The sequence below is a fragment of the Streptomyces sp. NPDC043952 genome, from assembly GCF_056435325.1.
The window spans coordinates 1-55,597 of the sequence record NZ_JBWKES010000012.1; the positions used below are offsets into that span (position 1 = coordinate 1).

General features: G+C 70.1%; 57 protein-coding genes, 1 pseudogene and 8 riboswitches (1 of these 66 cut by a window edge). Of the genes and pseudogenes, 33 read left to right on the top strand and 25 right to left on the bottom strand.

Annotation, left to right across the window (positions count from 1 at the left end; translation table 11 throughout):
* Positions 1-274: transposase domain-containing protein (locus AC069R_RS16105; RefSeq protein ID WP_478767419.1), on the bottom strand; the 274-nt coding region annotated here is incomplete at its 3' end.
* Positions 275-331: 57 nt separating this feature from the next.
* On the opposite strand from AC069R_RS16105, the gene AC069R_RS16110 reads away from it, so the two are divergent.
* Genes AC069R_RS16110 through AC069R_RS16120 form a run of 3 tightly spaced genes read left to right on the top strand, consistent with a single transcriptional unit; the run spans position 332 to position 2,431 of the window.
* On the top strand, positions 332-520 hold the full coding sequence (locus AC069R_RS16110) for a hypothetical protein (protein WP_478767420.1): 189 nt from the start codon (positions 332-334) through the stop codon (positions 518-520).
* Complete coding sequence (locus AC069R_RS16115) at positions 517-1,323, top strand: class I SAM-dependent methyltransferase (protein WP_478767421.1); 807 nt, start codon at positions 517-519, stop codon at positions 1,321-1,323. Before AC069R_RS16110 ends, AC069R_RS16115 begins: the two co-directional genes overlap by 4 nt.
* Position 1,324: 1 nt before the next feature.
* Positions 1,325-2,431 carry a hypothetical protein gene (locus tag AC069R_RS16120; RefSeq protein ID WP_478767422.1) on the top strand — a complete coding sequence of 369 codons (1,107 nt, stop codon included), beginning with the start codon at positions 1,325-1,327 and terminating at the stop codon, positions 2,429-2,431.
* Between the two features lie 120 nt (positions 2,432-2,551).
* On the opposite strand, the gene AC069R_RS16125 is transcribed toward AC069R_RS16120, so the two are convergent.
* Genes AC069R_RS16125 through AC069R_RS16155 form a run of 7 tightly spaced genes read right to left on the bottom strand, consistent with a single transcriptional unit; the run spans position 2,552 to position 10,534 of the window.
* Complete coding sequence (locus AC069R_RS16125) at positions 2,552-3,001, bottom strand: universal stress protein (RefSeq protein WP_478767423.1); 450 nt, start codon at positions 2,999-3,001, stop codon at positions 2,552-2,554.
* A gap of 39 nt (positions 3,002-3,040) precedes the next feature.
* Positions 3,041-5,101, bottom strand: coding sequence for a proton-conducting transporter transmembrane domain-containing protein (locus AC069R_RS16130; RefSeq protein ID WP_478767424.1), 2,061 nt, complete (start codon positions 5,099-5,101; stop codon positions 3,041-3,043).
* Complete coding sequence (locus AC069R_RS16135) at positions 5,098-5,889, bottom strand: NADH-quinone oxidoreductase subunit B family protein (RefSeq protein WP_478767425.1); 792 nt, start codon at positions 5,887-5,889, stop codon at positions 5,098-5,100. The genes AC069R_RS16130 and AC069R_RS16135 overlap by 4 nt, the downstream gene beginning before the upstream one ends.
* A complete protein-coding gene (locus AC069R_RS16140) occupies positions 5,889-7,409 on the bottom strand; it encodes a hydrogenase large subunit (RefSeq protein ID WP_478767426.1) in 1,521 nt (506 codons plus the stop codon). The genes AC069R_RS16135 and AC069R_RS16140 overlap by 1 nt, the downstream gene beginning before the upstream one ends.
* Positions 7,406-8,878, bottom strand: a complete 1,473-nt coding sequence (locus AC069R_RS16145; protein ID WP_478767427.1) for a proton-conducting transporter transmembrane domain-containing protein — start codon at positions 8,876-8,878, stop codon at positions 7,406-7,408. Before AC069R_RS16145 ends, AC069R_RS16140 begins: the two co-directional genes overlap by 4 nt.
* 7 nt (positions 8,879-8,885) lie before the next feature.
* Positions 8,886-9,569, bottom strand: a complete 684-nt coding sequence (locus tag AC069R_RS16150) for a hydrogenase (RefSeq protein ID WP_478767428.1) — start codon at positions 9,567-9,569, stop codon at positions 8,886-8,888.
* Positions 9,569-10,534: a respiratory chain complex I subunit 1 family protein gene (locus AC069R_RS16155; protein ID WP_478767429.1), complete on the bottom strand. Its 966-nt coding sequence runs from the start codon at positions 10,532-10,534 to the stop codon at positions 9,569-9,571. The genes AC069R_RS16150 and AC069R_RS16155 overlap by 1 nt, the downstream gene beginning before the upstream one ends.
* 129 nt (positions 10,535-10,663) lie before the next feature.
* A riboswitch (Fluoride riboswitch) is annotated at positions 10,664-10,729 on the bottom strand.
* A 153-nt stretch (positions 10,730-10,882) separates the two neighbouring features.
* On the opposite strand from AC069R_RS16155, the gene AC069R_RS16160 reads away from it, so the two are divergent.
* Entirely contained in the window at positions 10,883-11,347 is a 465-nt protein-coding gene (locus AC069R_RS16160) for a hypothetical protein (RefSeq protein WP_478767430.1), read from the top strand.
* A 457-nt stretch (positions 11,348-11,804) separates the two neighbouring features.
* Here the strand turns inward: AC069R_RS16160 and AC069R_RS16165 are convergent, their stop codons facing one another.
* Entirely contained in the window at positions 11,805-12,191 is a 387-nt protein-coding gene (locus AC069R_RS16165; protein ID WP_478767431.1) for a BlaI/MecI/CopY family transcriptional regulator, read from the bottom strand.
* A gap of 133 nt (positions 12,192-12,324) precedes the next feature.
* Between AC069R_RS16165 and AC069R_RS16170 the strand changes: the two are divergent.
* Positions 12,325-12,972, top strand: a pseudogene (locus AC069R_RS16170) (phosphatase PAP2 family protein); the annotation flags it as partial.
* 631 nt (positions 12,973-13,603) lie between these two features.
* On the opposite strand, the gene AC069R_RS16175 reads toward AC069R_RS16170, so the two are convergent.
* Positions 13,604-14,146 (bottom strand): Chromate resistance protein ChrB, encoded by a 543-nt coding sequence (locus tag AC069R_RS16175; RefSeq protein ID WP_478767432.1) that lies wholly within the window; start codon positions 14,144-14,146, stop codon positions 13,604-13,606.
* Between the two features lie 156 nt (positions 14,147-14,302).
* On the opposite strand from AC069R_RS16175, the gene AC069R_RS16180 reads away from it, so the two are divergent.
* Both AC069R_RS16180 and AC069R_RS16185 read left to right on the top strand, forming a co-directional pair.
* Positions 14,303-15,130: an endonuclease/exonuclease/phosphatase family protein gene (locus AC069R_RS16180; protein ID WP_478767433.1), complete on the top strand. Its 828-nt coding sequence runs from the start codon at positions 14,303-14,305 to the stop codon at positions 15,128-15,130.
* A 62-nt stretch (positions 15,131-15,192) separates the two neighbouring features.
* Positions 15,193-16,371, top strand: coding sequence for an MFS transporter (locus AC069R_RS16185; protein WP_478767434.1), 1,179 nt, complete (start codon positions 15,193-15,195; stop codon positions 16,369-16,371).
* 94 nt (positions 16,372-16,465) lie between these two features.
* On the opposite strand, the gene AC069R_RS16190 is transcribed toward AC069R_RS16185, so the two are convergent.
* On the bottom strand, positions 16,466-17,122 hold the full coding sequence (locus AC069R_RS16190; RefSeq protein ID WP_478767435.1) for a phosphatase PAP2 family protein: 657 nt from the start codon (positions 17,120-17,122) through the stop codon (positions 16,466-16,468).
* Between the two features lie 183 nt (positions 17,123-17,305).
* Entirely contained in the window at positions 17,306-17,623 is a 318-nt protein-coding gene (locus AC069R_RS16195) for a DUF2180 family protein (RefSeq protein WP_478767436.1), read from the bottom strand.
* 9 nt (positions 17,624-17,632) lie between these two features.
* Positions 17,633-17,708: riboswitch (Fluoride riboswitch) on the bottom strand.
* 93 nt (positions 17,709-17,801) lie between these two features.
* A riboswitch (Fluoride riboswitch) is annotated at positions 17,802-17,868 on the top strand.
* 30 nt (positions 17,869-17,898) lie between these two features.
* Between AC069R_RS16195 and AC069R_RS16200 the strand changes: the two genes are divergently transcribed.
* Positions 17,899-18,429, top strand: a complete 531-nt coding sequence (locus AC069R_RS16200; protein ID WP_478767437.1) for an NUDIX hydrolase — start codon at positions 17,899-17,901, stop codon at positions 18,427-18,429.
* Between the two features lie 45 nt (positions 18,430-18,474).
* Here the strand turns inward: AC069R_RS16200 and AC069R_RS16205 are convergent, their stop codons facing one another.
* Complete coding sequence (locus AC069R_RS16205) at positions 18,475-19,767, bottom strand: PP2C family protein-serine/threonine phosphatase (RefSeq protein ID WP_478767438.1); 1,293 nt, start codon at positions 19,765-19,767, stop codon at positions 18,475-18,477.
* Between the two features lie 171 nt (positions 19,768-19,938).
* Positions 19,939-20,002, top strand: a riboswitch (Fluoride riboswitch).
* 55 nt (positions 20,003-20,057) lie between these two features.
* On the opposite strand from AC069R_RS16205, the gene AC069R_RS16210 reads away from it, so the two are divergent.
* On the top strand, positions 20,058-21,620 hold the full coding sequence (locus AC069R_RS16210; RefSeq protein WP_478767439.1) for a MutS-related protein: 1,563 nt from the start codon (positions 20,058-20,060) through the stop codon (positions 21,618-21,620).
* Positions 21,617-23,146, top strand: a complete 1,530-nt coding sequence (locus AC069R_RS16215; RefSeq protein ID WP_478767440.1) for a MutS-related protein — start codon at positions 21,617-21,619, stop codon at positions 23,144-23,146. Before AC069R_RS16210 ends, AC069R_RS16215 begins: the two co-directional genes overlap by 4 nt.
* Here the strand turns inward: AC069R_RS16215 and AC069R_RS16220 are convergent.
* Complete coding sequence (locus AC069R_RS16220) at positions 23,115-23,624, bottom strand: inorganic diphosphatase (RefSeq protein ID WP_478767441.1); 510 nt, start codon at positions 23,622-23,624, stop codon at positions 23,115-23,117. The genes AC069R_RS16215 and AC069R_RS16220 overlap by 32 nt on opposite strands.
* A gap of 23 nt (positions 23,625-23,647) precedes the next feature.
* Positions 23,648-23,723, bottom strand: a riboswitch (Fluoride riboswitch).
* A gap of 66 nt (positions 23,724-23,789) precedes the next feature.
* Positions 23,790-23,854, top strand: a riboswitch (Fluoride riboswitch).
* A gap of 38 nt (positions 23,855-23,892) precedes the next feature.
* Here AC069R_RS16220 and ettA point away from each other — a divergent pair.
* The 14 genes from ettA (at position 23,893) to AC069R_RS16290 (ending at position 38,355) form a co-directional block, all read left to right on the top strand.
* Positions 23,893-25,560, top strand: a complete 1,668-nt coding sequence (gene ettA / locus AC069R_RS16225; RefSeq protein ID WP_478767442.1) for an energy-dependent translational throttle protein EttA — start codon at positions 23,893-23,895, stop codon at positions 25,558-25,560.
* 19 nt (positions 25,561-25,579) lie between these two features.
* On the top strand, positions 25,580-25,933 hold the full coding sequence (locus AC069R_RS16230) for a hypothetical protein (RefSeq protein ID WP_478767443.1): 354 nt from the start codon (positions 25,580-25,582) through the stop codon (positions 25,931-25,933).
* Between the two features lie 67 nt (positions 25,934-26,000).
* Positions 26,001-26,064, top strand: a riboswitch (Fluoride riboswitch).
* A gap of 109 nt (positions 26,065-26,173) precedes the next feature.
* Entirely contained in the window at positions 26,174-27,031 is an 858-nt protein-coding gene (locus tag AC069R_RS16235) for a DUF4129 domain-containing protein (protein WP_478767444.1), read from the top strand.
* A gap of 209 nt (positions 27,032-27,240) precedes the next feature.
* On the top strand, positions 27,241-27,540 hold the full coding sequence (locus tag AC069R_RS16240) for a hypothetical protein (RefSeq protein ID WP_478767445.1): 300 nt from the start codon (positions 27,241-27,243) through the stop codon (positions 27,538-27,540).
* Positions 27,537-28,538, top strand: coding sequence for an AAA family ATPase (locus tag AC069R_RS16245; RefSeq protein WP_478767446.1), 1,002 nt, complete (start codon positions 27,537-27,539; stop codon positions 28,536-28,538). Before AC069R_RS16240 ends, AC069R_RS16245 begins: the two co-directional genes overlap by 4 nt.
* Positions 28,539-28,672: 134 nt before the next feature.
* Positions 28,673-29,863 carry a DUF58 domain-containing protein gene (locus AC069R_RS16250; RefSeq protein ID WP_478767447.1) on the top strand — a complete coding sequence of 397 codons (1,191 nt, stop codon included), beginning with the start codon at positions 28,673-28,675 and terminating at the stop codon, positions 29,861-29,863.
* A gap of 20 nt (positions 29,864-29,883) precedes the next feature.
* Positions 29,884-30,420, top strand: a complete 537-nt coding sequence (locus AC069R_RS16255; RefSeq protein WP_478767448.1) for a hypothetical protein — start codon at positions 29,884-29,886, stop codon at positions 30,418-30,420.
* Positions 30,421-30,902: 482 nt separating this feature from the next.
* The gene (locus tag AC069R_RS16260) at positions 30,903-32,102 is read left to right on the top strand and encodes an MFS transporter (RefSeq protein WP_478767449.1); all 1,200 of its coding nucleotides are present in this window, start codon (positions 30,903-30,905) and stop codon (positions 32,100-32,102) included.
* Positions 32,103-32,857: 755 nt separating this feature from the next.
* Complete coding sequence (locus AC069R_RS16265; protein ID WP_478767450.1) at positions 32,858-33,292, top strand: hypothetical protein; 435 nt, start codon at positions 32,858-32,860, stop codon at positions 33,290-33,292.
* Positions 33,293-33,739: 447 nt separating this feature from the next.
* Positions 33,740-34,726 carry a hypothetical protein gene (locus tag AC069R_RS16270; RefSeq protein ID WP_478767451.1) on the top strand — a complete coding sequence of 329 codons (987 nt, stop codon included), beginning with the start codon at positions 33,740-33,742 and terminating at the stop codon, positions 34,724-34,726.
* A complete protein-coding gene (locus tag AC069R_RS16275; protein WP_478767452.1) occupies positions 34,711-35,208 on the top strand; it encodes an inorganic diphosphatase in 498 nt (165 codons plus the stop codon). Before AC069R_RS16270 ends, AC069R_RS16275 begins: the two co-directional genes overlap by 16 nt.
* Positions 35,201-35,968, top strand: coding sequence for a 2,3-bisphosphoglycerate-dependent phosphoglycerate mutase (locus tag AC069R_RS16280; RefSeq protein ID WP_478767453.1), 768 nt, complete (start codon positions 35,201-35,203; stop codon positions 35,966-35,968). Before AC069R_RS16275 ends, AC069R_RS16280 begins: the two co-directional genes overlap by 8 nt.
* 28 nt (positions 35,969-35,996) lie before the next feature.
* Positions 35,997-37,265 (top strand): phosphopyruvate hydratase, encoded by a 1,269-nt coding sequence (gene eno / locus AC069R_RS16285; RefSeq protein ID WP_478767454.1) that lies wholly within the window; start codon positions 35,997-35,999, stop codon positions 37,263-37,265.
* A 274-nt stretch (positions 37,266-37,539) separates the two neighbouring features.
* Complete coding sequence (locus AC069R_RS16290) at positions 37,540-38,355, top strand: MIP/aquaporin family protein (RefSeq protein WP_478767455.1); 816 nt, start codon at positions 37,540-37,542, stop codon at positions 38,353-38,355.
* 19 nt (positions 38,356-38,374) lie between these two features.
* Here the strand turns inward: AC069R_RS16290 and AC069R_RS16295 are convergent, their stop codons facing one another.
* The 3 genes from AC069R_RS16295 to AC069R_RS16305 all read right to left on the bottom strand — a co-directional run bounded on the left by AC069R_RS16295 (position 38,375) and on the right by AC069R_RS16305 (position 40,189).
* Entirely contained in the window at positions 38,375-38,884 is a 510-nt protein-coding gene (locus AC069R_RS16295; protein WP_478767456.1) for a SixA phosphatase family protein, read from the bottom strand.
* Complete coding sequence (locus tag AC069R_RS16300; protein WP_478767457.1) at positions 38,884-39,666, bottom strand: hypothetical protein; 783 nt, start codon at positions 39,664-39,666, stop codon at positions 38,884-38,886. Before AC069R_RS16300 ends, AC069R_RS16295 begins: the two co-directional genes overlap by 1 nt.
* A gap of 13 nt (positions 39,667-39,679) precedes the next feature.
* On the bottom strand, positions 39,680-40,189 hold the full coding sequence (locus AC069R_RS16305; protein WP_478767573.1) for an inorganic diphosphatase: 510 nt from the start codon (positions 40,187-40,189) through the stop codon (positions 39,680-39,682).
* Positions 40,173-40,238: riboswitch (Fluoride riboswitch) on the bottom strand. Its footprint overlaps the gene before it by 17 nt.
* A 238-nt stretch (positions 40,239-40,476) precedes the next feature.
* Between AC069R_RS16305 and crcB (AC069R_RS16310) the strand changes: the two genes are divergently transcribed.
* The 4 genes from crcB (AC069R_RS16310) (at position 40,477) to AC069R_RS16325 (ending at position 42,062) form a co-directional block, all read left to right on the top strand.
* Complete coding sequence (gene crcB, locus AC069R_RS16310; RefSeq protein WP_478767574.1) at positions 40,477-40,941, top strand: fluoride efflux transporter CrcB; 465 nt, start codon at positions 40,477-40,479, stop codon at positions 40,939-40,941.
* Complete coding sequence (locus AC069R_RS16315; RefSeq protein ID WP_478767458.1) at positions 40,938-41,288, top strand: DUF190 domain-containing protein; 351 nt, start codon at positions 40,938-40,940, stop codon at positions 41,286-41,288. Before crcB (AC069R_RS16310) ends, AC069R_RS16315 begins: the two co-directional genes overlap by 4 nt.
* The gene (gene crcB, locus AC069R_RS16320) at positions 41,285-41,659 is read left to right on the top strand and encodes a fluoride efflux transporter CrcB (protein WP_478767459.1); all 375 of its coding nucleotides are present in this window, start codon (positions 41,285-41,287) and stop codon (positions 41,657-41,659) included. The genes AC069R_RS16315 and crcB (AC069R_RS16320) overlap by 4 nt, the downstream gene beginning before the upstream one ends.
* Before the next feature lie 94 nt (positions 41,660-41,753).
* Complete coding sequence (locus tag AC069R_RS16325; protein WP_478767460.1) at positions 41,754-42,062, top strand: DUF190 domain-containing protein; 309 nt, start codon at positions 41,754-41,756, stop codon at positions 42,060-42,062.
* Positions 42,063-42,113: 51 nt separating this feature from the next.
* On the opposite strand, the gene AC069R_RS16330 is transcribed toward AC069R_RS16325, so the two are convergent.
* Complete coding sequence (locus AC069R_RS16330; protein ID WP_478767461.1) at positions 42,114-42,521, bottom strand: acyl-CoA thioesterase; 408 nt, start codon at positions 42,519-42,521, stop codon at positions 42,114-42,116.
* A 135-nt stretch (positions 42,522-42,656) separates the two neighbouring features.
* Here AC069R_RS16330 and AC069R_RS16335 point away from each other — a divergent pair, with 135 nt between their 5' ends.
* Genes AC069R_RS16335 through AC069R_RS16345 form a run of 3 tightly spaced genes read left to right on the top strand, consistent with a single transcriptional unit; the run spans position 42,657 to position 44,872 of the window.
* On the top strand, positions 42,657-43,133 hold the full coding sequence (locus AC069R_RS16335; RefSeq protein ID WP_478767462.1) for a DnaB-like helicase N-terminal domain-containing protein: 477 nt from the start codon (positions 42,657-42,659) through the stop codon (positions 43,131-43,133).
* Positions 43,134-43,190: 57 nt separating this feature from the next.
* Entirely contained in the window at positions 43,191-44,564 is a 1,374-nt protein-coding gene (locus tag AC069R_RS16340; protein WP_478767463.1) for an SPDY domain-containing protein, read from the top strand.
* A 50-nt stretch (positions 44,565-44,614) separates the two neighbouring features.
* Entirely contained in the window at positions 44,615-44,872 is a 258-nt protein-coding gene (locus AC069R_RS16345) for a DUF6087 family protein (RefSeq protein ID WP_478767464.1), read from the top strand.
* A gap of 257 nt (positions 44,873-45,129) precedes the next feature.
* Here the strand turns inward: AC069R_RS16345 and AC069R_RS16350 are convergent, their stop codons facing one another.
* The 3 genes from AC069R_RS16350 to AC069R_RS16360 all read right to left on the bottom strand — a co-directional run bounded on the left by AC069R_RS16350 (position 45,130) and on the right by AC069R_RS16360 (position 50,138).
* Positions 45,130-46,017, bottom strand: a complete 888-nt coding sequence (locus AC069R_RS16350) for a transporter (RefSeq protein ID WP_478767465.1) — start codon at positions 46,015-46,017, stop codon at positions 45,130-45,132.
* A 447-nt stretch (positions 46,018-46,464) separates the two neighbouring features.
* Positions 46,465-47,793: a class I SAM-dependent RNA methyltransferase gene (locus AC069R_RS16355; protein WP_478767466.1), complete on the bottom strand. Its 1,329-nt coding sequence runs from the start codon at positions 47,791-47,793 to the stop codon at positions 46,465-46,467.
* 197 nt (positions 47,794-47,990) lie between these two features.
* Positions 47,991-50,138, bottom strand: coding sequence for an APC family permease (locus tag AC069R_RS16360; protein ID WP_478767467.1), 2,148 nt, complete (start codon positions 50,136-50,138; stop codon positions 47,991-47,993).
* A 421-nt stretch (positions 50,139-50,559) separates the two neighbouring features.
* On the opposite strand from AC069R_RS16360, the gene AC069R_RS16365 reads away from it, so the two are divergent.
* Complete coding sequence (locus tag AC069R_RS16365) at positions 50,560-51,231, top strand: potassium channel family protein (protein WP_478767468.1); 672 nt, start codon at positions 50,560-50,562, stop codon at positions 51,229-51,231.
* Positions 51,231-51,923, top strand: coding sequence for a potassium channel family protein (locus AC069R_RS16370; RefSeq protein ID WP_478767469.1), 693 nt, complete (start codon positions 51,231-51,233; stop codon positions 51,921-51,923). The genes AC069R_RS16365 and AC069R_RS16370 overlap by 1 nt, the downstream gene beginning before the upstream one ends.
* Positions 51,924-52,095: 172 nt before the next feature.
* Here AC069R_RS16370 and AC069R_RS16375 read toward each other — a convergent pair whose 3' ends face one another.
* The 4 genes from AC069R_RS16375 to AC069R_RS16390 form a co-directional block, all read right to left on the bottom strand.
* Positions 52,096-52,893: a DUF3159 domain-containing protein gene (locus AC069R_RS16375; protein WP_478767470.1), complete on the bottom strand. Its 798-nt coding sequence runs from the start codon at positions 52,891-52,893 to the stop codon at positions 52,096-52,098.
* A 3-nt stretch (positions 52,894-52,896) separates the two neighbouring features.
* The gene (locus AC069R_RS16380) at positions 52,897-53,295 is read right to left on the bottom strand and encodes an OB-fold nucleic acid binding domain-containing protein (protein ID WP_478767471.1); all 399 of its coding nucleotides are present in this window, start codon (positions 53,293-53,295) and stop codon (positions 52,897-52,899) included.
* A 68-nt stretch (positions 53,296-53,363) separates the two neighbouring features.
* On the bottom strand, positions 53,364-54,077 hold the full coding sequence (locus AC069R_RS16385; protein ID WP_478767472.1) for a response regulator: 714 nt from the start codon (positions 54,075-54,077) through the stop codon (positions 53,364-53,366).
* A protein-coding gene (locus AC069R_RS16390; protein ID WP_478767473.1) for an ATP-binding protein crosses the window boundary here: on the bottom strand, positions 54,071-55,597 show its 3' portion. Its footprint extends 1,068 nt past the window's final position; 1,527 of the gene's 2,595 nt are visible here — the last part of the coding sequence; its start codon lies beyond the right edge, outside the window; the stop codon is at positions 54,071-54,073. Before AC069R_RS16390 ends, AC069R_RS16385 begins: the two co-directional genes overlap by 7 nt.

Sequence of the window (55,597 nt, forward strand, 5' to 3'; positions counted from 1 at the left end):
CCGCGGTGGTCGGCACCTGCCAGGTCCCCTTCCATCGGCCCATCCGCTGAAGGCCGTGCGTCAGGAGCCGGGCGACCTCCTCATAGCCCTGTCCGCAGAACAGGCACATGGCCAGCACGAAATAGACCACCACCCAGGCGGGCAGCAGCCGTTGGCGCTGCTCGACCCGGCCACATCCCGCGACAACCTCATCCACCAACTCCGGCGGAAACGCGCGGGTCAGCACCCCAATCGCGATCCGATCCGGCAACCGCTCATCCGACGACGACTTCACCTGTCCGGGCCTTGGCACACCACACCCAACGACCCGAAAACCCCAAAGTCACCGGTATTGCGTCTAGAGGTCGAGCCCGGCCAGAAGGTCCTGGAACTGGGTGCCGGCACAGGCTTCAACGCCGGACTCCTCGGCTACCTCGTCGGAGAGAAGGGGCACGTCACCACGATCGACGTGGACGACGACATCGTGGACGGCGCGCCCGCGCCGGGCCGGCCGCAGCCGACATCCACAACGTGGAGGTGATCCTCGGAGACGGAGCAGTCGGCCACGCCCCGAACGCGCCGTACGACCGCATCGAAGCCACCGTCGGCGCCCACGGCGTACCGCACGCCTGGCTCGAACAGCTCGCCCCCGGCGGGCGGCTCCTCACCCCGCTCCGGCTGCGCGGCAGCGTCTCCCGCTCGATCGCCTTCGAGAACCAGGGCGGCGCCTGGCGCAGCGTCGGCAGCCAGATGAACACGTTCATGCCGCTGCGCCGGGGCATCGCCGACGACCCACGCGTCTTCGTACCCCTGGACCCCGACAACACCGTCACCCTGGTCACCAACGGAGACCAGAAGGTCGACGCGGACGCCCTGAGCGACATCTTCCACCAGCCGCGCACCGCGGTGTGGACGGGCGTCAACTTCCGGGGCCCGGAGTCGGCGGAGTACCTGGAACTGTGGCTGGCCTGCGCCATGCCCAATGGCTTGAGCAGGATGCCCGCGCGGGAAGCGGCCCTCACGAAGGGACTGGTCACCGCGCCCTACCCGTCGTCCACCGCGACCTTCGAGGGCGGCACGCTCACCTACCTCACCCGGCGTACAGCGGCCGAGAAAGCACCCGACGGCGCGACCCTGTACGAGTTCGGTGTCATCGGCCACGGCCCCGACCGTGAGGCACTCGCCGGAGACGTCGCCGACCAGATCCGCACGTGGGACCGCGACTTCCGCAGCCTCGACGTCGAATTCGAGATCCAGCCGCTCGACGCGGCGCCGCTCGCGCCGAAGCCCGGCCGCTTCGCGTTCGACAACGCGCTGAACCGCATCGTCATCGAATGGCAGTGACATGGACGTCGGCCAGATAGCACGGCGGTTCCCCCTGGTTGCCCGTCCACGTCCGGCCTACCCACCCCTTGCGGATCGGGTCCGTGAGATCACGGACCTGGCCCGCGCCGCTGAGTGCGACGGCACGGTGAACTCCGCGACCGTCGCGCAGAACAAGGCGGCGCTGATCGCGAGTGACTGCGGCATGCCGGACCTGGCGCGTGCTCTGTGCTGGCGTCACACCGAGGTCTTCCTGCGCGCTCAACCCCTGGGCGCGCAGGAAGCCCGGTACGCCCTGGAGCCCCTGGTCAACCTGGCCCATCTGCACATCCGTGACGGCGACGGGGACGGCGCGTACCTCCTGCTCGACACACTGAACGAGGCGGTGAGAGCGAAGTCGGAAGCGGTCATCGACGGCCGCACTGTGTCCTTCGAGCACCTCACGGACTCGGCGGACGACCACCAACAGGTGTGCCAGTGGCTGTGGACTGTCCTCCTCGGTGACGGAACCCGCGCCCTCGTCGCAGCCGGGCAATGGGGCCGCGCACGGGCACACAGCGAGCAGCACCACGGCGTAGGGCAGCGTCTGTTCGACGGGCGCCAAGCAGAGATCCTGGTCCGCTGCCTCGGCGGGCAGCCCACCGAAGCACTGGAATACCTGAACCAGACCACGCTGGCGGAGGACTGGGAGCGCCCGGTCGCCGCGTGCCTGGCCGTGCTCTGCCATGCCGCAGCCGGAGAGCGCCCTGCCGACGCGGTCGAGGACATGGTGAAGCAGTACCTGGCCCTCGACGTTGCGCCTGGGCTTGCCGTCTTCCGCTCCCGCATTGGACTGGCCGTACTCGACCTCGCACCCCGTACCCGGCAGGCCGAAGCGTTCCGCCGACTCATCCACGAGGCCACGACGTCCGGCGACGGCTACGTGGCGCGCGATGTCCTCGCCCATCCCGTGTGCCGCGACGACATGACCCAGAACGAGTTCCGCACGCTGTCGGCCGCCGTCGACTCGGCCGGCCTCGGTCAAGGAGACATGCCCGAACACCTGCAGCAGAGCCTTCTGGACGCCGTTGCCGTCAGCGCGGGAACCATCGAGCGCCATGTCTCCACGCGCGCGCCCGCTGAGTCATGACAGCCCGAGGAGCGTACGCGCACCTGGGCTGCTCGAACCCGCCTTGACGGCGGGCGATGGAAAGCCCAGACAGTTCCCGAGACCACGTGCAGACCACAAGTCACGGCGGAGCGTGCGGGTTCAAGGGGATCGCGAGGCACCCACTAGAAGGACAGGCAGGTCGGACCGCTCGCAGACCTGATGGGCGATCGGGCCAAGTCCCGAGGTCCGGATGTGACTGTCCTCGCCATGGCGGCCGATGACGATGAGGTCGCAACCGTGGTGCGAGGCGCACTCCAGTAGCTGGTGGCTGATGTCGACGCCCTCGGCCCACTCCAGTCGGACGCGGGCTCCGTGGGAGGTTGCGGTGTTCAGGGCCTCACTGAACTGAGTTTGGAGCCACTGCTGTTGGGACGTCACGTCGCGGTTCGTCTCGCCGCCGGTCTCGGTGTGCTGGGGCGGAGTGAGGACGGCCAGAGCGATGACGGTGCCGTTGCCGTCGGCGATGTTCATAGCTGTCGACAGGGCGGCGTGGGCAGCCGGTGAGGCGTCCCAGGCGGTGAGGATCCTGTGGAACGCTGTTGCGGGCATGGGGTGTTCGCCTCCTTGGGGCCTAGCCGAGTGTGCTGGTCATGCCATGCCTGCTACGACAGCCAGGACGGCCACAAGAACGATGAGCATGTACGTGAGGTAGGCGTCCAGACGCCCCGACTGCAGCCGCTTGGCCACAGCGACCACGGCGCGCACTGGTCGCTGGAGCGGCCGGTACAGGTACGTTTCCACGACCTCGACCACGTCGGACGAGTAGCCGACCGGTCCGCTCGTGGCGGTTGTGGGAGCGGCGGCCCGTGGCCGTGAGCCGGAGCCGGGGGGTTCGGCGGGCGGGCTGAGGGTGGCGGTGCGGGGGCGCAGGACGGAGGCGAGGACGCGCCTGGTGGGATTGGCGTAACCGAAGGGGGTGTACTGGTCGTCGCCGTGGACTCCCCCGCTGGCGGAGCGCCAGGCCGGAGTTCTGCGGACTCGAGTGGCTGTTCCTCGGGAGGCGCCGAGCAGCAGAACGAGGACGACAGCGAGCAGCAGGAGCGGCATCGTGATCCACAGCCAGGTCGGCGAGAGAATCGAGAATTCGTCGAAGACGGGCTGCACGATCCAGGGGGACTTGAGTGCCCCGTTGGTGGCTGTCGTCGGGACGATCGCGTCGAGGCCCGCGGCAATGACCCTGATTTCGAGGGGCGTCAGGGCTGCCAGGGCGAGGCCGCCGACGGCCAGGATGAGCATGCCTGTGCGGCCGGTGAGGCCGAGGTCGGCGGCTCGTGATGCGCGCTGTTCGACGTGCTGGTTGCGGGGGCCGAGCACGATCAGGCCGACGATGCGGACAAAGGTGACGGAGGCGAAGCCGGCGGTGAGCGCGATCAGTGCTCCGGCCGCGGCAAGGGCGATGGCGTAGGGGATGTGCGGTAGCCGGAATTGCTGCATGAGGGATTCCAGGAGGAACCACTCGGAGACGAAGCCGGCGGTGGGCGGCAGTCCTGCGAGGGTGACGGCGCCGATCGCCACGCCTGTGCCGGCCCAGGGCAGGCGGCGGGCGATGCCGCGCAGCCTTTCGAGGTCGCCGGTCCGGGCGTCGGTTTCGAGGGCGGAGGCTCCGGCGAACAGGAGGGTCTTGGCGATGGCGTGGGCGATGGTCTGCAGGGTGGCGGCGATGAGTCCGACGGCGGTGAGGCGGGCGTTGTCTACGCAGGTGCCGACGAGGGCGACGGCGTAGCCGGTGCAGATAAGTCCGGCGTTCTCGACGCTGGAGTAGGCGATGACGCGTTCGAGGCGTCCTTGGACGGCTGCGTGGGCGATGCCGAGCAGTGCCGTCAGTGCGGCGACGATCAGCAGGGTCAGGGCGAGCCAGGTGGGTGGCCGGCCGAGGAGGTCGAGGGTCCGCCACAGACCGTAAAAGCCTGCGTTGACTGCCACTCCGGACATCAGTGGGCGCAGTCCGGACGGTGCTGCGGCGTATCCGCGGGGCAGCCACACCTGTACGGGGGCCAGGCCCACCTTGACGGCAAAGGCGAGGACGAGGAGGGCCCAGGTGGCGCTGCGTACCGGTCCGGGCGGCAGGTGCGTGAACGAGGTGAGGGCGAAGCTGCCGGTGTGTGCGACGGGCAGGAGGAGTCCCAGGAGCAGTGCTGCGCCGGATGCCTTGCCGAATCCGAGCGTGACCAGGGCGGGGCCGGTGCGGCGCGCCTCGGTGGCGGCCAGGAAGTAGAAGGCGAGGGTGAGCGCCTCCCAGGCCAGCAGGAGGAGGAAGGCGTTGTCGGCGCTTTGGACGACGGCGGTTGCGGCCAGGAGCAGTGCGCTGTAGGCAGCGGGGCCGCGAGGGTTGGCGCGGCTGTGCGCCCAGCCGACCGCGGTCAGGCATGCGGCGACAGCGACAGCGAACGTGAGGAGCCAGAACAGGGCGGTGAGGTGGTCGACTTGGAGGGAACAGGTGCCGAAGCCGAGCCAGGTGCCGAGGTCCAGTCCGGACGGGGACGAGGAACCGTGCAGGGCGGTGGCGCCCGCGGCGGCGAGGAAGCCGGATCCGGAAGCACACAGGAGATACGGCAGCGACGGCAGGCGCCGCGCTCGACCGCCGACGAGGAGATCGACCGCAGCGGCAGCCGCGTACAGGAGCAGCCCGGTGACGATGACGCTGGTCATGGCGAGATCGCCTCCCAGGGCAGCTTGCCGGCCGCGAGCAGAAGCGCGTGCAGGATGGAGAAGGGGCTGGGCGGCGAGCCGGGAACCCAGATGTCGACGTCGGCGAGGTCGCCGATTCCGCCGTGGGTTGCATAGGAGTCGGTGTACATGCCTCCGCTGCAGGCGTCGGTGCCGACGGCGATGACGATGACGGGTCGTGCGGTGGATTCGAGGGTGCGGTGCAGGGGGCCGGCCATGCCGCGTGTTCCGGCGCCGGTGATGAGCAGGACGTCGGCGTGGCGGGGGCTGGCGGTGAAGAACATGCCGAGGCGGTGGATGTCGTAGACGGGGTTGGTCAGTGCGGCGATCTCCCACTCCTCGCTGCCGTCGGAGCCGGCGTCGACGTGCCGGATGTGCAGGGAACGCCTGAACAGTGCCGTCCGGGCGGCCAGAGAACGCCGCACCTCGCCGAGGGCATCCTGTGTCTCCTCGACGGCCGGGATGACAAGTGGGGTGCGGCCGATGGAAGCCGTGCCGGTGCCGTGGGCCTGGACGAAGACGTCCGGGCGAGCCTCGATGCAGCGGCGGCACAGGATGCAGCGGCCTCGGTCCAACCGGGTCACTCCGGACGGCTCGTCGGTGGTGATGGCCCCGGTCGGGCACAGGGCGTCGGCCTCGTCGCGTGTCAGGGTCGGCGCGTGGGCGCGGACGCTGACTGCCGCGGGGAACTGTTCGGCGTAGTCGTCGGCGCGCCGGGGGTACTTCGTGGTGACGACGCCTTCGCGCAGTCCTCGCCAGAACCAGGCCATCAGACGGCCACTCCCGCGATCGAGAGGCCGAAGCCGGCCTCGATGAACGGGAAGTCGGTGAGGATGTCCCCGGCGAAGACCTCGTGGAAGAGGACGAGGTTGTGGAAGGACGCGGACCTTGGTGCGCACCGTGCCACGCGTCCGTTCTCGAAGCGCATCATGTACAGGACTTCGCCCTGCGCCGCTTCGGCCCAGCCCACGCTCTGCCCGCTGAAGTCCGGTGGCAGGGGGGCACTCAATGGTTCGTCTCCGGGCCGGGAGCGCAGCTCGTCGGTGATCTGTGTCAGCAGGTGGAACGACTGTGTGATCTCGGTCCCCCGGACGCGGGTGCGGGCCATCGCGTCGCCTTCCGTGTGACTGGCCGGTGTGCCGAGCCCCAGGGAGCCGTAGGCGTCGTAGGGGCGCTCGTAGCGCGTGTCATAGGCGCAGCCGGAGGCTTTGCCGATGGGCCCGAGAGCTCCGTGGGCTCGGGCCACCGCCGGGGCCAGGGGGCCGGTGGTGCGCAGCCGGTCGAGGAAGGACGGCGTGCTCATGGCCGCGTGCCAGTCGGCGGCGATGGCCCTCTGCAGCGTGGCGAGTTGCTGGTCGATTTCGGTGGGCGCAAGTGCGGGCAGGGTGGTGACGCCGCCGGGGACGGCGACGCCGCGGGCGAAGCGGCTGCCGGACAGGTGTCCGGTGAGCCGCATGAGGCGTTCCTTGTGCAGGGCGAAGCGGGCGGTGGCGACGGCGAGTCCGGCGGCGTCGGTGAGTTTGACCATGACGTCGAGGTGGTTGGCGATGCGTTCGAGCTCCGCGTACAAGGCTCGTACCAGGCGTGCTGACCAGGGGACGGTGATGTCGGCGCAGGACTCTGCGGCATGGCAGAACGCCAGGGCGTGCGCCACTGAGGCGATGCCCTCCACTCGCTCGGCGACAAGGACCCCGTCGTCAATGGTGTGTTGCTCGAAGCGTTTGGAGACGCCGCGGTGTTTGTGGAAGACGCGGATCTGTACGCGGGGGATGTCCTCTCCCGGTGTTTCCACCAGGTATTCGACGGACTCGGTGACGCCGGAGCGGACCGGGCCGTGCGGGATGGTGAAGACGCCCGGACCGGTGACGGCACGCGGGATGGCGCTCTCATCCGGCTCGAGCGGCAGCGAGCGGCGCAGGGTGCCGGGCAGCGGAGCGTGCTCGGGGTCCCCCAGCGGCAGCAGCAGCGGGTCGAGGCGTGGGTGGTCTTCGGGCGTGATGCCGAACAGGTCGTGCAGGACCCGTTCGTACCAGAACGCGGCGGGCAGCTCCGGGCTGAGCGACGGGTAGCTGAGTGCGTCGGAGGGCAGCGTGGTGTCCAGGACGAGGGGCCTTTCGGCACCGGGCGGGAAGAGCAGAGCTGCCAGTCGTACGCTGCCGTCGGGTTCGCCGGAGCCGAAGAGGCCGGCGAAACGCACTTCGCCCTCTCCCCCGACGTGCCGGAGCACCTCTGCGCGCCAGTCTGCGAGTTCGAGCATGCGGGGCGAGGCGGAGGCCTGGGGTGCCGTCATGGGGTGCCTCCCAGTTCAGCGGCGCCCCGCTCCAACAGGTGCGCGAGTTCGACGGGCGGATGAAGTCCCAGGACGAGCAGGGCCAGCATTCCGGCGAGCATCGGCACGACCATCCACATGCTTGGCTCGCCTGGTGCGGGGACGGTTGTGGTGGCAGGGGCGGGCAGGGGTGAGTAGACGATCCTCGTGGCCGCGACGGCCAGGCCCATGAAGGCGAGGGTGACCAGGACCACCAGGACGGCGGCCGGGCCGTAGCGGGCGGAGGCGAGTCCGCCGGCCACGATCTGGAACTCGCTGCGGAAGATCCCGAAGGGCGGCATGGCGGACAGGGCGAGGACTGCGGCCAGGAACAGCGGGGCGGACCAGGGCAGCAGGCGGGCACCGCCGTGCAGTTCGGCGATCTCCTTGGTGCGGTACTTGCGCACCAGGACTCCGGCGGCGAGGAAGGCGTTGCCCTTGGCGGCGGCGTGGGCCAGGACGTGGAGGAGTACGCCGGCCAGGGCGAGCGGGGCGCCGAAGCTGACGCCGATGGCGAGGATGCCCATGTGCTCGACGCTGGAGTAGGCCAGCAGCCGTTTGATGTCGTGCTGGTCGAGCAGGTAGAGCGCGGCCAGTGCCAGGGAGGCGATCCCGAAGACGAGCAGCACGGTCTGCGGGAAGCGGGGACCGAGTGTGGCGGTCGCGATCTGGTAGTAGCGCAGGACGGCATAGAAGCTGACCGCGAGCAGCGATCCGGACAGCATCGCCGAGACGGGGGTCGGTGCTTCGGCGTGGGCGTCCGGCAGCCAGGTGTGCACGGGGACGAGCCCGACCTTCGTGCCGAAGCCGAGGACCGCCAGGACGAAGGAGAGCTGGACGGCGGTGTGCGGTAGATGGGGTGCGGCTTTGAGCAGGGGCGCGAAGGCGAGGTCGTAGGTCTGGCCGAGTTCCTGGGCGCCCGCGTAGTACATGAAGATCGTGGCCAGCAGGGCGATGCCGAGTCCGACGGAGGCGATCAGTACGTACTTCCAGGCGGCCTCGGTGGCGCCTTCGGTGTTTTCCACCGCCACGAGCAGGGCGGAGATCACGGTGGTGACCTCGATGCCGATCCACAGCAGGGCGAGCCCGTCGAACAGGGGCGCGCACAGCATCGACCAGGCGAACAGGTTGAAGCCGACGTAGAAGCGGCGTGCGTAGCGCGGGAAGTCGGGGGCCTTCTCGTCGTGGCGCAGGTAGCCGATGCTGTGGGCGGCGCAGGCCGCATAGACGAAGGCCGTGGCCAGGACGAAGACGGTGGACAGGGCGTCCGCGCGCAGGAACGCCACGTGGAGATCACGTCGGCCGGCCGTCGGAACCAGGGCCAGCGCCAGCGCCAGGCAGGCCACCGAGAACACGACGGTGAGCACTTGAGCGGACTTGGGCGGGGCCAGCAGCGCGCCGGCCGCGGGCACGAGCGGCAGCAGGGCGAGCAGGACGAGGACCGTCGTCATCAGCGCCTCACCCCTGTAGCCGGGTCAGGGACTCGGTGGACAGCGAGGCCGTGCGGTGGTGATGGACCCGCATCAGCACGCCGAAGACCACGACCGCCACCAGCAGGTCGAACAGGAAGGCCACTTCGATGATCAGCGGCATTCCGGCGGCCACCACCAGGGAGGCCAGGGAGACCCCGTTCTCCAGGGAGAAGAAGCCGACCGCCTGGGAGACCACGTCGCGGCGCACGATCATGAGGACGAACGCGACGAGCACGATCGACACCGACAGGCCCAGGGCCGCGTGCGGCAGGAACCGGCTGCGGATGTCGAGCGAGCCCACGGCGAAGAATCCGAATCCGGCCAGCGCCAGGGACAACAAGGTGGCGGGGGCGACACCGATGGCCCCGGATCCGGCGATCTCCACCTGGGCGTCACGCAAGAGCCGGGTGATCACCCAGGGCACTGCGATCACCTTCAACAGCAGGGAGACGAGCGCGAGCGCGTACAGCTCCGGCAGGTCTCGGCCGGCCGCGACGATAACGGCGAGCGCGGAGACGAGCAGGGACTGCACGGCGTACAGCCGCACCTGAGAGCGCGAGAGCGCGGCGCGCAGCATCGCGAACTCGGTGAGCAGCAGGAGCACGGCGACGGTGTTGGTGGCGCCCTCGAAGACGCTCGGCACCGTGTCGGCGGCCAGCAGCCGGGTCATCAGCCGCCTCCCAGGTAGAGGGTGAAGACCGCGAGGACGGACAACAGGAAGGCGGCCGACACGAACTCGGTGATCTTGAACAGGCGCAGCTTCGCGAAGGAGTTGTCGATGACCGCGACCACGCAGCCCAGCAGCACGGCCTTGCCGAGCAGGGCCAGGATCGCCAGGGCGACGGAGTGGGCCTGCGTGGTCGAGGCGAGGCCCCAGGGGGCGAGGAAGACGTCGATCAGGATCGTGTAGAGGATCAGCTGCTTGCACGCCGAGCCCCACTTGAGCAGTGCGAGGTAGGGGCCGGAGTGCTCGAAGGAGCGGGCCTCCTCGATCATGCCGAACTCGTTGGTGCCGGTGTGCGTCTCGATCGGGATCCGCCCTGTCTCGTAAAGGATCACCAGGAACAGCGCGACCGAGGCGAGCAGGTGGGCGGGGCGCAGGATCTGGTCCGCGGACGAGCGAACGGTGGCCGCCTGGGCGTACGGCAGATCCGTCGTCGTGACCAGAGCGACGGTGAAGACGACGAACAGCACCACCGGCTCGGTGATCGCACCGAACGTCTTGGCGCGGGAGGAGCCCAACTGTGCGTACGGCGCGCCGGATTCGGCTGCGGCGACCGCGACACTGAAACTGGCGAGCGCGAGCAGGAAGCCGCCGCCGATGATGTCGCCCATGTATCCCAGCGGCAGGCCGAAACTGGTCAGCACCGGGATGAGCAGCGGCACGGTCAGGTAGCACATCATCGCCACGACCGGGGCCGCGAGGAAGAACCAGCTCGCGCCCACGGGGGCGAGGGACTCCTTGCGGAACAGTTTGGCGAGGTCGTAGTACGGCTGCAGCACACGGGGGCCGCGTCGCCCTTGCAGCCGGGCCTCCACCTTTGCGATCACCCCGGACAGGCCAGGAGCAGCCACCAGGACGGTCAGCGGCTGGAGTGCCTGCACCAGGGGGATCGGGAGGACGACACTCACCATGGTGCCCGCCCCGGGGGGAAGAGCGGGCACGTACGTCGGGAACGCGGGCCGTCACCGTTCCTGGGGGCCGCACGGTCTGCCGTCATCGCCTCTGCCTCCACCGCACGGGCACCCCAACAGGGGTGCGAGCCATCGGTAGAAGCCATCAGCGGCGCACGTCCGCGGTCAAAGGCGAGCCTCATCGCCTCCGTCCATCGTGGACGCGCACCCCACGTCCGTCAACGGGAACGCCGCCGCACGGACGACACCCCCTGAGCCGACGCGCCCCACCACGATGACTCCGCGCCGGGCGAAAGCGTCGTTCTGCCTGGTGCCGGTCGTCGCGGTGAGACGCCCTGGTCAGCGCGTGTGTGCGAGTTCCAGGAACTGATGGAGATCGTGGGCCGCCTCCAGGGCGCACACGCTGGTGGCTGCGAGCAGTCCGCCGGCCGCGGCGAGCAGCAGGGGCGGATTGTGGGGCGGGGCGGCGAGGAGGGCAGCGACCCGGCGTGGGACGGCGCCGGGCTTCGTCCGGCGGCCGAGCACGCCGAGGGCGGCTGCGGGGATACGCCGTCTGCTGCGGGTGCGTTTGGTGGCGAGGGCTGCGGCGGCGACGGTTTCGGCGACGGCGCGGCGGTTGCCGGTGTGGTGCGCGGCGTGTTCGTCGGCCCAGCGTTCGACGGTGTAGGCGACGGCAGTAGCCAGGGGGCGCAGGAAGGGATTGGCGGCGGCGCAGAGCTGGGCGAGCGTGACGAACGCGTAGTGGTGGTGGCGCAGGTGGGCCTGCTCGTGTGCCCGGCAGGATCGAGGGCGTCAGCATGGCGTGGGAGATGACGATGCGGCCGGGCAGGCCCGGCATGGCGTAGGCGTCGGCACTGTCGTCGTCGGTGATGACGACCGGGTCGGGGCCTGGCAGGCAGGCGGCGTCCATCGCGGCGGAGAACAGGGCTCCGGCCCGGCGTGCGGTGAGCCGGAGCGTGACGATCGTGGCCAGGGTGAGCAGGACGGCTCCGGCAAGGGCGGCGGGCCACGCGGCCGGGTCCTGGTGGGCGATCACGTCGGGTGAGTAGCCCTTGAGCGCCGCCACGAGCGGGATCCGGACCAGGCCGGACAGGGCGAGCAAGCCCAGTACTACGGTGCTGGACGCGGCCAGCACCAGGCCGGAGACGGTCAGCAGCCAGGTCGCCAGCCTCGGTTCCAGACGGCGCGCAAGCGAACCTGCCGCCGGGCCGGCCATCAGGGGGAAGAGCAACGGCAGGTAGACGGCCAGATGCATCGCGGCGGCCCTCCTCTACTCGCCGGTGCCGAGCAGGCGGCGCAGCAGGTCTTCGTCGTCGTCGGACAGCTCATCCACGAAACGAGTCAGGACCGACGCGCGGTCGCTCCCTCCGTCCATGACCTGATGCATGTGCCGGGCGGTCAGGCCCGGCTCGTCGGTCACGGGACGGTAGGCATAGCTGCGGCCGTGCGGGGTGCGTTCCAGTACGCCGCGAGTGTGCAGGCGCGCCAGGGTGGTGGCGATGGTGGTGTGGGCTAGCGGTGCGGGCAGGCGGGACGCCACGTCGCCGGGCGTCAGGGCCGTCCCGGCTGCTTGCAGCAGCGCGAGGATCTCGTTCTCCAGGGCTCCGTTCGCCCGGCGCCGTCCGCCGGGGCCCGGCAGCCGTTCGCGACCGCTCATGGTCCTCCGCCCCTGGTGTCTCGGCTACAGTCGCCCACGTCTTCTATTCACGAATAGAAGATATCGTGTCCGACCAGTCTTCCATGCCGACAGGATGCCCGATGCACCGCTCCGAGGCCGACCATCCCCGCACATGTTCTTCCAGCCCGCCGCACAGTGGCCCCAGATCCGTGCGTACCTGGACTATTTCGTCGTCCTGGGGCAGCGTGGGCCCGCGACTGTCACGGTGGGGGCCTGGCTGGTCTGGCGCACCTGGCAGCAGCGCACGGCGCGCCCCCTGCTGATCCTCGTCATCGCGTTGCTCCTGTTGAATGTGACCGTCGGCGCCGCCAAGTACGGACTGGCCCGACGGGGCCCGCACTACGCCACCGTCATCGGTTCCTCCGAGCTCTTCGGCCCGGTGTCCAGCACGGACATCTTCCCCTCGGGACACACCGCCAACGCGGTCGTCACCTGGGGCGTCCTGGCGTATCTGGCGACCACACCGGCGGCCAGGCGACTGGGGGCCGTACTCGGTGCCCTGCTGGCCCTCGGCATCGGCATGACCACGATCTACCTCGGCACCCACTGGCTCAGTGACGTCCTCAGCGGCTGGTGCGCCGGGCTGCTCGTCCTCCTCGCCCTGCCCTGGTTCGAACCGGCGGTTGCCCGGTTCGAAACCTGGCTGCACAGCAGATGGCTTCGGAGCCGTCGCCACTTCGCCACGTCGCCGACGATGCCGTCGCCGATCGCGGCACGCGTCGTCATCATCCGGCAAGGCGACGCTCCGGACGACTCCACCGACTTGCTGCGGCCGGCCGGCGCCACAGTGGCCACCAGGTAGACGACAGGAGGTGCGGGGTCGTCTTTGTTGACGGTGATCCGGCGGTCGGGGGCAGGGCCGTGCTGCGGGAGGTGCGTCCCTGACCAGTTGCGGCTGGGGCGGAACCGCCAGCCCACGACGCCCGCCTGGGCAGCGGGGTTGGCCACGTCACCGCCGGCAAGCGCCGTGGGCGGGGCGTTCAGATGTTGGAGGAACGTCGCGAGCCCTGCTCGCGTGGTGGTAAAGCGTACGTAGAGGGCGCTGTTCTTCCAGGAGCTCGACACGTGGAAGGCGACACCTGTGGCGTCGTCGGGCAACGGGGCCTGGTGAATCCGACGCGGCAAGGTAGGCCGCCGGGCCGAGGACGAGCAGAAACGCGATCAGCAGCCGCGGCCAGCCGTGCCGGATGCGGATTGCGTCGCGCTGGCTGGTGGATTCCCCGGGACACGGCCAAGGCGCCTCGCCAGCGGGGGCGTCGGATTCTGCCGCGTAGGTCTGTCCCCCACGAGCGGGTAGCGAAAGCTGCGGGTCACCCTCGTTCGTCGCCGGATCCGCCGCCGTCATCCTGATGTCCTTCCGGTACGCCACGGGCCGAAGCTGATCGGATCGGTCAGGGAGCGTCGGTGTCGGCCGCATAGACAGCGTCTGCGAAACCGTCGAGCGCGCGGGCGCACCCATCGAGGGCCTTCGCCGCAGCCTCACGGCCGGGGGCGTCAAGCCGGTCGCGCGCGGAGACCTTCTCGAACCAGCCGCGCAGCTTGGTCAGGTCCTCGTCGTTCTCCTCCAGTTCCCCGTAGGTGAAATGCGAGGTCGCGGTCTCCTTCTCGATCTCGGCGAGGAAGTCGCGGCAACGGTCCACGATCTCGCCGTACTCGTCGTCGCGGGCGGCGTTGTAAGCAGTCACGAGGTCTGCTCCGCCAGCAAGCGCGTCAGCGGTCAGCAACTGGGCGGACCCGCCGTCCATCTGGGCGATCTCCGCCCGCAGCGCGCGCAGGTGCCGCTCAGCGACGGGATCGGCGGGCAGCACCACGACCGAGTTCTGCACATAGATCGCACCCAGCGCCTTGAGGCGTCGCCACACCCCGGCCCGGAGCCGACTCGGTTCACTGGGGATGCGGTAGGCCAGCAGTAGCCACGTCACCGGTTCACTCATTCACCCAGTCTGCCCTGCCCTCCGTCACCTCACCAAACATTCCATCGTTGCTCACCCAATCTAACAGCTGTTACTTTCAGAGCGGACGGCGCAAGGAAGTGACCCCGTAGGGAGGGCTCTGCGTCGGGCGAGGGGATGGGCAACGGTATGCGGGTGATGACCTACAACGTGCTCAACGGTGGGCGCGACCAAGGAAGCGACAAGCGGTGGCGCACCGCGGTCGAGGTGATCAGAGAGGCCGCCCCTGACGTCCTGCTCGTTCAGGAAGCGCGTGGCTTCGATGCCGACGGTGGGCGGGTGCTGTTCGCCGCGGAAGTGGACCTGGGGATGCGCGGGCTGCTGGCCGTCGCCCCGCGCACCGGGCAGAACACTGCCGTCTTCTTCAGAGCGGGAATCCGCCCCCTGAGCTTTACCCCCGACAGCGACCACTTCCACCACGCCCTGGCACAGGCCACCCTGGCCGTCCCCGGCCTGGACAAGCCGGTCACCGTCGCCAGCATCCACCTGTCCCCCCTCAGCCCCGCCCTGCGCGCCGCCGAGGTGGGCTGGCTCGCGGCTCTAGCGGCCCCCAACACGTACGCCGTGGTCGCGGGGGACGCCAACTCCCTTGCCCCGGGCGATCCGGAACCGACTGCCTGGGCGGACCTGCCCGCCCACTTCCGGGTGCGTTACCTCCAGCCCGCGGCCGACGGCCTGGCCCCAGCCGCGGACCGCTCCGCGTTGGCCTACCTGCACGCCGCCGGATTCACCGACGCCGCAGCCGTCCAAGGACAGAGCGGAGTTCGCACCGTGCCCACGGCCGGCTTCCCCGAGGCTGAGTTCGTTCCGTTCCGCTCCGACCACATGCTGCTCAGCCCTCGTCTGGCCCCGGCCCTGACCGGCTACCGCGTCATCGACGACGCGCGCACTCACGCCGCCAGCGACCACCTGCCCATCGTGGCCGACATCGATCTGGCCGCCCTCCGTACGCGGGATGCCGCGTGAGCACCTCCCGGACTCCTGCCCCCACTCCCGCGACCACGGCGGGCCAGACAGCTCGTCCCGGCATGACCCCGTGGCGGTTCGTGATGGCCTTCGGCGTCGTCAGCCTGCTGATGGACTTCGTCTATGAGGGCGCCCGTTCCGTCACGGGACCGCTGCTCGCCCATCTGGGAGCTTCCGCGGCCGTGGTCGGCGTGGTCACCGGTGCCGGGGAGGCCGCCGCCCTCGGGCTGCGGCTGGCCTCGGGTCCGCTGGCCGACCGCAGCCGCCGCTTCTGGACGTGGACGATCGCCGGGTATGCCCTGACGGCGGTCACCGTGCCGGTCCTTGGCCTGGCCGGTGTCCTGTGGGTGGCCTGCGCGCTGGTGGTCGCCGAACGGGTCGGCAAGGCGGTCCGTTCTCCCGCGAAGGACACCCTGCTCTCGCACGCGACCGCTGCCACCGGTCGGGGCCCGGGCTTCGCGGTGCACGAGGCGATGGACCAGATCGGCGCCTTGCTCGGACCGCTCACCGTCGCCGGGGTCCTCGCCCTCTCCGGCGATGACTACGCTCCGGCGCTCGGCGTGCTCGCCCTGCCCGGCGTGGCCGCCCTCGCTCTGCTGATGTGGCTGCGTGCCCGGGTCCCGAATCCCGTCGCGTACGAGACGGCTGCCGACGAATCCGCACCGCAGGGCGCTGATCCCGTCGAGGCTGGATCTCCGCGACTACCGAGGGCGTTCTGGGTGTACGCGGCCTTCACCGCCGCCACCCTGGTCGGCTTCGCCACCTTCGGCGTGCTCTCCTACCACCTGGTCGCCCGCCACCTGCTGCCCACCGCCACGGTGCCCGTGCTGTACGCGGCCGCCATGGCCGCCGACGCGCTCGCCGCCCTGGTCACCGGCTGGCTCTATGACCGCTACGGGGCCCGCGTCCTGGTCGTCCTGCCGCTGCTGTCCGCAGTCGTGCCCGTGCTCGCGTTCACGGACACGGTCTGGATCGTCGTGCTCGGTGCCCTCGTCTGGGGTGCCGCTGTCGGCGTACAGGAATCCACGCTCCGTGCCACCGTCGCCGACCTGGTGCCCCCCGGCCGCCGCGCCACCGCGTACGGCATCTTCGCCGGGATCATGGGGGCCACCGCACTTGTGGGCGGCGCCCTGACCGGGGCCCTCTACGACGTCTCCATCCCCGTACTGATCACCACCGTCGCGGCCGTCCAGGCCGCCGCGCTGGTCCTGCTGTGGGCGACCCGTACTCCCCGCACCTGACGCCCGAGCACGTTCGCCCGTCACCGGCCTGCGACGGACTCACTCGGACACAGTGCTGCGGCGCCGCTCTGCCTGACACGTCCGCGCGTTGGGCTCAGGGGCGTGAGGCGGGGATCTGCGCCACAAGGCGTGCGGTCTCCAGCCAGCCGTAGCCGAACAGGAGCCCTCCGAGGACGTCGCTGGCCCAGTGAGCTCGCAGCCGGACACGGCTCAGGGCGACCGCGCCAGCGATGATGCCGGCCGCGGCTTCGGACTGTGTGGTCAGGGCGGCAGCGAGATAGGCAGTCGATGCATGTCGGGAGGGGAAGCTCGGTCCGTGGCACGGTGTGAGCTGCCCTGCTTCCGGTGGCCGGGGACGCCGGACGAGCTGGCAGATGCCGGTGCGGGTCACGTCTGCCGCGGCCAGTATCGCGATCGGCCGACACCGTTCGCCGAGCGAAGCCCCCGATCCGGACGGCGGCAAGACGTACCTCACTGCCACGGCAGTGTATGCGACCGGGCGCGACCCCAGAGCGGTGATGGCACGCCAGGCTCTCTGGCCGGTCCGAGAGCACGTGGCAGGTCCGGCCATCCGCCGATCGAAGGGCACGAGTGCCGTTTCCTGTCGTACGGCCAAGGTCAAGGCGGCGAAACCCAGCACCGCAGATACAGCTCCGGCACGCGCGTCCCAGCACCGCCGGACCGACGGTGCCACCGTGGCGTCCCGTCCCACTGAGCCGGGGCAACGAACCCGCGGGGCTTTGATCGTCATGGGTTGAGGGTGCGCCCTCCCCTGGGCTGGCGCACCCTCAACACTGCCCTGCCGCGCGGCCGAGAGGCGCGAGGGGCGCCGCCTCGGAGGGACTCACAATCGGCAGGACGTCAGGCCGAACACCGTGGGAGTCCGCCAGGGCACGGCTCCGGCCCGTTCGGTTCGGGCCGCTGAGGGGCCCGCTCATCGGCTGCGTTCTGCGGCCGAGCAGGTACCGCACAGCAGCCGGCGCGCAGCACGCGGCCTGGTCGCCACGCCCATGCCGTTGGGCACATGAAGCGCCTGGGACCGCTCGTGTGAGTGCTGTCGGCAGATCCCGCCACCGCACAGCTGGCATACGGCGACCGCGGCCGTGGGGGTCTCCAGGCAGTCGAAGCAGTTCACCACGCCACCCCGCCCCGAATCCGGTGTGACCAGCAAGAGGTGGCCGACAAGGGCGGCGTAGTCGGAATCGCCTTCAAAAGCGGTGTGGCAGACACGTCGCGTCCCTCCTGCGGGCATGCGTTCCTGACAGTGTCAGGAACCATCAGCCCGGGGGGAGGCGGTTCGGACCGAAGTCCAGGCGGGATCCATCGCCGATATTGAGTGAAGCGGCCCCGGCCCCATCGGTCAAGCCCACGCACAGCACCTGCTGGCCGTGGTTGCTCAAGCGCGTCCGGCCTTCGCACAATGAAGGAAGCGTATGTACGGCGATGAGGCTCGCCGCAACCGCAGGCGCGCTTCCTGCTGATGGCCTCTACCCAGCAACGGATGACGTATGAGCTGAGGAGGCTGGCATGGGCATGGATGACGAGCGGGTTCTGAGGTGCTCGACGATCGTGTTCCAAGGGCAGGCCGTACTGCTTGTGCACCGCACCGCCCAGGACCCGAGCGACTGGGTTTTGCCCGGAGGCACCCCCAGACCTGCGGAGAGCATGCTTGCCTGCGCACGCCGGGAGCTGCGCGAAGAGACCGGTCTGGCTCTCGAGCCGTCGCGCGTCGCGTTCGTCCTTGAGGCGGTCGATCCTCAGACCCACCAGCGGACGGTGGACCTGGTGTTCGCGATTGATCGCGTGCTCCACGGCCGGCAGGCCACGCAGCAAGAGGAGGGGATGGAACCGCAGTTCGTACCGTTCTCGCGCCTGCAGGACCTGGATCTGAAGCCGCCTCTTGCCGGGCACTTGCCCGGCTTCTACCAGCACGGGGCACGACGGTATGCCCCGTACCTGGGAAACCTTTGGCGCCCGGGCAATGGAGCCCACAGCAGGCGAACCCTTAAAGACCTCTTCCACCGCCCCTCCCATGACCCCGCGGCGGCGCAGGAGTGACACGGGCTCGCGCCGATGTCCGTGCGGCGCCTCTTGTTGCCGCGCTTACGGGACACGCAAGGCCAGGACGGCGATGTCGTCGTGCTGGCTGTCGATCAGCCTCCGGAGCAGCTCGTCGCGGAAGACGGCGAGCGGTTCGCGGGCGAGGGCCGCGGCATGCTGACGTAGCCGGGTCAGGCCACGGCCGATGTCCTCGCCGGGGCGTTCGATGAGCCCGTCGGTGTAGAGCAGCAGCGTGGCGCCGGAGGGAAGGTCGAAGCTCGCCGTGTCGCGGTGGAGCGCCGGGTCGACGCCGAGAATGGGTGCGTGGCCGCCTTCCAACAGGGTGATGCGGCCGTCGGGTTGAGCCAGCAGTGGAGGCAGGTGCCCGGCGTTGGTCCATCGCAGCCGCCATGGTCGGCCGGTGGGCATGTCGATGCGGGCAATGACGGCGGTGACCAGCTCGATACTGGTCAGGCCCTGCATCACGGCGTCCAAGCGGCTCATGACGTTCGCCGGGTCGTCGCCGTCGTCGTAGGCGAGGGCGCGCAGCATGTTGCGCAGCTGGCTCATGCGGACGGCGGCGGCGAGGTCGTGGCCGACCACGTCGCCGATCGCCAGGGTCGCCGAGCCGTCGGGCAGCGGGAAGGCGTCGTACCAGTCGCCGCCGACCTCGGCGCGTTCGCGAGCGGCGACGTAACGGGCCGCCAGCTGCAGCGAACCGAGTCCCGTGAGATCGGGCAGGAGCGAGAGCTGAAGCTGTTCGGCGGTGTGACGTTGCAGCGCGTACAGGCGTGCGTTGTCCAGTGCGAGGCCGGCGCGGTGCCCGAGGTCGGCGGCGATGGCCTGCTCCTGCTCGTCGAAGGGAAGCGCCGGCGCGTGCCTGACGAAGGTGAGCGCGCCGAGCGCCTGGCGGCGTACGCGCATGGGCACGATGAGCGCATTGCCAGCGCCGAGCGTGCGGTAGAGCGCCCACTGGGCGGCCTGCAGTGCGTCACCGGGGTCCGGCGCGGGGATCTCGGCCAAAACTGCTGGTTCGGTGCTGCGCAGCACCTTGGCCAGGGCCGCATTCGAGCCCTGGTGGTCGGGCAGGGTGCCCCCGGGCAGGACACGGAGTGCGCGATCGGCGTCGCGGTCGGTGACGGTCAGTCGGCGCAGCCCCTCGCCGTCGAGCACGTCGACGATGCAGGCGTCGGCCAGGTGGGGGACGACGAGGCGGGCCAGTCGGCACAGCGCCTCTCCGGCGTCGAGGCCGGAGGCCAGGGCTCGGCTGGCCTCGGCGAGCAGCCGCAGCCGGGTCGCGGCGACCGCCGCGGACAGCGGCCCCGCACCGGTCGACCGCCGGGTATCCCGCTTCATCCTTCCCTCTTCCCGACGAGGGCCTGCGCCCTGCCGTACAAACCTGTTGCCGCACATGGGCCCCAAGCGTCCCGGATTGTTTCCGCTCGCTCGCGGAGCGTAATCCTCGTGCGGAGGGTTGCGGTGCACCACTGCCACATCTGGCGGCAGGCGGCGGGAATGGCGCACTATGGAGGCACGGGCGATGAGGCTCGCCCTTGACCGCACATCCCGTGCTGATGGCCTCTGCTCGACGGTACGTCGCTTCGGCGCCGGCCGTCGTTCGCGACGAGCCGGGAGGTGCTGGCGTCTTGCCGTTCCTGAGTGTGCTGTTCACCGAGCCGGAGGATCAGGCCACCGCCTCGAAGGTGGGTGAACCCGACTACTTCGCCGATCTCAATCTCGACCAGGTCGTCGCCGATCTGACGGCGGGGCGAGAGGCGTACGATCTCGCCCCGTTCTTCCACGCCCGACTGCGCAGCCCGGCCACGATCGTCTACCGGCATGAAGTCTTCCGCGATCTGGACGATCCGGACGTGGCTCAGGGCGTGGCGGAGTTCGCCTCGTCGATGCGTGACATGCGTGCCCAGCGCACCCGGGCGTCGCAGCTGCGCCACCGCTATCAGCAGGCGAGCTGGTTCCTGGCCGCGGCCGACACCTATCGGCGGACGGTCGCCGGACTTCAGCACGTTCTCGCCGAGACGGATCCGGCGTCCCAGGCGCTGCGCCGCTTGCGGGAGTACCTCGCCGACTACGTGACGGCGCCGTCCTTCGCACGCCTGACGTCGGACATCGAGCAGGTCCAGGCCGCGCTCGATTCCGTGCGGTACTGCATGAACATCGGCGGCGGCAAGGTCACGGTCACCCGGTACGCCGATGAGGACGACTACGGGGCCGAAGTGCTGGCTGCGTTCGAGAAGTTCAAGCAGGAGGAGGCCAAGAGCTACCTGGTGTCGTACAAGAACTTCGTGGACATGAACCACGTCGAGGAAGCCGTCCTGGACCGCGTGGCGCTCCTGTTCTCCGAGGAGTTCGCCGCGCTCGACGCCTTCTGCACTCAACACCGTGACCACGTCGACGACGTGGTCACCGCCTTCGACCGCGAGATCCAGTTCTATCTCGCCTACCGGGACGTCATGGGCCCACTGCAGACGGCCGGTCTGCCGTTCTGCCATCCCCAACTCTCCGCCGCATCAAAGGAGATCGCGGCACGCGAGATGTTCGACCTGGCGCTGGCCGACAAGCTCGTCGAGGCCCGCGAGCCGGTGATCACCAACGACTTCCACCTGGCCGGCGCCGAGCGGGTCCTGGTCGTCTCCGGCCCCAACCAGGGTGGCAAGACCACCTTCGCCCGCGCCGTAGGCCAGATGCACCACCTCGCCGCCCTCGGCTGCCCCGTCCCCGGCACGGAGGCCCGCCTGTTCCTGTGCGACGAGCTGTTCACCCACTTCGAGCGCGGCGAGAACCTCAAGGACCTCTCCGGGAAACTCCACGACGACCTGGACCGTGTCCACGCGATCCTCCAGCGGGCCACACCGCGCAGCCTCGTCATCATGAACGAGGTCTTCACCTCCACCACCCTCGACGACGCGCTCCTGCTCGGCACCCGCGTCCTGGAGCAGATCATCGATCGGGATCTGCTGTGCCTGTGCGTCACGTTCGTCGACGAGCTCTCCCGGCTCGGCCCCGCCACCGTGAGCATGACCAGCACGGTCGTGCCCGACAACCCCGCCGAGCGGACATTCCGCATCGTGCGCCGCCGCGCCGACGGGCTCTCCCACGCGCTCGCCATCGCCGACAAGTACGGCCTCACCTACGACCGGCTCACCCGGCGCATCAGTGCCCGCGCCGCCGGCGAAAGGACCGCGTCGTGAAGGCCCACCTGCTCTACGCGGACCAGGACCTCGACTGGGACGCTCCGCTCCCGCCCGAGGCCGCCGATCTGGCCCGTGACCTCGGCCTGGACACGCTGTACGACACGATGGCCGACGGCGACGCCTTCCTGCGCCAGGTCGCCGAGCGCGTCCTGGTGACCCCGCTGACCTCCCCCAAGGAGATCGTTCACCGACAGCGCGTCCTTCAGGACTTCCTCGCCCACCCGGACCTGGCCACCCAGATGTACGGTCTGGTGGTCGAGACCATCGAGGCCGAGCACCGCATCTGGCCGACCTTCCTGCGCAGCCCCGACTCGATCATGCACCGGGCCGTGGAAGCCATGGAGCTGTACTCCCGGCAGCTGCCCGCGCTGCGTCAACTCACCGAGCAGTACGCCGGCGCCGTCACCGCACCGGCCCTGGTGCGGCTCTTCGACATGCTGGCGACCGAACTCGACGACGCCTACTTCGAGCTGCTCGACGACCATCTGCGCCGCCTGCGCTTCAAGCGCGGCGTGCTGGTCAGCGCCGAACTCGGAGCCGGATGCAAGGGAGTTCACTACGTCCTGCGCCGACCGGGACCACCGCCCACCTGGCGCGAACGCCTTACCGGGGGAGGCCCGCCCTCGCAGACCTACCGGCTGCCCGACCGCGACGAGAACGGGGCCAGGGCCCTTGGCGAACTGCGCGACCGCGGCCTGAACCTGGCCGCCGACGCCCTGGCCCGGTCCAGCGATCACATCCTCAGCTTCTTCACCCTGCTGCGCCGCGAACTCGGCTTCTACATCGCCTGTTTGAACCTTCACCGCCCCCTCGCCGACCGAGACGAGCCCTGGTGCTTCCCCTCACCGCAGCCCGTGGGCGACACGTGCCTGGAATGCCGGGGCCTGTACGACACATGTCTGAGCCTGCGCAGCCAGGATCGGGTCGTCGGCAACGACATCGACGCCGGCGCCAGTGCCCTAGTCGTCATCACGGGCGCGAACGAAGGCGGGAAGTCGACCTTCCTGCGCAGTGTGGGTCTCGCGCAGCTGATGATGCAGGCCGGGATGTTCGTGTCCGCCGCCCTCTTCCGCGCCGACGTGCGGACCCGGATGTTCACGCACTTCCGCCGCGAGGAGGACAGCGAGATGGAGAGCGGCAAGCTCGACGAGGAACTGGCCCGCATGAGCGACATCGCGAACTTGGTGAGCCCGGGCGCCCTCGTGCTGTTCAACGAGTCGTTCGCGTCGACCAACGAACGCGAAGGCTCCGAGATCAGCCGGCAGGTCACCCGTGCCCTGATCGAGGCGGGCGTCAAGATCGTCCTCGTGACACACCTGTACGACTTCGCGCAGAGCCTGCACCGCGACCCGCCCGACGAAGGCGCACTGTTCCTGCGCGCTCCGCGCCGGGCGGACGGGGCCCGCACGTTCCGTCTGGAGGTCGGCAAGCCGCTGCCCACCGGCTTCGGCGAGGACCTCTACGAGCAGGTCTTCGGGCTGTCCGACGCCGCTACCGGAACTCCGGTGCCGGAGCACCTGTGACCTGCCGGTAGCGGGCCCTTGCCGCCACCAGGTACGCGGCGGCCGGCTCCGCGCCCTCGATCCGGGTCACGGACCACATGATGCTGTGCCCGCGGTCGAGACGTCGCAGCACGAGGGCAGCCGACTGCTCGTCGACCTGCCAGAAACGCAGCGCATCGAGATCCGTGAGCGTGGCGAAATGCGCGTCGTGGGCCGGCACACAGACCACCACGGCCTGCGCCCGGCCGGGTGCGGATGCATGCAGCACGGCGACCGGGCGAGCCGTCAACGTGCCGCCGGGCAGGGCTGGTTCAGGCATCAAAAGGAGGGCGGTCACTGGTTGTCCGTGATTGTCGGCGGTGTCCTCGACGGGGCCGTGGCCCACGGGGTAGCCGGTGACGCCAGTCGAGCCGGTGCCGACGAGCGCCGAGCTGTCGGTTCCGTCCTTCGGTGCGAACGGCGAACCCACCGTTGCCGTCACCGTGATCGTGCACTCCATGGCCCTCACCTCCGTGGTCGCTGTGTCACACAGAGGCCATCAGCACGGCCGGAGGACCGGAGGTGCATTTCGAGGGCGAGCCTCATCGCCCGATCACCTTCAGTGTTCCCCCGATGCACGGGGCGGACACCGACTGGCGCGATCGGTGCCGCGGGGCGCACCATGGGCGTGTTGGGCGATGAGGCTCGCCCTTGACCGCACGCGACCGTGCTGATGGCCTCTGTGAGCGAAAGCCGCCGATTGGCGGCCCGGCTACGGAGGCGCACGGATGTACGCGTACACGATGCGCAAGGCCCGCATGGCCCACGGCGGCAAGATCATCCTTGATGACGTCACCCTCGGGTTCCTGCCCGGCGCGAAGATCGGCGTGGTCGGACCGAACGGTATGGGCAAGTCGACCGTCCTGCGGATCATGGCCGGACTGGAACGCCCCACCGACGGCGACGCGTTTCCCGCCCCGGACATCAGCGTCGGCATCCTGGAGCAGGAGCCCCGGCTGAACGAGTCCGCCACGGTGCAGGGCAGCGTCGACGAAGGCGTTGCCGCGCTGCGCGAGGGGCTCGCTCGCTACGAGGACGTCACCACGCAGCTCGCGGACGCGAACCCCACGCGCCAGCAGGAAATGCTCGACGAACTCGGGGCTCTGCAGGAGATGTTGGACCACGCCGGGGCCTGGGACCTGGACTCCCGCCTGGAGCAGGCGATGGACGCCTTGCGCTGCCCGCCTCCCGATGCCCTGGTGTCTGATCTGTCGGGAGGTGAGCGGCGCCGGGTCGCGCTGTGCCGGCTCCTGCTCTCCCAGCCCGATCTCCTGCTCCTGGACGAGCCCACGAACCACTTGGACGCCGAGTCCGTCGCCTGGCTGGAACAGCACCTCGCCGACTACCCGGGCACCGTCGTCGCCGTCACCCACGACCGGTACTTCCTCGACAACGTCGCCCAGTGGATCCTGGAGATCGACCGCGGCCACGCCTACCCGTACGAGGGCAACTACTCGACGTACCTGGAGACCAAGGCCGCCCGGCTCCAGGTCGAGGGCCGCAGAGACGCCAAACGCCAGAAGCGCCTGGCCGAGGAGCTTGCCTGGGTCCGCTCGGGGGCGAAAGGCCGGCAGGCCACGTCCAAGGCCCGCCTCCAGCGGTACACGGAACTCGCCGACGAGGCGGCCCGCACCCGGAAGCTCGATTTCGAGGAGATCCAGATCCCGCCCGGACCGCGCCTGGGCGCCCTGGTCCTGGAGGCCGAGCACCTCACCAAGGGCTTCGGCGAGCGGCAGCTGATGACGGACCTGTCCTTCTCCCTGCCGCGCGGCGGCCTGGTCGGCGTCCTGGGACCCAACGGCGTCGGCAAGACGACGCTCTTCAAGATGATCACCGGCCAGGAGCCCCCCGACGCGGGCGCGCTCCGGCTCGGTGACACCGTCAAGATCTCGTACGCGGACCAGAACCGCGCCGGGCTCGACCCGGCCAAGACGGTATGGGAAGCCATCTCCGGCGGCCAGGACCACCTGCAGATCGGTGAGGTCGAGGTCCCCTCCCGCGCCTACATCGCCACCTTCGGCTTCAAAGGCGCCGACCAGCAAAAACGGGTGGGGGTCATGTCGGGCGGCGAGCGCAACCGCCTCAACCTCGCTCTCACCCTCCAGCAGGGCGGCAACCTGTTGCTGCTGGACGAGCCCACGAACGACCTCGACGTCGAGACGCTCGCCTCCTTGGAGAGCGCCCTCCTCGCGTTCCCCGGTTGCGCCGTGATCACCGCGCACGACCGGTGGTTCCTCGACCGTGTCGCCACGCACATCCTGGCGTGGGAAGGCGGCTCCCAGTGGTTCTGGTTCGAGGGCAACTTCGCCGACTACGAGGCCAACAAGATCGAACGGCTCGGCGCCGAGGCAGCCCGCCCCCACCGCGTCACCCACCGCCGGCTGGCCCGGGACTGATCGCCGCAGGGAGCCCGCCATGACCTACCTCGACCAGGATGCGACGGCGATCGTCCGCGCCGCCCGGCTCATCGTCATCAACGCCAAGTGGCACATCTGCGAGGAGGAAGCCGCCCACCGGATGGCGCAGGTCCGGGGGCTCGCGTGCACGCCGCTGTTCCCCGGCCACGACGTGATCCAGATCGTCGCCTGCGACGGAGTCCTGCTCGGCCGGGTCCGCCGGCACCACGACGACCGCGGCACCCGCTGGGTCGCCACACCGACTGCGACAGCGCACGACATCGGCACCTACCGGACCCCCAACGCCGCCGCGCGGGCTCTGGCCCGACGGGCGCGGCTGCACCGGCGCCGCGTGAGACCGGTGCCCGTCTGAGGGTCACGTGGTGTCGCAGCGTGACGGTCGTTTGACGGTCACCGGCACTTCGTCGACCCTGGAAGTGGTACGCACAGGTGATGGGGCTCACCTCAACCGCGGATTCCCCCGCTGACGGTCCCTGGCGAACTCCGACCTGCCGGAGGGCCCTGTGCGTGAGGTACCGCTGTCCCTACTCGGCTGGCATCCGGGCGTGCCGGCGCCCGCTGGGCGCGATGCACAGGGGTTCTGGTCCTGCTGGTGATCGCCGCGCTCGGCGTACGGGCACGTGCCGCGGGGCAGTTGGACTCCACCGCTCATCCTGTCGTCCACGGCGGCTGGGCCGGTCCGGTGGTGGGTGCAGTCGTACTGTCGGCCGGCGTGCTGCTGAGCGCACTGCTGCTTCTTCCGTTCTGGCGGCGTGCGCGCCGGAGGCGACGGCGTGGGGACGCCGAGCCACCGCAGGCGCTGTACGAGCCGCCCGGTGGGGTGGCCTCGCGGCTCTGGGCGCTCGGTGCGGTCGTCCTGCTGCTGGGGCTCATGGGGTCGGCGGTGGTGCTCGCGATCCGTGCGACGTCCACGGGTGGGGGCGCGGAGCCGGTCTCCGGGGTTGACTCCCCGAGGCCGAGAACCCGACCAGTCGGGCCGGGCACCACGCCCGATGGGACGTGGTGGTGGCTCGCGGCTGGCGGGATCGTCCTGGTCGTGACGGTCACCGTGCTGCTCCTGGTGCGCCGGGCGCGGCATCGGTCGCAGACGTCCCCGGCGCCCCTCAGTTCGCCGGCGGCTCACGGCGGTGCGGGTGTCGGCCGGCTGATCCTCGGCAGCGATCCGAGGTCTCAGGTCATCGCCCAGTACCTGGCGGTGGAAGACAAGTTGGCGGGACAGTTGCGGCGTGATCCCAGTGAGACGCCCGCGGAGTTTCTGGGGCGGGCGGACCGGCTGGGCCAAGGCGGTGCCCAGTTCCGTCGCCTGGCTGACCTGTTCGCCCGCGCCCGGTACAGCAGCCACACCATCACTCTCGGCGAGCAGATCGAGGCACAGCAGGCCGGTGCCGCCGTGCACCTCCGCGGCTCCCGCCCTGGCGGGTCGGGGACTGCGGGAGGTGAACCGGCATGACGAGCTTCCGGTTCCCTCGGTGCACGGTGCGGGGCGCGACGGCCTGCTGCGCGCTGGCCGCTGCCGGTGCCGGCGGATGGATGGCCGGCGGACCGACGGGACTCCTCGTCGCCGCGGTCGTCGCCGCGGTCGCGGCAATGGCTGTCGTCCGCGTTGTGTACGTCCCCGCGCCGATGCCGGAACTTCCGTTGCCGCACGGGGGCGTTCCCGTGGCGGACGCTCCGTTTCGCCGCTACCGCAAGCTGTCCAACGCCCTGTCGTGGGGGCAGGTGTCGAGGCGCCACTTCGACCACACGACCCGCCCTGAACTGGAGCGTCTCGCCGCCGCCCTGATCAGCGCCCGGTGCGGAGTCGACCCCCTCTCCCGTCCTGACGCGGCCCGCGCTCTGCTCGGCGATGACCTGTGGGCCCTGGCCGAACCGGGCCGTCCGCGCAGCGACGACTCCTTTGCGCCTGCCGTCCCGCTGGCCACCGTGGCCCGGCTCATCGACCGCCTGGAGGACCTGTGACCGTCGTCGGCACCGAACTGGACGTACCGCAGTGCGCGACGCTCGCGGCGAGGGTTCTCGACGAGGTCGAGCGCGCGGTTGTCGGCAAGCGCCGGGCCCTGCGGCTGATCCTGCTCGGCATCCTGGCCTCCGGGCATGTTCTTCTCGAGGACCTGCCCGGGCTGGGCAAGACGCTGGCGGCCCGCTCCTTCGCCACCGCGCTGGGTCTGGGCTTCACCCGGATGCAGTTCACTCCGGACCTGCTGCCCGCTGACCTCACCGGCGCCCCCGTCTACGACCCGCGCACCGGCGAACTCGCCTTCCGTCCCGGGCCCGTCTTCACCCAGCTGCTGCTCGCTGACGAGATCAACCGCACGCCGCCCAAGACGCAAGCGGCCCTCTTGGAAGCGATGTCCGAGCACCAAGTCAGCAGTGACGGCGAGACCCGGCCGCTGCCCGTGCCCTTCATCGTGCTGGCCACGGACAACCCCATCGAGTTCGAGGGCACCTATCCGTTGCCGGAGGCGCAGTTGGACCGCTTCATCGCTCGGGTCCGCATCGGCTATCCCGACACCCAAGACGAGGCGGAGCTGCTGAACCGCCGTCTGCGCCGAGCTGATCCCGGTCCGCCGATGGTGGGGCAGGTTGTCGACGCGGCCGGAGTGGTCGCCATGCGCCGGGCGATCGAACAGGTCGAGGTCGAGCCCGATCTCGTCGACTACGTCGTGGCGTTGGCGTCCGCCACGCGTGCGCATGCCCAGTGTGCCGTCGGGGCGAGCCCGCGTGCCTCCCTCGCCCTCCTTCAAATGGCCCGTGGCCAAGCTCTCCTGGAGGGGCGCGACTTCGTCACGGCGGACGACGTGAAGTCGGTCGCCGTGCCCGCGCTCGCTCACCGCATCGTGCTCAGGCCCGAACTATGGGTCCGCAGACTCAGCGGCGACGACGTCATCGCCGACGTACTGCGCACGGTCCCCGTCCCCGACCCACACCCCACCCACCGGGCCGGGAGTACGTCATGACGAGGCTGCATGGCCACCGTGCCGGTGCGGGACCGCAGGCACCGGACCCGGGCCAGGAGACGAGCATCCAGTGGGAGCCCACACCCCTCTTCAGGACCCTGTCCCTGCTGGCCCTGCTGTCCCTGGCAGCCACAGTGATCGTCGGCCGGGCACAACTCCTCATCGTCGCCGGGCCGCTGCTGTGGTGGCTCGCCGCAGCGCCCCGCTCCCACCCCGGCGAGCTGACCGTGGACGTCGAAGCAGACACATACCGCTGCAGCGAGGGCGACACCGTCCAGATAACCCTCACCGTGCGCGCGGACGACGACCTCGACGTCGTCTCGGCCGCCCTGCCCCTTCCGCCCCGGACACTCGTGATCAAAAGACCCGCGGCGCCCCGTCCCGCGGCACGCGAGCACCGGCTGCAGTGGTGTCTCCGGCCGGGGCAGTGGGGACGGTGGACGGTGGGTCCCGCCACGCTGTGCGTCCGCGCCCCGGGCGGACTCCATCAAGTCCGCCTTGCCTGCCCGGCGGTCGAACTGGCCGTTCTGCCGTTGCCCGTCGTCGTGGCTCGCGGCCCGCAACCGGCCTCCCTTCCGCGCCGCACCGGCGGTCACCCGGCCCACGCTGCCGGAGACGGCACCGAATTCGACGGATTGCGCCCCTACCAGCCCGGCGACCGCCCGCGGCAGGTCAACTGGCCTGCCAGTGCCCGCAGACAGTCCCTGTTCGTCACCACACGGCGGGACGAGCGCTCCTTCGATCTGATCCTTCTCCTCGACGCGTTCCTTCGCGTCGGGCCGGTCGGCCGCGACAGTCTGGATGTTTCCGTACGGGCCGCCTCCGGTCTGGCCCGTGCGCATCTGCGCGCTGGTGACCGTGTCGGCGTGGTGGCCGTCGGTGGCCGTCTGCGCGGTCTCGCCCCGGGCATCGGCGACCACCAGCTGCAGCGGATCGCCGATGCCGTCCTCGACGTCCGCCTGGACGACAGTTACGTCGACCCGGACGTGTCGCGCCTGCCCCGCACGGTTCTGCCACCGGGTGCCCTCGCGGTCCTGTTCAGTCCGATGCTCGACGAGCGTGCGCGGATGACCGCACTGGAGCTGCGTCGTCGACGTCACCCGGTCGTCATCGTCGACGTACTCAGCGCTGAACCCTCTGTCGTCCGCCGCGACCGCGTGGGGCAACTCGCCGTGCGGTGGTGGCACTTGGATCGAGAGGCGGGCCGGTTCGAACTCGGCCGCTGGGGCATCCCGGTCCTGCCCTGGCAGGGGACAACATCGCTCGACGAGGCGTTCGTCCCGCTGCTGCGACGCCCGGTCGGCGTTGGGGGGCGAACGCCATGACACCGAGGCAACGTGCCGTTGTGGGCAGCGTCGTGGGCGCCGGTCTCCTGGCGTGCGCCACAGCCGGGCTGCCCTGGTTCTGGGCCATCCCGTGCCTGGCGGCGGGATCCCTGCTCCTCATCGGCGCCGAGCTACGGAAGGGGCGCCGGGCCAGTGGCGTGCCGATCACCGCGATCCTGGCTCTGTCGCTGTGCGCTCTGGTTCCCGGTGGACACCTCAGCACCCAATGGGCCGTGTTGACCTCCATGGGCATCGTCCTGTTCATCACGGTGCACGAGGCACGAGCTGTGCAGGAGCGGTGGGGTGCTGTCCGCGGCGAGGTGTGGGGCGCGCTGCTGGTTGCGCTGGCCTGCGGAGCTTTGATGCTGCTGCCCGCCCTGCACGTCCCCTGGCTCCTCGGAGTCGGCGCGGGCGCATCGGCTCTGGTCTTCGCTATCGCCGTGACCGGCACGAAGGCGCAAGCCAGCCGCCTTCGCGCGAGGACGCAAGCGGTCCGTGCGCGACAGCCCTCACACGGTGAGGGATCCGCCGGCCACAGCGGGACGGTGCGGCCATGACGCAATCCGGAGTTCGCCCCGGTCGGGTGATGTGGCGCTGGCGCCGTAACCCGCTCAAGCGCCGCAGCGACACCGTGGAAGCTGGCTGCTCCTCGCGGCGTGGGTCATCGCCGTAGTCGGCGGGCTGTGTGCCGGATGCGCAACGGCGGCACAGTCGGGGAACGACATAGCCCGGCAGCGGGTGCAGAGGCACCCCGTGGTGGCCGTGCTCGTCCGCAACGCCCCCGGCCAGGCGGCTGCCCGAGCCGTGGCCGACGACGCGGTGTGGACCGCTGTGCGGTGGCGTGAGAGCGACGGCTCGCTGTTCACCGCCCAGGCCAAGGTCGCGCCGAACACGCCGGCAGGCACGCACGTCGCACTCTGGGCGGACGCTTCGGCGCCTTCCTGGTCGTGCGTGTGCTGCTGGCGGGCGTGCAGCGGCGGCGGATGCGGCAGTGGGAGCACGACTGGGCGGTAGCCGACGATCAATGGGGCACGCCGTGATGGCCACCAGTCGAACTGTAGTACGCCGAGAGCGCGGTGCCGCTCCGGGCGGCGCCACCGCGATGCGGTTCGTGCTGCTCGTCGGTGTGGTGAGCCTGTTCTCGGACATGACCCACGAGGGCGCCCGTGGCATCTCCGGTCCGTTCATGGGGTCGCTCGGCGCCAGCGCGCTGATCATCTCCGTGGTCGCCCGATGCGGTGAACTCCTCGGCTACGCCCTGCGGTTCGTCTTCGGAGCGCTCGCCGACCGCACCGGCCGGTACTGGCCCATCACCGCCGTCGGCTACACCGTGCAGATGGTGGCGGTTCCTTTGCTGGCCCTGGCCGGGCAGTGGCCGATCGCCGCTCTCCTGATCGTCGCCGAGCGAAGCGGGCGCGCGATGCGCACACCTGCCCGGGATGCGATGCTCGCTCACGCCACCGCCGAGCTCGGCCGCGGCTGGGTCTTCGGCGTCCGCGAGGCCCTGGATGCGACCGGAGCGATGGTCGGCCCGCTCATCGTCGCCGCCGTGCTCGCCCTGCACGGCGGCTATCGCCTGAGCTTCACCGTCCTCGCCGTCCCCGCGGCCCTCACCCTGCTGGCCCTGCTGACCGCCTGGCGCCAGTACCCCGTGCCCGCCGACCTCGAAGCGGACTCCTCCCCCGCATCGCCGAGTCGCGGCGACTCCCGGACGTTCTACGTGTACCTGGCCGCCATGGGGCTGGTCGCCGCGGGTTACGCCGACTTTCCCTTGATCGCCTACCACTTCGGCCAGCAGCGCACCATGACCCTAACGTGGGTCCCCGTCCTGTACGCGGGCGCGATGGCCATGGAGGCCGTGGCAGCACTCGTCCTGGGACGGCTCTTCGACCGGTGCGGGTTGTGGACCGTGGTCGGCACGACCGCGCTCACCGCCTGCTACCCGCCGCTGGTCTTCCTCGGCAACGCCACCGCCGCGGTGCTCGGCGTCCTGCTGTGGGGCCTGGGCACAGCCGCCCAGGAATCGATCGTCCGAGCCGCGCTGACCGGCATGGACGCCCCTGACCGGCGAGCCCGCGCCTTCGGCCTGTTCGACACCGGCTTCGGCGCCTGCTGGTTCGCGGGCAGCCTCGTCCTGGGCGCCCTGTACGACCTGTCGGTACCCGCCCTCGTCCTGTTCGCGGTCGCCGTGCAGCTGGCTGCCGTTCCGCTGATCCTCAAGGCGCGCCACGCCACGTGAACCGCCGGCCCGTCATCGGGCACGGGCCCGGAGCAGCTGCATCAGGAGGTCCTGGGCTTTCGAGTACGACGAGGAGGCCACGCGCAGCCGCCACGGGTGACGCTGTCGATCGGCGGGGGTCAGGACACGGACCGGTGGCGGCGCGGGGGCGGCGTGCGCCGGGATGTCGGCTTGGCGGAGCGCTTCGAGCACCGGGGCGACCCGTTCAGCCGGGATGTCGGCAATCGGCGCCCAGGACGAAGCGGCGAGTCCGTTGTCCCGGCCGCCCGGCGGCAGCCACCCGGGGGCGAATGCGGCGGTGGATGCGCCGTGGGACGAGTCCGGTCGGTGAGGGCTGGAGGCTGGTGCGGCCATGGCATCCACCTCGCTTCAGAGCGGAGAGGCAGGAACCATCGGCCGACGGGCTGGGTGGCCGCCCGATCGTGGGGGCGGCCCCGGCGGGATCCAGCGCCGGATTGCGTACACCTCCACCGTACGCCGGGATCGGCCGGGCCCCCCGACAGCGTCGGCGCGAGCTGATCGGCGTACCCTGGATATCAGCGCAGCCCCTGGTAGGACACAGTGGGAGGCGCGTCGTTTACGCCGGTGATGGGGCTCACCGCAACCGCGGCATCCGCCGCTGACGGTCCCTGGTCGATGAAGCATGACCAGGAGGCCCCATGCCCACGCCCGCTCCGTCCCGCTCCTCTCCCGGGCTCTGGGCCATGCTCCGCCGTGCCGGGCGCCTACTCCAGGGCCGTCGTCCCGTGAAAGCCGTGCCGACCCGGCAGGTGCAGCTTCATGCCCTGCTTGGCATCCTCGACGAGGCCGCCCAGGCACAGCCGGCCGCCGATCACGCTGTGGACGCCTGCCGCGAGACGGGCTGCATCTCCGCCACGGTGCTGAAGGATGTGGCCCGCCAGCAGTCGCTGTATCACCAGCTGATGCTGCGTCTGCGCGCCCTGCGCCTGGACCCTGACCTGAGCACGCTGGGCGAACGGACATCCCGCCTCTTGGCCCACCACGAATGGACCCTCAACCAGGCCCTGAGAACGGCGCAGTCACCGCTGGCACAACCGTCGGCGGCGACGACGCGCCTCGATCTGGACGGTCTGGGCTCGACCGGAGATGCCTTGCGGGCTCTGCGCGACGAGGTCCATGACCGCGTCCAGGCCGGACACGACAGTCCCGAGCCGGAAGGCACGCCGTGACCCGGGGAAACACGCCGCAGGGGCTCGAGGCAGCACCGCGGTGGAGGAAGTGGCGCGCCCGCGCAAGTACCCGGACGCAGCGCTCCACCAGCGAGGCAGTCCAGCAGGCTGTCAGGGAAGCCCGGCAGCTCCTCGCCCGGACGCCCTGCTGCGTCTGCAGCGAGCGCGACGAAGCCGTCGAGCGGTGGTTGAAGTTCTTCATCGCCGACAGCCACACCGACCAGGGCGTGATGGGCCGCGTCACGGCAGCAGGCGGCCTGTGCCCCGCGCACACCCAGGGCCCTGCTCGCCGACCTGTCCGCACCATGGCTCCTGCCCCAGGTCCACCAGGCTGCGCTCCGTGGAAGCGCGGCACTGCTCGACCCGGACGGCCCAGCCCCTCTCCGGTGCGTGGCCTGCACCGCGGGCAACGCGGCCACCCAGCGCGCTCTGGCCACCCTGACGACCGTGATCGACCACAACGATGTGCGCAGCGGCGTTCACCCCGGCACCGTATGCCTGCCCCACCTGGCCGAACTGACCGCCCATGTCCCCCCAAAGGAGGCGCTGCTTCTGGCGGCTGCCACATCGGCCGGCCTCGAACAACACCAACCGAGCCTGCGCGTGCTGGCCGGTGCCGACCCGGACGCCGACGCCCGTTGCGCCCAGTACACACGGCTCGACCGGCTTCTTCCTGTGGAAGCCGCGCGGCAGCTCCACGGAATCACGGCCCGCTGGGAGTCCGACATGGACATGAGCTGCTGCCCACTGTGCCTCGCACAGGAGCGAGCCGTACGACGGCTGCTGCAGTGGATGGCGACCCGAGTCGGCCGGGGCGCGCCGAACGAAGAGGAACGTCGGCTGTGCCCACGTCACCTCTACGACATCGACGCGATCGGCGGGCCAGGTCTGCCGCCCGTACTGGAGGTCGCCACCGGCCAGTGGCAGGACCGCTTGGCGCGGTTCCGTCGGCTTCTTGCCCAGGGCAAAGGAGCACCGCAGACAGCAGGAGCCGAACTGACCGCAACCGTGCGCTGCCGGGCCTGCGCAGAGCAGGAACTCGCCGAGACACGCCAACTGAGCCTCTTGACCGCCCAGTTGCAGGACCCGCTTCAGGCACAGAAGTACGCGGTCACGCACGGCGTGTGCCTGCGGCACGCAGCAGCGCACCGCGAAACCCTGCCCGCCGGCGCCCGGAGCCTCCTGCTCGCCCGACTGGCCCAATTGAGCTGGGAGGTCGACGAGGCGTTGCGTAAGCAGGACTGGCGGACCCGACACGAGACCAGAGGCGCTGAGGCCACCGTGGACCGACGCGCCCCCACCCTCCTCGACGGACAGGTCTGGGCCGGCATGCCCCCACCCAGCACCTCAGCCGAGGACCCAACGCCCCATCCGCGAGAGCCGCACGAAGAGACGGCTCCGAATGCAAGGAGAGACCAGTGGAGTTCGACGTGACCGTGGAGATCCCCCAGGGATCCAGGAACAAGTACGAGATCGACCACGAGTCGCACCGCATCCGCCTGGACCGACTCCTGTTCACCTCCACCAAGTACCCGGCGGACTACGGCTTCATCGAGGACACCCTCGGCGGCGACGGCGACCCCCTGGACGCCCTCGTCCTGGTCGGCGAGCCGACTTTCCCCGGCTGCGTCATCGCCTGCCGGGCGGTAGGCATGTTCGTGATGAGCGACGAGAACGGCCCCGACGAGAAGGTGCTGTGCGTCCCCGCACACGATCCCCGCTACAGCAACATCCAGGACATCGGCGACGTCCCCTCCTACGACCGCTTGGAGATCACCCACTTCTTCGAGGTCTATAAGGACCTCGAACCCGGCAAGAGCGTCGAGGGGTCGCACTGGGAGGGCCGCGAGAAGGCGTACGAGGAGATCGAAGCGTCCCGGCGCCGGGCAGCAGCGGAGCCCGGCGCCCATGCCTGAGCCGCTCAGGCCGCTCGGCCCGCTGGTGCTCGTGCGGCACGGACAGAGCACGGCCAACGCCGACGGCCGCTTCACCGGCTGGGTGGACGTCCCGCTCACCCAGCACGGCGAGCACGAAGCCGTCGAAGCAGCCAAGCTCCTGGACACGGCCGGTCTGCGACCCGACGTGGTCCACACGTCCGTGATGGGCCGCTCCATCCGCAGCGCCGACCTGCTGCTCGCCGCCCTCGACCGGCAGTGGATCCCCGTACGGCGCACCTGGCGGCTGAACGAACGGCAATACGGCGCCCTGACCGGACGCGACAAGAACGAGGTCCGGGCCCAGGTCGGCGATAAGCAGTACCGGGCCTGGCGACGGTCCATGCACAGCAGACCCGACCCGCTTGCGCCATCCGAGCTGGCACGGCTGCGGGCCGATGCACGCTATGCGACGCTGCGCCCGACGGGCGTGCCCGCAGTGGAGAGCCTGGCGGACATGGTCACCCGCGTCGCGCCGTACTGGGCCGACGTCCTGGCACCGCAGCTGCGCGAGGGGCGCACCGTGCTGGTCGTCGCTCACGGCAACGCGCTACGCGCCTTGTGCGTCGTCCTCGACCGGCTGACCGAGGCCGAGTCCGAGATGCTCAACATCCCCACCGCGGCACCGCTGCGCTACGACTTCACCGCCGAGCTGGATCCCGTGATCCGTTGTGGCACCTACCTCGATCCCGACAGCGCCTGGGCGCGTGCCGAACTCGTCGCCGCCGAAGGACACCGCTGAACCCCCGCACCTTATGAAGGAGACCGTCATGCCCCTGCAGATCACCGACCTGCACGCCGTGGAGATCCTCGACTCCCGCGCCCGTCCCACCCTCGCCGTCACCCTCACCCTGGCCGACGGCACCCGAATCCGCGCGGGCGTCCCCTCCGGCGCGTCCACCGGCACCCGCGAAGCCGTCGAACTCCGCGACGGCGACAAGGCCCGCTACAACGGCCAGGGCGTCCTCGGCGCCGTCGGCAACGTCAACGGGGAGATCGCGGGGGCCCTGTCCGGCCGAACCTTCGGCTCCGCTCAGGACGTCGACCGGGCGCTCATCGAGCTGGACGACACGGACACCAAGTCCCGACTCGGCGCGAACGCCATCATCGGTGTCTCGCTCGCCGCCTACCGCGCCGAAGCCGCCCTGGCCGGAACGGAATTGTGGCAGCACATCGCCCAGGCCGCCGGGACCACGCCCCGCCTGCCGGTACCCCACTTCAACGTCGTCAACGGCGGCGCCCACGCCGCGAACAACCTCGATTTCCAGGAGTTCATGCTCGCCCCGCTCGGCGCACCGAGCCTGCCCGAAGCCGTCCGCGCCGGCGCCGAGGTGTACGCCAAGCTGAAGGCCCGCCTGGCGGCATCCGGACACGCCACCGGCCTGGGTGACGAGGGCGGCTTCGCCCCCGCCATCGACCGTCCGGAAGACGTGCTCCAGGCCCTCGTCGAGGCGATCACCGATGCCGGGTACACGCCCGGCCGCGACGGCGTGGCCATCGCCCTGGACCCCGCCGCCAGCGAGTTCCGCTCCGGCGACGGCTACCGCATCGCAGGCCAGGACGTGACCAGCAATCAACTCATCGACCGCTACGAGGAAATCGTCGACCGCTTCCCCGTCTGGTCGATCGAGGACGGGCTCGGCGAGGACGACTGGGACGGCTGGGTCCGCCTGACCGAACGGCTCGGCGACCGCGTCCAGGTGATGGGTGACGACATCTTCGTCACCAACCCGGCCATCATCACCGAAGCCATCGCGAAGAAGGTCGGCAACTCCGCCCTGATCAAGGTCAACCAGATCGGGACCGTCACCGAGACCCTCGACGCCATGCGGATCTGCCGCGAGGCCGGCTACACGCAGATGGTCTCCCACCGTTCCGGTGAGACCGAGGACGCCTTCATCGCCGACCTCGTCGTCGGCACCGGCAGCGGACAGATCAAGTCCGGCGCCCCGGCCCGCGGCGAACGCGTGGCCAAGTACAACCGCCTCCTCGAAATCGCCGATGCGCACGCCACGTCGCTTCCCTTCGGCATCGGCTGAGCACTGCTCGGCAGACTGGCCTATCACTCCGGGCTGAAGGCTGCCGGGCAATCCCGTAGTAGGACCGTCGTGGTGCGTGGGCCGCGTCAGCGGACCTCGCACCACACGCCGGCCGCGGCTGTCGCCCGTGACGCAACGGCGTCACCGTCTGACAGGCCGGCCTCAGCGACAGGTTGGGGTGCGAGAAGATCGCGTCACTCCACTGCCGTCTGTTCCGTTTCACCCCTAGGGTCGATCGGCATCCGATGCGAGACGGTCAGGAGGCAGAGTCCCTATGTCTAAGAGCGCAACGAGAGGCGGGCTGTTCGGTGAGCTGTCCGCGGAATTCGCCGGCACGCTCATCCTCATCCTCTTCGGCTGCGGTGTGGTCGCGCAGGTGGCCGGAGCGGATATCGGCGACCACGACAGCATCGCTTGGGCCTGGGGGCTGGGCGTCACCCTCGGCGTCTACGCCGCGGCCCGGCTCAGCGGCGCACACCTGAACCCGGCCGTCACCGTGGCGCTCGCGGTGTTCAGCGGCTTCTCCTGGCGCAAGGTCGCCCCCTACGCACTGGCGCAGACCGCGGGCGCTTTCGTCGCCGCGCTCCTGGTGCGTTGGAACTATTCCGAGGTTCTCGCCAAAGCCGACCCCGGCCACACCATCAAGACCCAGGGCGTCTTCTCCACCCTGCCGGGCAACGGGACCCTGCCGGTCAGCGAACTGGGCGCCCTGCGCGACCAGATCATCGGCACCGCGATCCTGCTGTTCGTCATCTTCGCCCTCACCGACGTACTCAACACCCCGCCCGGAGCCAATCTGGCGCCGCTGCTCATCGGCCTCCTCGTCGTCGCGATCGGCATGGCCTTCGGCACGGACGCCGGCTACGCGATCAACCCGGCGCGCGACTTCGGCCCACGGCTCGCGAGCTTCCTCACCGGGTATGGCACGGCCTGGCGGGACCAGTACGGCAACCTGTACTTCTGGGTCCCGATCATCGGCCCTCTTATCGGGGGCGTGCTCGGTGCCGCTGCCTACCGGCTACTGATCAGCCGGCACCTCCCTGTACCGGAGCAGCAGGAACCCGGCCGCACGCCGAGCCCGAACAGCTGATGGCTCCCAGGTGACCCGTTCAGCCGCGCGGGACAGCAAATGCGCTCAGCATCGCCTGCCCGGCGGAGAGCCTGTTCCAGGAGTCGAATCGCGTGAGCACCGCCACGGCCGAGGTGGCGAACTTTTCCCGCGCCGCCCTGAGCGCCTCGGCCTCTCCGTTTCCTGCCAGCATCAGCACCAAGTCCTGGACGCCCGGATGATGACCGACCAGCGCTACGGTCACGAGATGGTCGGGCACGTGCCGCACCACGTCGAGCAAGCCCGCCTCGTCCGCTTCATAGACCCTGCGCTCGAACATCACATCCGGCCGCGGACTGAACGCTTCCGAGGCCAGCTGCCACGTTGTGCGTGCCCGCACCGCCGTGGAACAGATCACGAGATCCGGCGTGCAGTGTTCTTCCCGCAGCCACTGCCCGATGGCCGGCGCATCACGTCGCCCCCGGCCTGACAGCGGCCGTTCATGGTCGGGCACAGCGGCCGGCCACGCTGACTTGGCGTGCCGCACGACCACCAGCCGCAGCGCGACCATTACGTTGTCCGTCGCTCGAAGGCTTGCTGGCCCACGTCTTGGGTCAGCCCCAGCCCCAGGATCCTGTCCGCAAGAGCGAACATTTCGAACTTTGCGCCCGCAGCCACTTCCTGCGCTATTTCGGTGCGGCGCAGCAAATTGAGCACAGCGGGCGTGTCGAGATCGGCTTCGAACGCGGCTTGCGCGCGTCGGCACAGGTCGTCCGGCACCGGTTTGGATGGGGCACATGCCCACTGCGCCACGCGGCGACGCCAGCGATGCAACGTGTACGCGGCAGTTCCGATGTCGTGCGGCAGGAACCGCGCACTGCTGCGATACGGCCGGTCAAGCAGGGCGAGGCGCACCGCGACCGCATCCGGTGCGTCGTCGGTGCCGTCACCGTGACCGGGGCGCCGGGCATCGGCAACCACCAGCCAGGTGCCCTGCTCGCTGTCGCACCGGACATCGTCCGAGACGTGGACGTCTGCCGGGCGCCCCAACCCGTCGGGACCGCTCCTTCTCACGGCGGTGAATGCCATCGGCGGGTGAACGCCGAGCGCGCTCATGACAGGGGCCAGGTCCGCGATCCGCGCCGGAGATGGATCACCCAGTTCACAGGCCCAGATCATCTGGAAGCCCTGCGCCTCCACAGTCCGCAGCAACACGTCCGCGACCACCAGTAGACGTGCGGAAGCAAGCCCGTCCGGCTCGCCTGGGACGTGAACACACATACGGATCAACCGGTCCGGTGAAACGCCCAGCGGCACGAGTCGACGCGTGCGGGCATCCGTGACGGTCAGCATCGCCGGTGCTCCTTCATTCCAGGCAACCGGTGAGGCGGCGGAAGGCACGCTGTGCGTCGGAAACGAGGTGTTCCGCCTCGTCCCGCACACCACATCCGATGACGTGATACCGGTGGCCGGGGGCGAGTCGGGCGAGCGCTTCGACCCACGCCTCTGGCTCAGCGTGCCAGCGCGGCAGGTCGGGGACGTCGACCAGACCGAGGAAGCACTCTGCCTCGGCGACGCTCACCACTTCGTCGAGCGGGATTCCCCCGTCGCCCAGATGCAGCACCGCGACTGGCCACGCCGCCACGGCCTGGGACGGCAGCGCGGGCTCAGGCATCAGCACTAGGGCGGGCACGGGGGAGCCTTCCGCGGTCAAGGTGTCGGATACGACGCCTCTCCCCACAGGCCACCCTTCTGGCAGGCCCTCTTCGTGGCGCCCTATGGCGGACCCGGTCGTGGCATCGACAGTGACGCTGATACGGGGCATTGAGCCCACCTCCCGCACCTCCAGTGCGTGGCTGGATTGCCCAGAGGCCATCAGCACCCACGTCGATGCGGTTACGGCGAGCCTCATCGCCGGTCCATTTCAGTGTCCTGCGGCCCAGCCGCGACCACAACAGCCGCCGTCTCGATGCCCGAGGAGAAGGCAGCGGGAACGCCAGGTATCCTTGCGCAGGCGGTGATGTTGTGACACCGCACGGCGGTGGGGCCCGCCGTACCCGAACCGCGGCGACGACGCCGACAACGGTCCCTACTTGCGACGCGCACTCGTATACAACCGTGCCCGGCGAGTAGGAGAGCTAGGTGACAAAGGCCCAATCCGCGATGGTGAACGAACCCGTCGATCCCGATATCGACCTCCACATCCCCGCGCAGCGCAAAGAAGCCCGCCTGCGGCAACGCCCAGTCATAGCGGTCGTCGCCCTCGGCGGCGCCATCGGCGCGTCAGCTCGCTATGGCGCCTCGCTACTGTGGCCGACCGCGCCAGACGCCTTCCCCTGGACAACACTGATCGTGAACGCGGTCGGCTGCGCGATCATCGGCGTGTTCATGGTCGTGATCACCGATATCTGGGCCGCGCACCGACTCGTCCGCCCCTTCTTCGGCACCGGCGTCCTGGGCGGCTTCACCACCTTCTCCACCTACGCCACAGACATCCAGCGCCTGGTCAACGGCAAGGACGCCCGCATGGGCCTCGCCTACCTGGCCCTCACTCTCGTAGCTGCCCTGGTCTCGGTGTGGGCCGCGGCAACTCTCACTCGTCGCGTCATCAAGTGGAGGCAGCCGTGAGACTGACCGGACCCGCCCTGCGCGTCACCGTCTTCATCGGCGAGAACAAGACCTGGCACCACAAGCCCGTCTACACGGAGATCGTTCACCGCGCCCACCGTGCCGGCCTCGCCGGCGCCTCCGTCTTCCACGGCATCGAAGGCTTCGGCGCCTCGTCCCTCATCCACACCAGCCGCCTCCTCTCCCTGAGCGAAGACCTGCCAGTAGCCATCGTGATCGTCGACACCGAGGAACGCATCCGCGAATTCCTGCCTCAACTGGACGAACTGGTCACCGAAGGACTCGTCATCCTCGACGACTGCGAAGTCATCCGCTACATCGGCCAGGACAAGGAGGCGACCCAGTGAACTGGCTGCTCGTCATCGCCGGCGCCGCGGTCGGCGCCCCACTGCGCTACCTGACCGACCGGACCGTCCAGTCCAAGCACGACACGGTATTCCCCTGGGGCACCTTCACCGTCAACGTCGTCGGCTGCCTGATCCTCGGCCTCCTGACGGGAGCAATCAACGCAGGGGCCGCATCCTCCAACGTGCAGCTCCTCCTCGGAACCGGCCTGTGCGGCGCGCTCACCACGTACTCGACGTTCTCCTACGAAACGCTCCGGCTGGCTGAAGACGGCGCCCGCTTCTTCGCCGCGGCCAACGTCGTCGCCAGCGTCGTGGCCGGACTCGGCGCGGCCTTCACCGGCGCCGCGCTCGCCCAGGCGGCCTGGGGATAGTCCCCGTCTGCCTCTCTCTACTGCAGGCCCCCTCCCTGGGACCCTCGCCCCACCGGTACGGTGCGCATGAGCCCAGGTTCCGGAGGGGGCCGCCATGCTTGCGACAGGGCCCGCTGCACGTCTGACCATCCACTTGTCCGGCACTGCGTTGTGGCACCACAAGCCTGTGTACGCCGAGATCGTCCACCGTGCACGCCACTACGGCCTCGCCGGCGCAAGCGTCTTCCACGGCTTCTCCGGCTTCGACGCCCACCTGCCCCCCTCAAGCTCAGACCGACCATGCGTCGCGGCTCTCCCTGCATGGCCCCTGCGTCGTAGTGATCGTCGACGAGGAGCAGCGGCTCAGGGAATTCCTGGCCGGAGCACACGACGTCCTGACCCACGCAGAGATGGTCGCCCTTGATCACGTGACGGTGTACCGGGCAGCGTGAAGGGCTCGTTCCGCCGAGGCAGATCAGTCCTCGGTGTAGCCGGCGAAGAACTCGCTCCCGGCTTCCGAGATGCGCCGCGGACGGCCCGTCTCCAGGTCATAGGCGGCCATCTTGGTGGTGGCCTCGGCGTACGTGCGCTCGCCGTCCCTGATCGTGTACCCCAGCTCAAGCCGCGCGCCGCGGCAGGTGACGACCCAGACATCCACGTGTACGGGCTGGTCGCGGTAGTCCAGCGGCATCTTGTAGTCGATAACGGACTGCTGGACCACGAAGGCGTGACGACGCCGCTCGGCCTCGTCCGCTGGCAGCAGCTCCTGAACCATCCTCGTACGTGCCTCTTCGAGGTAAGTCAGGTAGCGGGAATTGTGGACGTGACCGTAGCTGTCGGCGTCGGCCCAGCGCAGCGGGAGCGGATAGGTGAACTTGGGCATGAGGGTCTTCCTGTGCAGAGAACGGGACGTAGCGGAGAGCATTCGTCGGGGAACCACCACTGGTGACGACTCCCCGACGAATGCCTGACGACCTACCTCGCCACGGCCACCGCGCACCCCGCAGAGCTGAAGAACATGCGCTGGCTGCAGCCCGACGACTTCACGCTGCCCCTGCACGCCACCCTCTGGCAGTGCCTGACCGCTCTGGCCCACAACGGGGAACCCGTGGACCCCGTCACCGTGCTCTGGGAAGCCCAGCACCGCGGACTCCTCGCTGACGGCCTCGCCCCCGGCGACCTCATCGACCTGGTCTCCACCCCCGTCGGCTCACCCGAATACTGGGGTGAGCGAGTCCTTCAACGCGCCCTGCTGGGCCGCGCCTTCGATGTCGGAACACGCATTGCCGCCTACACCCAGGACCCGGCCAACACCCCGCACCAGTTGATCACCGGCAGCCGCCGCGCCCTGGCCGACCTCAGCGCCCTGCGCACCCGCTGGCACCGCAGCACCAGCCCTCCTACGCCGTCAGCTCGCCAACCGCGCAGCCCGGCCGTCTCACGAGCCGGCCCGCCGCCGCGAGCCACCGCGGTCAGCACCCGAGCACTCCGATGACCCCACCACCTGCTCCGGCCGGCCCCGCGTCGGCCGGAGCCGTGAAACGAGGACAGATTGCCGCACCCCGAAGCAGACCCGCACCTCCGCCTCGACCTGTTCGACGGCCGCCCCGGCGCCGTCACCGCCACCATCACCGGCACGCCCACCCACACCGTACGAGCCCTGCTCGCCGTCCACGGCTTCGAGCCCCTCGACGACACGACGATGGTCATGGCACGCATCGACCGCGAAGAGCCGCACTACGCCGAACAGGCCGCACGCGCCCTGCGCGCCGAGGGCATCACCGTGAACATCACACCCCAACTGCGCGAAGAGATCGACACCGAATGGACCTGGGCCAACTACCCCATGCCCTGGTGCTCGCGTGAGGAGATCCGCGAGGTCTCCGCCGACGCCCAGCAGATCTACGACGACATCCGTCACGGCCGCCTGATCATCCACGCTCACGCCCACGACGGCTGGACCACCGTGGCCGTCGGCACCTACCGCGACGGCCCGAGCATCCACCTCCACGGTGAAAACCACCTCCGCGTAGAGGCCGGCCGATACGACACGCCCGTCAAGGCCATCGCCGAGTTCGAGCGCCTCCACGGCGATGCCGTACGCCCCGGCCCTGCCCCGGCCACCAGCACCGAACGCGACGCCGAGCAAGCACGCACCCCATCCACGCCCGACGCGGCCGACGCGGCCGACGCCCAAGCGTCCCCGGCGACGGCCGAGCCCGCAGAGGCGGACTCGGCCGGCCCTGACGACCACGAAGCGCTCCTGACGGACTTCCTCGAGTCGCACGGAGAGTGGGAACGCTGGCGCACCTGGTCCGACGACACCACCCACGCCGTCCACGAATCCCTCGTCCTGCGCGCCGAGTTCGTCCACGAAGCCAGCCCCGACGACACCCAGTGGAAGATCTCCGCGTACGAGAGCCCGGTCGGCGAGCGCCTGTGGCACGCCATCGCGACCACCACGGTTCCCGTGGAGATCATGCAGGTGCTCCTCGACAGCCTCGCGTCCACGGATGCGGTACAAATCGCGGCGGGCAACCAGGTCTCGGAGGCGGTCATCAGCGACGCCACCCACCCGCTGTCCGACGCTGGCTGGGAACACGTGGTCGACGGTCGCTGGATCCGCTGGCAGGCGCCGGGGGGCCACGCTGCCGGTGTCCACTTCGACGCCTTCGCCGCCCACGCTCCTCACAGTGGCCTGCCCGCCTGGACATTCTGGGGCGGTGACGACGCCAGCACCCCCCGGTGGGCGCTTCACTTCTCGGCGCACGCAGCAGCCTCCGTGCTGCAGGACGTGGCCTTCGAAGTGGCCCACGGGGTCACACAGAAGCCCATCACCGCTCGACGCCAGGGACTCAACGCCCTGAGCCGTACCGACATCCGCGCGCAGCCGGTCCCACGCGCTGGTTCGGCGAGGTCGCGGTGACGTCTGGCCAAGCGGGTGGCAGCGGCCATCACGCCTGCGCCACGATGCAAATGCACGACGAACACGAGCCGCTGGAGGACTGGGCACGCCGCCGCGAGGAACGTCGACACGCCTCGAAGGGCAAGCGCCGCGCGGTGCCTTTGACCGAAGGTCCGCACCGCGGGCAACACGTCGACCCCGACGCACCCCGCGTGATCCAAGAATGGAACGGAACCGAGTGGGAGACGGTCGCCCTGGCCAGCAATCTCGCCGAGGCCAAGACCGTGCTGTACCCACCACAGCCGGCCGAACAGAAAGCCACCGAATGAGATCGCCCCGCGCTGGGAAAAGGCCGGGGCCGACACCGGAAGCCGACCTCAGCAGAGGACCGAGAGACGTAGCAGTCCGTTCAGGGCCACGCGGAAGGACGGCGGCAATATAGCGGCGGATCCCCGGTTACCGAAACCGGGGATCCACCGAATACTTGTAGCTCCACCGCCACTTCTTGACCGCCCGTCGAAAGGCAGCACCACGACGACCCCTAACGTCACCTCCACGCGTCAACGCGAGGCCGGTCCCTGCTTCGTCATGCCGCGGCGTAGCTCAGCCGGAACAGGTCCTGGGCGCGCTCCAGGTCCCGCTCGGTGCGCAGCTGCACCTCCAGGTCTCCCGTGCCGTGGTGGCCGAGCCCGGTCACGTCCCGGGTGAAGCCGGACACCAGGTCCACCGCCGTCGGATCCGCTTTCAGGTAGACCAGTACCTTGGTCTGCTGGGGCGGGATGAGGCAGGCAAAGTTCCGCAGCCGCTGATAGGCGCGGTACTGCTTGCGCTGCACCCAGGTGACGCCGTCGTCCAGGCCGACGAGGACCTCGACGACCGCTGCCGCCAACTCGCCCGTCGCCCCGCCCTGCTGCCGAACCGGCAGACCAGGGGCGCGGCGGCGTGCCCGCTTGGCGTCACTCAAGTGCCCGGTAACCGAAGCCACGGTCTCAAGGCCGAAGTGGTCGCTGCCGAAGTACCGGTAGCGGACCAGGTCGATCGAGCGCCGGTGCTCACGTACGGCGTGTGCGTCGTAGCGGGTGAAGTCGCCGGCCACGCAGATCAGCCGCGGTGCGCTCCACAGGATCTGGGACGCGGCCGTCGCCCCGAGCCGGTCGCGGACCAGGCTCCGGAAGGCGTCCTTGTGGCTCATCAGCCAGGCCATATAAAAGAGGCCCTGGTTGATGACACCGGCATCCGTGCCCCGCTTGTACTCCACGATCACGGGAGCACCGTTCGCGTCCAGCCCCAGCGAATCGATCCGCCCGCCGTCGACGCAGTCGATCACGTACTCGCTCGCGAGGAACGTGACGCCCAGCATCGCCTCCATGTGCGCCTCGACGAGATCCTGCACATCCGCCTCGACCACAGCAAGACGCGGCATGACCTCAGTCACGCCGCCATTCGTCGTGTGGAACAGCTTCAGGCCCGGCACCTTCCCCTCCTCAGCTCCGAAATCACCAACTCTGGGTGGGGCCGAGCTATTTCCGCAGAGAGATTCGCCCGCTCCAGAGAGGGCTTGCGACAGACAGTCGGCGGCCATTGGCGACCGCAAAGAAGGGCACCCACGCGCGCCACTTACCATTCCGCCTCGAAGCCCCGGCCGAGCGCTCATCGCTAACACTGAAATGGTTCGGTCCGCAGGACGACGCGACCGAACAAACCTCCGCCGAGCTGCCTCCCCCAGCACAACGAAGCCGCCCGCGCCCTCCAAGGAACAATGGAGAGTGCGGGCGGCCGTCGCTATATCTGACGCCTCATCAAACGCACCTGACGAACCATCAAAACGAGCGTCATTTGAGCGTCACGAGCGTCAAATCAGCGTCAAGATATCGCCCGTAACGCACACAACGCACATAATGCACACTGAGAAAACTGCAGGTCAGCGGAGCTTTTCAGCAGGTTCAAGGATCGCCACGCACTCCACATGATGCGTCATCGGAAACAAGTCGAACGCCCGCAGCGTCCGCACCCGGTACCCGTTCTCCCCGAAGTACCCCAGGTCGCGTGCCAGGGCCGCCGGGTCGCAGGCGACGTAGGCGATGCGGCGGGCCCGCAGGGACGCGAGGTGTTTGACCGTGTCGCGGCCGGCGCCGGCGCGTGGGGGGTCGAGGACGATCAGGTCGACCTCGGTGATGCCCGTGCGCGGGAGGACGGATTCGACCTTGCCCTGTTCGATGCGGACGCGGGGGAAGTCGGCCAGGTTGTGGCGCGCGTCCTCGACCGCGCGCTTGCCGGACTCGATGCCGAGGACCGCGCCCTTGTCGCCGAGGCGGTCGGCGAGGGCGCCGGCGAAGAGGCCGACGCCGCAGTAGAGGTCGAGGGCCATCTCGCCCTTGCGCGGGAGCAGGCCCTGCATCACCGCGGTGACGAGGGTGTCCGCCGCCTTCGGGTGGACCTGCCAGAAGCCGCCGGCGCCGACGCGGTGGGTGCGGCCGTCCGCGCGCTCGCGGACGAAGGGGCGGCCGTGGACGCGGTGCACGCCGCCGGTCTTCTCGTCGACCCGCATGACCGAGACCGGCTTGTCCAGCTCGACCAGGGGCAGGCGGCCGCCCGGACGCGGGGTGAGGATCACCTGGCGGTCCTGGGAGCCCGTCGCCGCGATCGCCTCGACCGACTCCATGCCGGCCCACTCGTGCTTCTCGATGCCCAGCTCGGACACGCCCGGCGCGGCGATCATGCAGTGGTCGATGCGCTCGACCTCGTGCGAGCGGTGCCGGCGCAGGCCCGCGTGGCCCTCGGCGTCGACGGCGTACTGCACCCGCGTACGCCACTGCGGCACCTCGCCGGCGGGCAGCTTGTCGCCCTCGGCCGGGACCACCGTGCCGTCCCAGCCCGCCTCCTCCGGGGTGAGGCCCGCCAGGCGCCTGAGCTGCTCGGCGAGGACGTCCGCCTTGAGCCGGCGCTGGGCGCCCGGCTTGGCGTGCTGCCAGTCGCAGCCGCCGCAGCGGCCGGGCCCGGCGAAGGGGCAGGGGGCCTCGATGCGGTCCTTGGACGCCTCCAGGATCCGTACGGCGTCCGCGCGCAGGAACCGCGCGCCCTCCTCGCCCTCGGTCACCTTCGCCACCACCCGCTCGCCGGGCAGCGCGTGCCGGACGAACAGCACCTGGCCCTCGGCGGTACGGGCGATGCAGTGGCCGCCATGGGCGACGGGGCCGATCTCGACCTCGTACTCCTCGCCCACCAGAGACGTGGTCGGTTCTGCCTGCATGGTGGGTGACTCCAGAGGATCGGGTTCGCGGCGGCACAGGGACGGCGGCGAAGGCCGCCGAGCTGCGGAGACGGGTCCGGGGCGGTCGAGCGCAGCCCGGTGGACCGACAACAGCCCACCAGTCTACGGCCTCGCCGCCCCGGCCTCGTACGCCGGTGCCCCGGCCCTGTACCCCGGTCCCGGTGTCCGGCGCCCCGTCAGTCCTTCGCCGACGAGCCCGACGTGCCCGCCGAGCCAGACGTGCCCGCCGAACCCGCCGATTCCGAGGAACCGGACGGCTCCGACGACCCCGACGGCTCCACTGTCTCCACCGGCTCCTTGGGCCGCACCGCCGCCGGTCCGCGGCGGACCGCGCCGGGCGCGCTCCACTCCTGGCGCCTGCGGGCCCGCATCTTGGCCGCCTCGGAGGAGGCCAGCTGGTAGGGCACCGAAGTGACCATCACACCGGGCGTGAACAGCAGACGGCCCTTGAGGCGCAGGGCGCTCTGGTTGTGCAGCAGGTGCTCGTACCAGTGGCCGACCACGTACTCGGGGATGATCACCGAGACCGCGTCGCGCGGGGACTCCTTGCGCAGGCCCTTGACGTACTCGATCACCGGCCGGGTGACCTCGCGGTACGGCGAGTCGAGGACCTTCAGCGGTACGTCGATGCCGCGCCGCTCCCACTCCTCGCGCAGCGCCTTGGTCTCGGCCGGGTCCACGTTGACCGTGAGCGCCTCCAGGCCGTCGGAACGCATCAGCTTGGCGTACGCCAGGGCACGCAGCGTCGGACGGTGGATCTTGGAGATCAGCACCACCGAGTGCACACGGGAGGGGCGGACCAGGTCGTCGTCCGGCTCCTCCGGCGCGGCGATCTCCTCGGCGACGCGGTCGTAGTGCTTGCGGATCGCGGTCATGGTCGCGAAGAAGATGCACATGCCCAGCAGGGCCACCCAGGCGCCGTGCGTGAACTTGGTGACCAGGACGACGACCAGCACCAGGCCGGTGAGGAAGGCACCGAAGGTGTTGATCGCCCGCGAGCGCATCATGTGGCGCCGCTTGGCCTGGTCCTTCTCGACCGCGAGGTGGCGGTTCCAGTGCCGCACCATGCCGGTCTGGCTCAGCGTGAAGGACACGAACACGCCGACGATGTAGAGCTGGATCAGGCGCGTGGAGTCGGCGCCGTAGATCACGGTCAGCAGCGCGGCGGCGCCGGCGAGCAGCACGATGCCGTTGGAGAAGGCGAGCCGGTCGCCGCGGGTGTGCAGCTGGCGGGGCAGGTAGCGGTCCTGGGCGAGGATCGAGCCCAGCAGCGGGAAGCCGTTGTACGCGGTGTTGGCCGCGAGGAACAGCACCAGCGCGGTGGCGGCCGCCAGGAGCACGAACAGGAAGCTGCCCTTGCCGAAGACCGCTTCGGCGACCTGGGAGATCACCGGGTTCTGGACGTAGCCGGAGCCGATCGGGTGGCCGTTGTGCAGCAGGTCGGTGGCCGGGTTCTCGGCCATGCGGACCTTGGTCACCGCGGCCAGCGCGATGATGCCGCAGAACATGGTGACGGCCAGCAGGCCCATCGCCGCGAGGGTGGTCGCCGCGTTCTTGGACTTCGGCTTGCGGAAGGCCGGCACACCGTTGGAGATGGCCTCGACGCCGGTCAGGGCGGCGCAGCCGGAGGAGAAGGCGCGCAGCAGCAGGAAGACCAGCGCGAAGCCCGCGAGGCCCTGGTGCTCGGCCCTGATGTGGAAGTCGGCGGTCGGCGCCCGCATGGTGTCGCCGAGCACCAGGCCGCGGAACGCGCCCCACAGGATCATGACGAAGACGCCGCCGACGAACACGTACGTCGGGATCGCGAAGAGTTTGCCGGACTCCTTGACGCCGCGCAGGTTCATCAGCGTCAGCAGGACGATCACCACGGTCGCGCAGAGCACCTTGTGCTCGACCACGAACGGGATGGCCGAGCCTAGGTTCTCGATGCCGGAGGCGATGGACACCGCGACCGTCAGCACGTAGTCCACGAGCAGGGCGCTCGCCACGGTGAGGCCGGCCTTGGGGCCGAGGTTGGTGGTCGCCACCTCGTAGTCGCCGCCGCCGCTCGGGTAGGCGTGCACGTTCTGGCGGTAGGAGGCGACCACGGTGAACATCAGCACGACGACCGCGACGGCGATCCAGGGGCTGAAGTGGTACGCCGACACGCCCGCGATGGACAGGACCAGCAGAACCTCCCCCGGCGCGTAGGCGACGGAGGACAGCGGGTCGGAGGCGAAGACGGGGAGTGCGATGCGCTTGGGCAGGAGGGTTTCCCCCAGCCGGTCACTGCGCAGTGCGCGCCCGATCAGGATCCGTTTGGGCACGTCGGTCAGTTTGGACACGAGAGAGGATCGTAAGCCTTCGAACTGGCAGCCGCCCACCCTGTCCGCAATATCTTCCCCATGGGTGAACTCCGCGGCGGTGTGATGTACGGATTCCGTGGCGCGGGCTCGGGTCGTGTCTAGATGGCAAACCCCGCCTGTCGCCGACCTCTGGAGGCCCCATGCCGCCGACTCCTGAGCTGATCGGAGCGGTGCTCGCCCTGGTCTGCCTCGGAATCCTGACCGTGTGCAGCGTGCGCAGCATCACTCGAAGACGAGCGGATGAGCCTCTGTAAGCCCGTGTGACGCCCGTGTGAGCCCGGTGCGCGGGGCTGTCCAGGGCACGGGGGTGCCCGGTGAGGGTGATGCGTGTGTAGCTTAAGCGACGGTCTGAGAACCTGTTAAGGCCAAGCCAACGACTCTTGACTTCGGAAGGACGGTCGTGCACATCGTCATCATGGGCTGCGGGCGAGTCGGCTCCGCTCTCGCCCAGACCCTGGAGCAACAGGGGCACACGGTCGCCGTGATCGACCAGGACCCGACCGCCTTCCGTCGGCTGGGACCGGGATTCGGGGGCCGCCGGGTCACCGGAGTCGGCTTCGACCAGGACACCCTGCGCGAGGCGGGGATCGAGGAGGCGGGCGCCTTCGCCGCCGTCTCCAGCGGCGACAACTCCAACATCATCTCCGCGCGGGTCGCGCGCGAGATGTTCGGCGTGGAGAACGTGGCCGCCCGTATCTACGACCCCCGGCGCGCCGAGGTCTACCAGCGCCTCGGGATCCCGACCGTGGCCACGGTCCGCTGGACCGCCGACCAGATGCTGCGCCGGCTGCTGCCCTCCGGGGCCGAGCCGCTGTGGCGGGACCCGACCGGCGGGGTGCAGCTCGCCGAGGTGCACGCCTCCCCGAAGTGGGTCGGCCACAAGATCAGCAAGATGCAGGAGGACACGGGCGTCCGGGTGGCGTTCCTGACCCGGCTGGGCGAGGCGATCCTGCCGAGCTCCCAGACGGTGCTCCAGGAGGGCGACCTCGTGCACGTGATGATGCGGACGGACGACGTGGAGACGGTCGAGGCGGCGTTCGCCGGGGGCCCGGAAGAGGAGGGCGGTCACTGATGAGGGTCGCCATTGCCGGAGCCGGCGCCGTCGGCCGCTCGATCGCCGGCGAGCTGCTGGAGAACGGCCACGAGATCCTGCTCATCGACAAGGCCCCGACCGCCATCTCGGTGGAGCGGGTGCCGCAGGCGGAGTGGCTGCTGGCCGACGCCTGTGAGATCACGTCCCTGGACGAGGCGGCGCTCCAGCGCTGCAACGTGGTGATCGCCGCCACCGGTGACGACAAGGTCAACCTGGTGGTGTCGCTGCTCGCCAAGACGGAGTACGGCGTTCCGCGTGTCGTCGCACGGGTGAACAACCCCAAGAACGAGTGGCTGTTCAACGAGGCGTGGGGCGTGGACGTGGCCGTCTCCACCCCGCGGCTGATGTCCGCCCTGGTCGAGGAGGCGGTGAGCGTCGGCGACCTGGTGCGGCTGCTGCGCTTCAGCCACGGCGACGCGAACCTGGTGGAGCTGACGCTGCCCGAGGAGTCGGCCCTGGCCGGCACCCAGGTCGGGGATGTGCGCTGGCCCGAGGACACCTCGCTGGTGACCATCATCCGGGGCACCCGCGTGCTGACGCCGTCCCGCGAGGACTCCCTGGAGCCGGGCGACGAGCTGCTGTTCGTGGCGGCGCAGGCCCGGGGGGAGAAGCGGGAGAACCTGTTGTTGGGGCGAGGGAGGAAAGAATCCGGACGCTCCCAACGCCCTTGAAAACGCGGGAGGCCCCCTTCCCCGCCAAGCCCCCCCTTCCGCGTCGTAGCGACGCATACGGTGGGGTGCGGTCACGGTCCGTCCCGGCGACCGCATACGGTACGGCGGTCAGGCCGTGGCGACGGTCTGCGGTACGGCGGTCAGGCCGCGGCGACCCACTGCGGTACGGCCCTCACGCCTGCCTGCGATGGCGGCCCGGCATGGTCTCGGTCTCGCCGCCCTCCGCGGCCAGCGCGGCCTTGCGCTCCTTCTCCGCCTTCTCGGCCTGCTCCTCGGCCTCCATCTCCGCGAAGACGTCGATCGGGGCGGGTGCCTTGGCGAGGAAGACCCAGGTGAGCCAGACGGCCAGCAGGAAGGGCGGGATCTTTAGGGCGACGAGGACCCAGCCGAGCCGGGTGGTGTCGGACCACCAGTACAGCGGGAAGAGGATCGCGCACTTGGCGAGCAGGATCAGGCCCCAGGCCCAACTCGACTTCGCGTACGCCTTCTTGCGGCCCGGATTGCGGGTGCGCCAGGAGAGGTTCTCCTTGAAGACCGGACCCAGCACGACGCCGATCAGCGGGACCCCGAGCAGGGTGGTGACGATGTAGGCGAGCGCCAGGCCCAGTGTGTAAAGCATGCCGGGCAGGTAGAAGTCCTTGGCGTTGCCGGTGAACATGGCGAACACCACGCCGAAGATCACGCCGAACACGCCGCTGAAGGCGTGCTTGACGGTGTCCTTCATGGCGAGCCGGACCACGACCAGCACCAGGGAGACGGCCAGCGCGGCGATCGCCGAGAGGTGCAGGTTCTTGTCGATCGTGAAGATCGCGACGAACAGCAGGCCCGGCACGACCGTCTCGACCATGCCGCGGACGCCGCCGAACGCCTCGAACAGCGCCGCCTCCGTCACCGCACGGGCGTCGCCGTCGCCGGACGCGCCGGGTGGGGTCTGGTCGGTGTCTTCGGTCGGCTTGTCGAGGGACGTCACCGGCTACTCCCGTCCGAGGGGTCGCAGTTCGTACTTCGGGTTGAAAAGCACCCGGCGGCCCCGGCTCAGCGAGATCCGGCCCGATGCGATCAGCTTGCGCCCCGGTTCTATGCCCACGATGGAACGCCTGCCGAGCCACACCACGTCCAGCGCCGCGGAGCCGTCGAACAGCTCGGCTTCCAGGGCCGGGACTCCGGCACGCGGACGCAGGGTGACCGTGCGCAAGGTACCAGTTACGGTGACGATCTGCCGGTCCTGGCAGTCGCCGATCTTCGTACAACCCGCCGTCTCGGCGTCCTCGCGCAGCTCCTCGGACTCCAGGTCCTCCTGGGAGGTGGAGAGCCGGTCGAGTATGCGCCGGAACCGGCCGGCCGGCTTTTCGGAACGAGGAACAGCACTCATATCTGAAGCGTACCGGGGCCCACCGACAGCGCCGTATCCCCGCTCACACTTCCCCCGTACGGGCCTTGTCACTTCTCGAACCGGTACCCCATTCCGGGCTCGGTGATGAAGTGCTTCGGGTGCGAGGGGTCGGCCTCCAGCTTGCGGCGCAACTGCGCCATGTAGACGCGCAGGTAGTTCGTCTCGGTTCCGTACGACGGCCCCCACACCTCCTGGAGGAGCTGCTTCTGGCTGACCAGGCGGCCGGTGTTGCGGACCAGCACCTCCAGGAGGTGCCACTCCGTGGGGGTGAGCCGGACGTCGTGCCCGCCGCGGTTGACCTTCTTGGCGGCCAGATCGACGGCAAACCCCTCGGTCTCCACGGTGGTCACGTCGTCTTCGCCGGCACCGACCGGCTCGGCGCGGCGTACGGCGGCGCGCAGCCGGGCCAGCAGTTCGTCCATGCCGAAGGGCTTGGTGACGTAGTCGTCGGCGCCCGCGTCCAGGGCCTCGACCTTCTCGTCGGAGGAGTGGCGCGCGGACAGCACCAGGATCGGCACCCGGGTCCAGCCGCGCAGGCCCCTGATCACCTCGACGCCGTCCATGTCGGGCAGGCCCAGGTCGAGGACGACCACGTCGGGGTGGCGGGAGGCGGCGAGGTCGAGGGCGGTCCTGCCGTCGGCGGCCGCGTCGACGTCGTACTTGCGTGCCTTGAGGTTGATCACGAGGGCGCGCACGATCTGCGGCTCGTCGTCGACCACGAGGACCCGCGTGGGGGTGCGGTCCCCGCTCGGGCTCAGCATAGGGTCTGCCTTTCTGGTTCCGCGCTGGCCGGCCCGCCGTGGGCCGGGTCGGGGGTGGACGCCGTTTCGGTGGGCTGTGTCGCCGGCTGCCGCCCGTGGACGCTGCGCAGGCTCAGCACCATGGTGAGGCCGCCGCCGGGCGTGTCCTCCGCGGTCAGGGTGCCGCCCATGGCCTCGGTGAAGCCGCGGGCGACCGCGAGGCCGAGCCCGACGCCCGCGCCGCGCGGTGCGTCGCCGTAGCGCTGGAAGGGTTCGAAGATCCGGTCCTTGGCCACGTCCGGCACACCGGGGCCGCGGTCCACCACGCGGACCTCCACCCGGTCGGCGAGGGCGCTGGCGGAGACCAGGACGCGCCGGCCGCGCGGGCTGTACTTGACGGCGTTCTCCACCAGGTTGGCCACCGAGCGCTCCAGCAGGCCGGGGTCGGCCAGGATCATCGGCAGGGTCTCGGGCACGTCCAGGTCGACGCTGTCCTCCGGCACACCGCCCAGGGCCATCGGCACGACCTCGTCCACGTCGATCTCGCGGATCAGCGGGGTGACGGTGCCGGTCTGGAGGCGGGACATGTCCAGGAGGTTGCCGACGAGGTGGTCGAGCCGGTCGGCGCCCTCCTCGATGCCCTCCAGCAGTTCGGCGCGGTCCTCCTCGGACCAGTCGACGTCGGCGGAGCGCAGCGAGGAGACGGCGGCCTTGATCCCGGCCAGCGGGGTGCGCAGATCGTGGCTGACGGCGGCCAGCAGGGCGGTGCGGATGCGGTTGCCCTCGGCGAGGGTCCGGGCTCGCTCGGCCTCCTCCTGGAGGCGCCTGCGGTCGAGGACGACGGCGGCCTGGGCGCCGAAGGCGGCGAGCACCCTGCGGTCCTCGGCGGGCAGTACCCGGCCGGTCAGGGCGAGCGCCATGTGGTCGCCGACGGGCATGTCGACGTCGGCGTCCTCGGGGCGCTCCAGGACGGGCCCGAAGCCGGCCCGGCCCGCGCAGGTCCACGGTTCGACGTCGCTCTGCCGCTCCAGCAGGGCCGCGGACTCCATGGCGAAGGTCTCACGCAAACGCTCCAGCAGTTCCTCCAGGCTGGTCTCGCCGCGCAGCACGTTGCCGGCCAGGAAGGACAGGATCTCGGACTCGGCGCGCAGCCGGGCCGCCTGGTGGGTGCGACGGGCGGCGAGGTCCACCACGGAGGCGACCGACACGGCGACGCCGAAGAAGATCACTATGGCGACGATGTTCTTCGGGTCGGCGATGGTCCAGCGGTGCAGCGGCGGTGTGTAGAAGTAGTTCAGCAGCAAAGAGCCGAACGCCACCGAGGCGAGGGCGGGCAGCAGGCCGCCGAGCAGGGCCGCCGCGACCGTGACGGCCAGGAACAGCAGCATGTCGTTGGCGAGGCCGATGTCGACGGTGTTCAGCAGCAGCGCGAGCACGACCGGGCCGGCCAGCCCCATGGCCCAGCCCGAGAGGATCCGGGTCCGGCCGAGCCGGGCGCCGCGGGCCACGGGCAGTCCGCGGCCCTTGGCGACCTCCTCGTG

Bases quoted from the DNA above. Each gene is read 5' to 3' on its own strand.
- AC069R_RS16120 (WP_478767422.1), top strand. From the start codon at position 1,325: ATGGACGTCGGCCAGATAGCACGGCGGTTCCCCCTGGTTGCCCGTCCA.
- AC069R_RS16125 (WP_478767423.1), bottom strand. From the start codon at position 3,001: ATGCCCGCAACAGCGTTCCACAGGATCCTCACCGCCTGGGACGCCTCA.
- AC069R_RS16130 (WP_478767424.1), bottom strand. From the start codon at position 5,101: ATGACCAGCGTCATCGTCACCGGGCTGCTCCTGTACGCGGCTGCCGCT.
- AC069R_RS16135 (WP_478767425.1), bottom strand. From the start codon at position 5,889: ATGGCCTGGTTCTGGCGAGGACTGCGCGAAGGCGTCGTCACCACGAAG.
- AC069R_RS16140 (WP_478767426.1), bottom strand. From the start codon at position 7,409: ATGACGGCACCCCAGGCCTCCGCCTCGCCCCGCATGCTCGAACTCGCA.
- AC069R_RS16145 (WP_478767427.1), bottom strand. From the start codon at position 8,878: ATGACGACGGTCCTCGTCCTGCTCGCCCTGCTGCCGCTCGTGCCCGCG.
- AC069R_RS16150 (WP_478767428.1), bottom strand. From the start codon at position 9,569: ATGACCCGGCTGCTGGCCGCCGACACGGTGCCGAGCGTCTTCGAGGGC.
- AC069R_RS16155 (WP_478767429.1), bottom strand. From the start codon at position 10,534: ATGGTGAGTGTCGTCCTCCCGATCCCCCTGGTGCAGGCACTCCAGCCG.
- AC069R_RS16165 (WP_478767431.1), bottom strand. From the start codon at position 12,191: ATGAGCGGTCGCGAACGGCTGCCGGGCCCCGGCGGACGGCGCCGGGCG.
- AC069R_RS16175 (WP_478767432.1), bottom strand. From the start codon at position 14,146: ATGAGTGAACCGGTGACGTGGCTACTGCTGGCCTACCGCATCCCCAGT.
- AC069R_RS16180 (WP_478767433.1), top strand. From the start codon at position 14,303: ATGACCTACAACGTGCTCAACGGTGGGCGCGACCAAGGAAGCGACAAG.
- AC069R_RS16185 (WP_478767434.1), top strand. From the start codon at position 15,193: ATGACCCCGTGGCGGTTCGTGATGGCCTTCGGCGTCGTCAGCCTGCTG.
- AC069R_RS16190 (WP_478767435.1), bottom strand. From the start codon at position 17,122: ATGACGATCAAAGCCCCGCGGGTTCGTTGCCCCGGCTCAGTGGGACGG.
- AC069R_RS16195 (WP_478767436.1), bottom strand. From the start codon at position 17,623: ATGCCCGCAGGAGGGACGCGACGTGTCTGCCACACCGCTTTTGAAGGC.
- AC069R_RS16200 (WP_478767437.1), top strand. From the start codon at position 17,899: ATGGGCATGGATGACGAGCGGGTTCTGAGGTGCTCGACGATCGTGTTC.
- AC069R_RS16205 (WP_478767438.1), bottom strand. From the start codon at position 19,767: ATGAAGCGGGATACCCGGCGGTCGACCGGTGCGGGGCCGCTGTCCGCG.
- AC069R_RS16220 (WP_478767441.1), bottom strand. From the start codon at position 23,624: ATGGAGTGCACGATCACGGTGACGGCAACGGTGGGTTCGCCGTTCGCA.
- ettA (WP_478767442.1), top strand. From the start codon at position 23,893: ATGTACGCGTACACGATGCGCAAGGCCCGCATGGCCCACGGCGGCAAG.
- AC069R_RS16230 (WP_478767443.1), top strand. From the start codon at position 25,580: ATGACCTACCTCGACCAGGATGCGACGGCGATCGTCCGCGCCGCCCGG.
- AC069R_RS16260 (WP_478767449.1), top strand. From the start codon at position 30,903: ATGGCCACCAGTCGAACTGTAGTACGCCGAGAGCGCGGTGCCGCTCCG.
- AC069R_RS16280 (WP_478767453.1), top strand. From the start codon at position 35,201: ATGCCTGAGCCGCTCAGGCCGCTCGGCCCGCTGGTGCTCGTGCGGCAC.
- eno (WP_478767454.1), top strand. From the start codon at position 35,997: ATGCCCCTGCAGATCACCGACCTGCACGCCGTGGAGATCCTCGACTCC.
- AC069R_RS16290 (WP_478767455.1), top strand. From the start codon at position 37,540: ATGTCTAAGAGCGCAACGAGAGGCGGGCTGTTCGGTGAGCTGTCCGCG.
- AC069R_RS16295 (WP_478767456.1), bottom strand. From the start codon at position 38,884: ATGGTCGCGCTGCGGCTGGTGGTCGTGCGGCACGCCAAGTCAGCGTGG.
- AC069R_RS16300 (WP_478767457.1), bottom strand. From the start codon at position 39,666: ATGCTGACCGTCACGGATGCCCGCACGCGTCGACTCGTGCCGCTGGGC.
- AC069R_RS16305 (WP_478767573.1), bottom strand. From the start codon at position 40,189: ATGGCCTCTGGGCAATCCAGCCACGCACTGGAGGTGCGGGAGGTGGGC.
- crcB (WP_478767574.1), top strand. From the start codon at position 40,477: ATGGTGAACGAACCCGTCGATCCCGATATCGACCTCCACATCCCCGCG.
- AC069R_RS16325 (WP_478767460.1), top strand. From the start codon at position 41,754: ATGCTTGCGACAGGGCCCGCTGCACGTCTGACCATCCACTTGTCCGGC.
- AC069R_RS16330 (WP_478767461.1), bottom strand. From the start codon at position 42,521: ATGCCCAAGTTCACCTATCCGCTCCCGCTGCGCTGGGCCGACGCCGAC.
- AC069R_RS16335 (WP_478767462.1), top strand. From the start codon at position 42,657: ATGCGCTGGCTGCAGCCCGACGACTTCACGCTGCCCCTGCACGCCACC.
- AC069R_RS16345 (WP_478767464.1), top strand. From the start codon at position 44,615: ATGCACGACGAACACGAGCCGCTGGAGGACTGGGCACGCCGCCGCGAG.
- AC069R_RS16355 (WP_478767466.1), bottom strand. From the start codon at position 47,793: ATGCAGGCAGAACCGACCACGTCTCTGGTGGGCGAGGAGTACGAGGTC.
- AC069R_RS16370 (WP_478767469.1), top strand. From the start codon at position 51,231: ATGAGGGTCGCCATTGCCGGAGCCGGCGCCGTCGGCCGCTCGATCGCC.
- AC069R_RS16380 (WP_478767471.1), bottom strand. From the start codon at position 53,295: ATGAGTGCTGTTCCTCGTTCCGAAAAGCCGGCCGGCCGGTTCCGGCGC.
- AC069R_RS16385 (WP_478767472.1), bottom strand. From the start codon at position 54,077: ATGCTGAGCCCGAGCGGGGACCGCACCCCCACGCGGGTCCTCGTGGTC.